This is a genomic window from Pseudomonas sp. 1L-B-1-E-C1 (assembly GCF_057291835.1).
On record NZ_JBXAWN010000010.1, the window covers coordinates 1 to 57154 of the forward strand.

The 57154-nt window shown below is 60.2% G+C and carries 51 protein-coding genes and 4 tRNA genes (1 of these 55 cut by a window edge); 29 read left to right on the forward strand and 26 right to left on the reverse strand.

Going from position 1 to position 57154, the window contains the following annotated elements:
- Positions 1-78 precede the first annotated feature (78 nt).
- The 6 genes from msrQ to AC0Z4S_RS17875 form a co-directional block, all read right to left on the reverse strand.
- Positions 79-702 (reverse strand): protein-methionine-sulfoxide reductase heme-binding subunit MsrQ, encoded by a 624-nt coding sequence (gene msrQ / locus AC0Z4S_RS17850; RefSeq protein WP_485623991.1) that lies wholly within the window; start codon positions 700-702, stop codon positions 79-81.
- On the reverse strand, positions 702-1715 hold the full coding sequence (msrP, locus tag AC0Z4S_RS17855) for a protein-methionine-sulfoxide reductase catalytic subunit MsrP (protein ID WP_485623992.1): 1014 nt from the start codon (positions 1713-1715) through the stop codon (positions 702-704). Before msrP ends, msrQ begins: the two co-directional genes overlap by 1 nt.
- A 63-nt stretch (positions 1716-1778) precedes the next feature.
- Positions 1779-2636: a CDP-diacylglycerol--serine O-phosphatidyltransferase gene (gene pssA / locus AC0Z4S_RS17860; RefSeq protein ID WP_016773182.1), complete on the reverse strand. Its 858-nt coding sequence runs from the start codon at positions 2634-2636 to the stop codon at positions 1779-1781.
- Positions 2637-2784: 148 nt separating this feature from the next.
- Positions 2785-3801, reverse strand: coding sequence for a ketol-acid reductoisomerase (gene ilvC / locus AC0Z4S_RS17865; RefSeq protein ID WP_003228216.1), 1017 nt, complete (start codon positions 3799-3801; stop codon positions 2785-2787).
- 46 nt (positions 3802-3847) lie between these two features.
- Complete coding sequence (gene ilvN, locus AC0Z4S_RS17870) at positions 3848-4339, reverse strand: acetolactate synthase small subunit (protein ID WP_003176102.1); 492 nt, start codon at positions 4337-4339, stop codon at positions 3848-3850.
- Between the two features lie 2 nt (positions 4340-4341).
- Positions 4342-6066, reverse strand: a complete 1725-nt coding sequence (locus AC0Z4S_RS17875) for an acetolactate synthase 3 large subunit (RefSeq protein WP_485623993.1) — start codon at positions 6064-6066, stop codon at positions 4342-4344.
- 398 nt (positions 6067-6464) lie between these two features.
- Between AC0Z4S_RS17875 and AC0Z4S_RS17880 the strand changes: the two genes are divergently transcribed.
- A complete protein-coding gene (locus AC0Z4S_RS17880; RefSeq protein ID WP_485623995.1) occupies positions 6465-6881 on the forward strand; it encodes a DUF4124 domain-containing protein in 417 nt (138 codons plus the stop codon).
- A 104-nt stretch (positions 6882-6985) separates the two neighbouring features.
- On the opposite strand, the gene AC0Z4S_RS17885 is transcribed toward AC0Z4S_RS17880, so the two are convergent.
- Genes AC0Z4S_RS17885 through mrcB form a run of 3 tightly spaced genes read right to left on the reverse strand, consistent with a single transcriptional unit; the run spans position 6986 to position 10411 of the window.
- Entirely contained in the window at positions 6986-7321 is a 336-nt protein-coding gene (locus AC0Z4S_RS17885) for a YqcC family protein (protein WP_064364144.1), read from the reverse strand.
- Positions 7321-8070 carry a tetratricopeptide repeat protein gene (locus AC0Z4S_RS17890; RefSeq protein ID WP_253495927.1) on the reverse strand — a complete coding sequence of 250 codons (750 nt, stop codon included), beginning with the start codon at positions 8068-8070 and terminating at the stop codon, positions 7321-7323. Before AC0Z4S_RS17890 ends, AC0Z4S_RS17885 begins: the two co-directional genes overlap by 1 nt.
- 16 nt (positions 8071-8086) lie before the next feature.
- The gene (gene mrcB / locus AC0Z4S_RS17895; protein WP_485623997.1) at positions 8087-10411 is read right to left on the reverse strand and encodes a penicillin-binding protein 1B; all 2325 of its coding nucleotides are present in this window, start codon (positions 10409-10411) and stop codon (positions 8087-8089) included.
- 116 nt (positions 10412-10527) lie between these two features.
- On the opposite strand from mrcB, the gene AC0Z4S_RS17900 reads away from it, so the two are divergent.
- The 3 genes from AC0Z4S_RS17900 to AC0Z4S_RS17910 all read left to right on the forward strand — a co-directional run bounded on the left by AC0Z4S_RS17900 (position 10528) and on the right by AC0Z4S_RS17910 (position 13081).
- Positions 10528-12084 carry a bifunctional aminoglycoside phosphotransferase/ATP-binding protein gene (locus AC0Z4S_RS17900; RefSeq protein WP_485623998.1) on the forward strand — a complete coding sequence of 519 codons (1557 nt, stop codon included), beginning with the start codon at positions 10528-10530 and terminating at the stop codon, positions 12082-12084.
- A 91-nt stretch (positions 12085-12175) separates the two neighbouring features.
- A complete protein-coding gene (locus AC0Z4S_RS17905; protein WP_471880026.1) occupies positions 12176-12520 on the forward strand; it encodes a pentapeptide repeat-containing protein in 345 nt (114 codons plus the stop codon).
- A 288-nt stretch (positions 12521-12808) separates the two neighbouring features.
- On the forward strand, positions 12809-13081 hold the full coding sequence (locus AC0Z4S_RS17910; RefSeq protein WP_016773175.1) for a TfoX/Sxy family protein: 273 nt from the start codon (positions 12809-12811) through the stop codon (positions 13079-13081).
- A 319-nt stretch (positions 13082-13400) separates the two neighbouring features.
- Here the strand turns inward: AC0Z4S_RS17910 and AC0Z4S_RS17915 are convergent, their stop codons facing one another.
- From AC0Z4S_RS17915 to AC0Z4S_RS17930, 4 genes are read right to left on the reverse strand one after another with little or no spacing between them, the layout of a single operon-like run.
- Entirely contained in the window at positions 13401-14249 is an 849-nt protein-coding gene (locus AC0Z4S_RS17915; RefSeq protein WP_485623999.1) for a ChaN family lipoprotein, read from the reverse strand.
- 19 nt (positions 14250-14268) lie between these two features.
- Positions 14269-15036, reverse strand: a complete 768-nt coding sequence (locus AC0Z4S_RS17920) for a heme ABC transporter ATP-binding protein (RefSeq protein WP_485624000.1) — start codon at positions 15034-15036, stop codon at positions 14269-14271.
- Entirely contained in the window at positions 15036-16019 is a 984-nt protein-coding gene (locus AC0Z4S_RS17925) for a FecCD family ABC transporter permease (protein WP_485624206.1), read from the reverse strand. The genes AC0Z4S_RS17920 and AC0Z4S_RS17925 overlap by 1 nt, the downstream gene beginning before the upstream one ends.
- Positions 16020-16069: 50 nt before the next feature.
- The gene (locus AC0Z4S_RS17930; protein WP_485624001.1) at positions 16070-16942 is read right to left on the reverse strand and encodes a heme/hemin ABC transporter substrate-binding protein; all 873 of its coding nucleotides are present in this window, start codon (positions 16940-16942) and stop codon (positions 16070-16072) included.
- A gap of 164 nt (positions 16943-17106) precedes the next feature.
- Here AC0Z4S_RS17930 and AC0Z4S_RS17935 point away from each other — a divergent pair, with 164 nt between their 5' ends.
- Positions 17107-17424 (forward strand): Rieske (2Fe-2S) protein, encoded by a 318-nt coding sequence (locus AC0Z4S_RS17935; RefSeq protein WP_485624002.1) that lies wholly within the window; start codon positions 17107-17109, stop codon positions 17422-17424.
- Here the strand turns inward: AC0Z4S_RS17935 and sfsA are convergent.
- Positions 17421-18134: a DNA/RNA nuclease SfsA gene (sfsA, locus tag AC0Z4S_RS17940; RefSeq protein ID WP_253495942.1), complete on the reverse strand. Its 714-nt coding sequence runs from the start codon at positions 18132-18134 to the stop codon at positions 17421-17423. The two genes, AC0Z4S_RS17935 and sfsA, sit on opposite strands and share 4 nt — an antisense overlap.
- The gene (locus AC0Z4S_RS17945; protein ID WP_471880032.1) at positions 18134-19303 is read right to left on the reverse strand and encodes a pyridoxal phosphate-dependent aminotransferase; all 1170 of its coding nucleotides are present in this window, start codon (positions 19301-19303) and stop codon (positions 18134-18136) included. Before AC0Z4S_RS17945 ends, sfsA begins: the two co-directional genes overlap by 1 nt.
- Before the next feature lie 333 nt (positions 19304-19636).
- Between AC0Z4S_RS17945 and dksA the strand changes: the two genes are divergently transcribed.
- From dksA to AC0Z4S_RS18015, 14 genes are all read left to right on the forward strand, one after another.
- Entirely contained in the window at positions 19637-20080 is a 444-nt protein-coding gene (gene dksA, locus AC0Z4S_RS17950; RefSeq protein ID WP_042610464.1) for an RNA polymerase-binding protein DksA, read from the forward strand.
- A gap of 205 nt (positions 20081-20285) precedes the next feature.
- Positions 20286-21179, forward strand: a complete 894-nt coding sequence (gluQRS, locus tag AC0Z4S_RS17955; protein WP_485624003.1) for a tRNA glutamyl-Q(34) synthetase GluQRS — start codon at positions 20286-20288, stop codon at positions 21177-21179.
- A 77-nt stretch (positions 21180-21256) separates the two neighbouring features.
- On the forward strand, positions 21257-21433 hold the full coding sequence (locus tag AC0Z4S_RS17960) for a hypothetical protein (RefSeq protein ID WP_003176118.1): 177 nt from the start codon (positions 21257-21259) through the stop codon (positions 21431-21433).
- Complete coding sequence (locus tag AC0Z4S_RS17965; protein WP_161806084.1) at positions 21417-24371, forward strand: sensor histidine kinase; 2955 nt, start codon at positions 21417-21419, stop codon at positions 24369-24371. The genes AC0Z4S_RS17960 and AC0Z4S_RS17965 overlap by 17 nt, the downstream gene beginning before the upstream one ends.
- A 22-nt stretch (positions 24372-24393) precedes the next feature.
- Positions 24394-25830 (forward strand): sigma-54-dependent transcriptional regulator, encoded by a 1437-nt coding sequence (locus AC0Z4S_RS17970; RefSeq protein ID WP_039761623.1) that lies wholly within the window; start codon positions 24394-24396, stop codon positions 25828-25830.
- Between the two features lie 734 nt (positions 25831-26564).
- Positions 26565-27965 carry a polynucleotide adenylyltransferase PcnB gene (locus AC0Z4S_RS17975; protein ID WP_485624005.1) on the forward strand — a complete coding sequence of 467 codons (1401 nt, stop codon included), beginning with the start codon at positions 26565-26567 and terminating at the stop codon, positions 27963-27965.
- 3 nt (positions 27966-27968) lie between these two features.
- On the forward strand, positions 27969-28454 hold the full coding sequence (gene folK / locus AC0Z4S_RS17980) for a 2-amino-4-hydroxy-6-hydroxymethyldihydropteridine diphosphokinase (RefSeq protein ID WP_485624006.1): 486 nt from the start codon (positions 27969-27971) through the stop codon (positions 28452-28454).
- Between the two features lie 401 nt (positions 28455-28855).
- Complete coding sequence (gene panB / locus AC0Z4S_RS17985) at positions 28856-29656, forward strand: 3-methyl-2-oxobutanoate hydroxymethyltransferase (RefSeq protein WP_485624007.1); 801 nt, start codon at positions 28856-28858, stop codon at positions 29654-29656.
- Positions 29653-30513, forward strand: a complete 861-nt coding sequence (gene panC / locus AC0Z4S_RS17990) for a pantoate--beta-alanine ligase (protein WP_253495957.1) — start codon at positions 29653-29655, stop codon at positions 30511-30513. The genes panB and panC overlap by 4 nt, the downstream gene beginning before the upstream one ends.
- 381 nt (positions 30514-30894) lie before the next feature.
- Positions 30895-32559: a glucose-6-phosphate isomerase gene (gene pgi / locus AC0Z4S_RS17995; RefSeq protein ID WP_485624008.1), complete on the forward strand. Its 1665-nt coding sequence runs from the start codon at positions 30895-30897 to the stop codon at positions 32557-32559.
- 200 nt (positions 32560-32759) lie between these two features.
- Positions 32760-34697, forward strand: a complete 1938-nt coding sequence (gene acs, locus AC0Z4S_RS18000; protein WP_485624010.1) for an acetate--CoA ligase — start codon at positions 32760-32762, stop codon at positions 34695-34697.
- 135 nt (positions 34698-34832) lie between these two features.
- Positions 34833-35849: a class I SAM-dependent rRNA methyltransferase gene (locus AC0Z4S_RS18005; RefSeq protein WP_485624012.1), complete on the forward strand. Its 1017-nt coding sequence runs from the start codon at positions 34833-34835 to the stop codon at positions 35847-35849.
- Between the two features lie 221 nt (positions 35850-36070).
- Positions 36071-39022: a DUF748 domain-containing protein gene (locus AC0Z4S_RS18010; RefSeq protein ID WP_485624013.1), complete on the forward strand. Its 2952-nt coding sequence runs from the start codon at positions 36071-36073 to the stop codon at positions 39020-39022.
- Entirely contained in the window at positions 39019-39318 is a 300-nt protein-coding gene (locus tag AC0Z4S_RS18015; protein ID WP_485624015.1) for a DUF2845 domain-containing protein, read from the forward strand. The genes AC0Z4S_RS18010 and AC0Z4S_RS18015 overlap by 4 nt, the downstream gene beginning before the upstream one ends.
- A 382-nt stretch (positions 39319-39700) precedes the next feature.
- Here the strand turns inward: AC0Z4S_RS18015 and AC0Z4S_RS18020 are convergent, their stop codons facing one another.
- On the reverse strand, positions 39701-40054 hold the full coding sequence (locus tag AC0Z4S_RS18020; RefSeq protein ID WP_485624016.1) for a BON domain-containing protein: 354 nt from the start codon (positions 40052-40054) through the stop codon (positions 39701-39703).
- 298 nt (positions 40055-40352) lie between these two features.
- Positions 40353-40790 (reverse strand): pilin, encoded by a 438-nt coding sequence (locus AC0Z4S_RS18025; protein ID WP_253495971.1) that lies wholly within the window; start codon positions 40788-40790, stop codon positions 40353-40355.
- 226 nt (positions 40791-41016) lie between these two features.
- On the opposite strand from AC0Z4S_RS18025, the gene pilB reads away from it, so the two are divergent.
- From pilB to yacG, 5 genes are read left to right on the forward strand one after another with little or no spacing between them, the layout of a single operon-like run.
- The gene (gene pilB, locus AC0Z4S_RS18030; protein WP_485624018.1) at positions 41017-42717 is read left to right on the forward strand and encodes a type IV-A pilus assembly ATPase PilB; all 1701 of its coding nucleotides are present in this window, start codon (positions 41017-41019) and stop codon (positions 42715-42717) included.
- A 2-nt stretch (positions 42718-42719) separates the two neighbouring features.
- The gene (locus tag AC0Z4S_RS18035; protein WP_485624019.1) at positions 42720-43937 is read left to right on the forward strand and encodes a type II secretion system F family protein; all 1218 of its coding nucleotides are present in this window, start codon (positions 42720-42722) and stop codon (positions 43935-43937) included.
- A gap of 1 nt (position 43938) precedes the next feature.
- Positions 43939-44811 (forward strand): prepilin peptidase, encoded by an 873-nt coding sequence (locus AC0Z4S_RS18040; RefSeq protein WP_485624020.1) that lies wholly within the window; start codon positions 43939-43941, stop codon positions 44809-44811.
- Entirely contained in the window at positions 44808-45431 is a 624-nt protein-coding gene (coaE, locus tag AC0Z4S_RS18045; RefSeq protein WP_485624022.1) for a dephospho-CoA kinase, read from the forward strand. The genes AC0Z4S_RS18040 and coaE overlap by 4 nt, the downstream gene beginning before the upstream one ends.
- Positions 45428-45628, forward strand: coding sequence for a DNA gyrase inhibitor YacG (gene yacG / locus AC0Z4S_RS18050; RefSeq protein WP_253495980.1), 201 nt, complete (start codon positions 45428-45430; stop codon positions 45626-45628). The genes coaE and yacG overlap by 4 nt, the downstream gene beginning before the upstream one ends.
- Positions 45629-45670: 42 nt before the next feature.
- Here the strand turns inward: yacG and AC0Z4S_RS18055 are convergent, their stop codons facing one another.
- The gene (locus AC0Z4S_RS18055; protein ID WP_485624023.1) at positions 45671-46360 is read right to left on the reverse strand and encodes an energy-coupling factor ABC transporter permease; all 690 of its coding nucleotides are present in this window, start codon (positions 46358-46360) and stop codon (positions 45671-45673) included.
- 190 nt (positions 46361-46550) lie between these two features.
- Between AC0Z4S_RS18055 and AC0Z4S_RS18060 the strand changes: the two genes are divergently transcribed.
- From AC0Z4S_RS18060 to AC0Z4S_RS18075, 4 genes are all read left to right on the forward strand, one after another.
- Entirely contained in the window at positions 46551-47177 is a 627-nt protein-coding gene (locus tag AC0Z4S_RS18060) for a DUF1780 domain-containing protein (protein ID WP_485624024.1), read from the forward strand.
- Complete coding sequence (locus AC0Z4S_RS18065; protein WP_485624025.1) at positions 47174-47701, forward strand: MOSC domain-containing protein; 528 nt, start codon at positions 47174-47176, stop codon at positions 47699-47701. The genes AC0Z4S_RS18060 and AC0Z4S_RS18065 overlap by 4 nt, the downstream gene beginning before the upstream one ends.
- 51 nt (positions 47702-47752) lie before the next feature.
- The gene (locus tag AC0Z4S_RS18070) at positions 47753-47926 is read left to right on the forward strand and encodes a DUF3094 domain-containing protein (protein ID WP_007909875.1); all 174 of its coding nucleotides are present in this window, start codon (positions 47753-47755) and stop codon (positions 47924-47926) included.
- Positions 47927-47989: 63 nt separating this feature from the next.
- Positions 47990-49288, forward strand: a complete 1299-nt coding sequence (locus tag AC0Z4S_RS18075) for an NAD(P)/FAD-dependent oxidoreductase (protein WP_016773144.1) — start codon at positions 47990-47992, stop codon at positions 49286-49288.
- 156 nt (positions 49289-49444) lie between these two features.
- Here the strand turns inward: AC0Z4S_RS18075 and AC0Z4S_RS18080 are convergent, their stop codons facing one another.
- The 8 genes from AC0Z4S_RS18080 to rluD form a co-directional block, all read right to left on the reverse strand.
- Complete coding sequence (locus AC0Z4S_RS18080) at positions 49445-51070, reverse strand: methyl-accepting chemotaxis protein (protein ID WP_485624026.1); 1626 nt, start codon at positions 51068-51070, stop codon at positions 49445-49447.
- A 162-nt stretch (positions 51071-51232) separates the two neighbouring features.
- Positions 51233-51309, reverse strand: a tRNA-Pro gene (locus AC0Z4S_RS18085).
- A gap of 97 nt (positions 51310-51406) precedes the next feature.
- Positions 51407-51482: transfer RNA gene (locus AC0Z4S_RS18090), tRNA-Lys, on the reverse strand.
- 5 nt (positions 51483-51487) lie between these two features.
- Positions 51488-51564: transfer RNA gene (locus tag AC0Z4S_RS18095), tRNA-Pro, on the reverse strand.
- A gap of 9 nt (positions 51565-51573) precedes the next feature.
- A tRNA-Asn gene (locus AC0Z4S_RS18100) sits at positions 51574-51649 on the reverse strand.
- A gap of 296 nt (positions 51650-51945) precedes the next feature.
- Entirely contained in the window at positions 51946-54510 is a 2565-nt protein-coding gene (clpB, locus tag AC0Z4S_RS18105; protein WP_016773142.1) for an ATP-dependent chaperone ClpB, read from the reverse strand.
- Positions 54511-54641: 131 nt separating this feature from the next.
- Positions 54642-55364, reverse strand: coding sequence for a peptidoglycan editing factor PgeF (gene pgeF, locus AC0Z4S_RS18110; RefSeq protein ID WP_485624027.1), 723 nt, complete (start codon positions 55362-55364; stop codon positions 54642-54644).
- Positions 55361-56323, reverse strand: coding sequence for a 23S rRNA pseudouridine(1911/1915/1917) synthase RluD (gene rluD, locus AC0Z4S_RS18115; protein ID WP_016773140.1), 963 nt, complete (start codon positions 56321-56323; stop codon positions 55361-55363). Before rluD ends, pgeF begins: the two co-directional genes overlap by 4 nt.
- A 151-nt stretch (positions 56324-56474) precedes the next feature.
- Here rluD and AC0Z4S_RS18120 point away from each other — a divergent pair, with 151 nt between their 5' ends.
- A protein-coding gene (locus AC0Z4S_RS18120) for an outer membrane protein assembly factor BamD (protein WP_016773139.1) crosses the window boundary here: on the forward strand, positions 56475-57154 show its 5' portion. Its footprint extends 337 nt past the window's final position; 680 of the gene's 1017 nt are visible here — the first part of the coding sequence; its start codon is at positions 56475-56477; its stop codon lies off the right edge, out of view.

Genomic DNA, 57154 nt, shown 5'->3' on the forward strand with positions numbered 1-57154 from the left:
TGAACCTCAAGGAGTTTTCCGTTTCGACTGCGCCGGAAGTGGGGCGAATTATAGACCTCTGGAATCTGCCGTCAACCGTTAATTTCGCTTTTCTTGCAGATTCTGCTTTTTGCCCAATAAACGCGGGATTCGCCTCATCACCGGCGGCAGACGAAGCAGCAAAAGCACTGCGCCTATAAAGGCATAAATAGTCCACTCCTCCAGATCAGCCCGCACGATCCACAGCATGTGCAGCAAACCCAGCCCCAGGATCACGTAAACCAGACGATGCAGCTTCTTCCAGCGAGCACCCAAACGACGCTGACTGTAACGGTTAGACGTCACCGCCAATATGAGCAATCCGAGAAAACCCAGCGCACCGACAATAATGTACGGCCGCTTGCGTAGCTCAACACCCAACTGGGACCAGTCGAACCCGAGGATAAATGCCATATAGCTGAATAGATGCAGCGTCACATAAGCAAAACACCAAAGCCCCAACTGCCGGCGCACCGCAATCCAGCCCGCCCAGCCGCTCAGCTTCTGCAGCGGCGTCATGCTCAGAGTAATCAACAGCAATACCAGCGTGCCGAGTCCGAGACGATCAACCAGCACCTTACCCGGATCAGGCCCGAGCAGATCGGCGAACGCCTGATAGAACCACAGCAATGGCCAGATCGCTGCAGCAATGAAAACGCCCACTCGCCAGAACGGATAGCGCATCAGTAGTTCTTCCGCAGATCGAGCCCTGTATATAAAGAAGCGACTTCATCCGAGTATCCATTGAACATCTGCGTATCGCGCACATTCGGTTTGAACAGGCTGTTCGGCAAGCGCCGCTCGCGGGCCTGGGTCCATCGCGGATGGTCGACCGTAGGGTTCACATTCGCGTAGAAGCCATACTCGTCAGCAGCAATGCTCTGCCAGGTGGTCTTCGGTTGTTCGCTGACCAGACTGATGCGCACAATGGATTTCACACTCTTGAAGCCATACTTCCATGGCACCACCAACCGCAACGGCGCACCATTCTGATTCGGCAGTTCGCGGCCGTACATGCCCACTGCCAGGATCGCCAAAGGATTCATCGCCTCGTCCAGACGCAAGCCTTCGACATACGGCCAGTCGATCAAGGCAAAACCGGAGCGCTGGCCGGGCATGCTCTTCGGATCCTGCAGGGTTTCGAAGCGGATGTACTTGGCTTTGGAGGTCGGCTCGACCTGTTTGAGCAACGCCGAGATCGGAAAGCCGATCCAGGGAATGACCATCGACCACGCCTCGACGCAGCGCAGACGGTAGATACGCTCCTCCAGTTGATACGGTTTCATGAAGTCTTCCAGCGCATAGCGCCCTGGCTTGCCCACCTCCCCGTCTATCACCACGCTCCAGGGTTCGGTTTTGAGGTCGCCAGCATTCGAGGCCGGATCGCCCTTGCCAGTACCGAACTCATAAAAGTTGTTGTAGTGCGTGGCGTCTTTATAAGGCGTGATTGCCTCGTCCTTGACGCTGACCGCCCCCCATTGAGTAGAAGGAAGCTTTTCGGCAAACCAGGCCGGCGCCTTGCCGGCTTCGACATCAGAGTAGCGAGGGGCATCAGCGGCACTGGCCCAGCGCGGCAAGGTGCTCACGGCAATACCGGCAGCTGTGGCGCCGAGCAATTGGCGACGGGAAAGATAAATGGCTTCAGGCGTGACATCCGACTCATGGCAGTCGGATGCTTTGGGGATCTTGATCAACATGACAACTCCGCAGCTTTGGAGGACAGGTGCACCCATAGACTGCGGAGTATGCGGGAAATTACATCACTCGGCGTTTTTGTGGCGACGAAGACGCAACAGATATTGCACCGGGCCGGACGCCGCATAGGCGAGGAACACCAACAGCAGAATGCGTGGCGGATCACTGAACACAACGGCGAATACCAACACCACCGCCAGGATTGCCACGAACGGCACGCGACCTTTCAGATCCAGTTCCTTGAAGCTGTTGTACTTGATGTTGCTGACCATCAGCATGCCGGCGGCCGCAACCATCAGCGCGACCAGGAACGACATCTTCGAACCCTGGATGCCGTAATCGCTGAACGCCCAGACAATGCCGGCCACTACACCTGCCGCCGCCGGGCTGGCCAGGCCGATGAAGTAGCGTTTGTCGGCCGTACCGACCTGAGTGTTGAAACGCGCCAGACGCAACGCTGCGCCCGCTACATAGATGAAGGCGACCATCCAGCCAACCTTGCCCATGTCGCCCAATGCCCAACCGAAGGCCAGCAATGCCGGCGCGACACCGAATGCGACCATGTCCGACAGCGAGTCGTACTCGGCGCCGAAGGCACTTTGCGTATTGGTCATGCGCGCCACGCGGCCATCGAGGCCGTCCAGCACCATCGCGACGAAAATCGCGATCGCAGCGAAAGCGAAGTACTTGCTCGCATTCACCGAGTCGCCGGCACTCAGGGCGGCCTGGGCGCTCATCGAGTTGATGATGGAGTAGAAGCCTGCGAACAGGTTGGCAGTGGTGAACAGGTTCGGCAGCAGATAGATACCACGATGCCGGACTTTGCGACCTTCAGCGTCGTGCCCTTCTTCGATGTGTTCATCGATGGGCAGCAGGCTTTCGGCGTCGGAAGCCTTGTTCGGCTCTTCGGGACGTTCGCTCATGGACATTACCTTGCAACGGTTTGGAGAAAATTCGACAGAAGCTTGAGGACGACAGTTCGGCCACAAACGATGCAGCTTTATACCAGAAGCACCGGCCCAAACGAAAAAACGCGGCCTAGGCCGCGTTTTTCGTACAAGGGACGACGACTCAGTTCTTGGCTTTGTCGACGATCTTGTTGGCACCGATCCACGGCATCATGGAGCGCAGTTGCTCGCCGATGATTTCGATGCCGTGAGCGGCGTTGTTACGACGCTTGGCGGTCATCGAAGGGTAGCCGGTTGCGCCTTCGCTGATGAACATTTTGGCGTATTCGCCGTCCTGAATACGTTTCAGGGCGTTGCGCATGGCCTGACGGGATTCGGCGTTGATCACTTCCGGACCGGTCACGTACTCGCCGTACTCGGCGTTGTTGGAGATCGAGTAGTTCATGTTGGCGATGCCGCCTTCGTACATGAGGTCAACGATCAGTTTCAGTTCGTGCAGGCATTCGAAGTAGGCCATTTCCGGCGCGTAGCCAGCTTCAACCAGGGTTTCGAAACCGGCTTTGACCAGTTCAACGGTACCGCCGCACAGAACGGCTTGTTCGCCGAACAGGTCGGTTTCGGTCTCGTCCTTAAAGGTGGTTTCGATGATGCCGGTACGACCACCACCAACGCCAGCGGCGTAGGACAGTGCAACGTTCTTGGCGTTGCCCGAGGCGTCCTGGTAGATCGCGATCAGGTCAGGGATACCGCCGCCCTTGACGAATTCGGAACGCACGGTGTGGCCCGGAGCTTTCGGCGCGATCATGATCACGTCGAGGTCGGCACGCGGAACAACCTGGTTGTAGTGAATCGCGAAGCCGTGGGAGAAGGCCAAGGTGGCGCCTTTCTTGATGTTCGGCTCGATTTCGTTCTTGTACAGCGAGGACTGGAACTCGTCCGGGGTCAGGATCATGACCAGGTCGGCAGCGGCAACAGCGGAAGCCACGTCGGTCACTTTCAGGCCGTGAGCTTCGGCTTTGGCAACGGTGGCCGAACCTTTACGCAGACCGACGGTAACGTCGACACCGGAGTCTTTCAGGTTGCACGCTTGAGCGTGACCCTGGGAGCCGTAACCGATGATGGCAACTTTCTTGCCCTGGATGATCGACAGGTCGCAGTCTTTATCGTAGAAAACTTTCATGAATTTCCCCTTATATCCGGCCGTTCAGGCCATGCGCTAATTTGGTTTAGATGCTGAGTACTTTGTCGCCGCGAGCAATGCCGGTCACGCCGCTGCGGACGGTTTCCAGAATCGATGCGGTGCCGATGGACTGAATGAAGCTGTCGAGCTTGTCGCTGGTACCGGTCAACTGAACGGTATAGACGCTGGCGCTGACATCGACGATCTGCCCACGGTAGATATCGGTGGTGCGTTTGATCTCGGCGCGCTGGGCGCCAGTGGCCTTGACCTTGACCAACATCAGTTCGCGCTCGATGTGAGCGCTTTCCGACAGGTCCACCAGCTTGACCACTTCGATCAGCTTGTTCAGGTTTTTGGTGATCTGCTCGATCACTTCATCGTGGCCCACGGTGGTCAGCGTCAGACGCGACAGGGTCGGGTCTTCGGTCGGGGCCACGGTCAGGCTTTCGATGTTGTAGTTGCGCTGCGAGAACAGGCCGACTACGCGAGACAGAGCGCCGGGTTCGTTTTCCAGAAGCAGGGAAATAATGTGCCGCATGATTAAGTACGCTCCGTCTTGCTCAGCCACATATCGCGCATGGAGCCGTCTTTGATCTGCATCGGGTAGACGTGCTCGCTGGTATCCACCGCAACATCGATGATCACCAGGCGATCCTTCATGGCGAACGCTTCGGCCATCTTCGACTTCAAATCTTTCGGTTCGGTGATGCGTACGCCAACGTGACCATAGGCTTCAGCCAGCTTGATGAAGTCGGGCAGCGATTCCATGTAGGAGTGCGAGTGACGGCTGCCGTAGCTCATGTCCTGCCACTGGCGAACCATGCCCAGCACACCGTTGTTGAGGATGACGATCTTCACCGGCAAGCCGTACTGCAGGCAGGTCGACAGCTCCTGGATGTTCATCTGGATACTGCCTTCGCCGGTGACGCAGGCAACGTCGTCGTCCGGAAAGCTCAGTTTGATGCCCATCGCTGCCGGCAGACCGAAGCCCATCGTGCCCAGACCACCGGAGTTGATCCAGCGGTTAGGCTTGTTGAAGGTGTAGTACTGCGCAGCGAACATCTGGTGCTGACCCACGTCGGAGGTCACAAAGGCGTCGCCCTTGGTCACTTCGCAGAGGGTTTCGATCACGGTCTGCGGCTTGATCTGGCTGCCGTCGCCCTTTTCATAAGGGAACAGACCGCGATCGCCGCGCCATTCATCAACCTGCTTCCACCAGCTAGCCACGGACTCCTTGTTCGGGGTCTCGCCGATTTCCTTGAGGATCGCGACCATTTCGGTCAGGACGCTCTCGACCGGGCCAACGATCGGCACATCGGCCTTGATGGTCTTGGAGATCGACGCCGGGTCAATGTCGATGTGGATGATCTTGGCGTTCGGGCAGAATTTCGCCGGGCCATTGATCACCCGATCGTCGAAGCGTGCGCCGACCGCGAGGATCACGTCGGCATGGTGCATCGCCAGGTTCGCGGTGTAGCTGCCGTGCATGCCGAGCATGCCGATGAACTGACGGTCAGTGCCAGGGAATGCACCCAGGCCCATCAAGGTGTTGGTCACCGGCAGGTTGAGCATCTTCGCCAGTTCGGTCAGTTGCGCGGAGCCGTTGCCGAGGATGACGCCGCCGCCGGAGTACAGCACTGGGCGCTTGGCTGCCAACAACATTTCCGCTGCTTTGCGGATCTGCCCGGAGTGACCGCGAACGGCCGGGCTGTAGGAACGCAGCTTGGCTTTTTTCGGGAAAACGTATTCGAACTTCTCGGCCGGGTTGGTCATGTCTTTCGGGATGTCGACCACGACCGGACCCGGACGACCGGATTGCGCCAGGTAGAAGGCCTTCTTCATGACTTCCGGGATTTCCGAAGCGTGCTTGATCATGAAGCTGTGCTTCACGATCGGCCGGGAGATACCGATCATGTCGGTTTCCTGGAACGCGTCGGTGCCGACCATGGTGCTTGGCACCTGACCGGAAATGATCACCATCGGAATCGAGTCCATATAGGCGGTGGCGATACCGGTGATGGCGTTTGTGGCGCCTGGACCGGAAGTCACCAGTACCACGCCGGCTTTACCGGTGGCACGGGCGTAGCCGTCAGCCATATGGGTCGCCGCTTGTTCGTGACGAACCAGGATGTGGGTCACTTCCGGTTCTTTGAACAGGGCATCGTAAACATGCAGGAGAGCACCACCCGGGTACCCGTAGATATATTTGACGCCTTCGTCACGCAAAAAGCGGACGAGCATCTCACCGCCAGATAAAAGCTCCACGTTGTTCACCTCTAAAACGCCAGAATACCGTCCACAAAAAGGGGCGGGTCTTAATAGGTTTACTTCTCGGCAGAGCATGAGCGACGGTGGTCGCCGACTACGTCAGCACTGACTGAGCAAGTATTGGGATCGTCCCAAGTGTTGCGGGCCTTTCCCACCCAGCGCGAGGTAACGCGTTGCGGGTGTAACAGGTCGGCGCGGATGTGCGCCTCATGATCTACCGAGTGGGTCTGCTTCTGGCAGTCCCTCTACAGCGGACTTTGGATTCTTCTGTTTCGCCCTCTGCAAGTCAAGTCGTCTGTGCGGTTAATTGTGGGTAAGCACATGAGAACGCAAGAAAAAACCTGAAAAGCGCTACTCTGTTAGCGTCAATTGCGCATTTTTACCAAGGAATCAGCATGCGAACGCTCCTCCTCACTCTGCTGATCGGCCTCAGCCCATGGTGCTCGGCCGCTCAAATCTACAAATGGGTCGATGCTCAGGGCGTCACGCATTTCGATGCACAGCCGCCGCAGGGCCAACCGTCGACGACCGTACAGACGCCCTCCCCGCCTGCGCCGAAAGCCGCGCCGATGCCCGGTGGCGGCGCACTCGGCGATCAGAAGGCCATTGATACCAAGGTGAAGAAACAGGTCGCCGAGCAGCAGGCGCAACTCAAGGCGTTCTGCGAGCAGGCGCGCACGAATCTCGCGCAACTGCAGAACAATCCGCGTTTGCGTGAGGAGGTCGAGGGGGATTTGCGCAGGCTGGATGATGCGCAGCGTCAGGAGCGCATCGTTGAAGCGCAGAAGCAGATTGCCGAGAATTGCTCATAGAGCTGTGTAGGAGCTGCCGAAGGCTGCGATCTTTTGACTTGTTTGAAGAGCAAGATCAAAAGATCGCAGCCTCGTTGCACTCGTCAGCTCCTACACAACCGGGTTCAGCGGGATGCAGTAATCAGCAGGTCAAACTCTTTGAGCAGTACCTGCAACTGCCGATCCTTGCCGCCAAGATTGCGCTGGGCGAAAACCATTTCCGCCATTTCCTGAATGCCGGAAGCATTCGGCAAAGGCAGATCCTGCTCGAGGATCATCTTCATGCGTGGCAGGAAGATCCATTGCAGCCACTGCTCGAAGTCCAGCGTGTCGACCGAAAACGGCTCGACACTGCTCAGGGCCTCGGCCGACGGCTCGACCTCATCCCACCAGCCCAAAGCGCGCAGTTCTCGCTCGATCAGCAACAGATGATCGGCGATTTTCGGGAAGCGCGCGTCCATCACAGGGAAACCTTGGCCTTCTGACGGGCCTGAGCAGCGCCGGCGGCATCGCCTTGTTTCTCACGTGCCTGGGCGATGATATCCCACAGGCTGGCTTGCAGATCCGGACGCCCGTTGGCCATGGTCAGCGCGCGACGGGCGAACTGCTCGGCCTGCGGCGCATCGCCTTGGGCCATGCGCACCTGCGCCAAACGGTAAAGCACTTGTGGCTCACGCGGAGCAACACGTTGCGCCCGCTCCAGACTCGAAGAGGCACCGTTCAAGTCACCACCGGCCTGCTGCTGTTGCGCTGTGGTCAGCAAGGCGAGTACCGGGCCGTCCAGTTGCTCATCCGCCGACAGGCCACCGCCACTGCTGGCCGAAGGAATGCCACTGGGCGTCGACGGCATGCTGTAGCTGCCGGAGTTGACCGGCGCCGATTCAACCGCCGAAGGGTTGTACGGCCCCGCCGTGATGCCGCCGGATGCCGGACCCGGGACGATCGGCGAAGAGCTGATCGGTGTCGACACCGCAGCACCGCCGCCCGGCACCATCACCACCACGCCGGTATCGCCTTGCGGAATCGCCTGAGTCTGGCCCTGCGCCGGGCGCTTGACCGTGGTCTGGCGGAAACCGCCATTGGCGCCGATGCGCTCACTGTTGGACACGGCTGTGCCCGAATCCACCACGGGAATCGAACCACGCTGTACGGTGGAGCAGCCGCTGAGCAAAGCCACGGCGGTCACCGCTGGAATCAACCACTTGTTCACTTGAAACCCTCTTTGCTTAATTCATCCAGCCCTTGACCCAGTCCATCACCGATTCCGGCGAGGCAGGTGTTTCGCTTGCGCACGCGGCGCCGGGTGGCGGCTCGCTGCCGCGAATATACGGCATCTGTACCGCGCCGGGGCAGTTGGCATCGGAACCCTGGCCGGTGCGTGAATCGACCCAGGCCTGCACGACGTTGTCCGGCTGCGGCATGTCCAGAGGCAGCGGATCGGCCTTGCGCATGAAACTGGTCCAGACCTGCAACGCACCGGTCGCCCCGGTGAACGGCGTCTTGCCGTTGTCATCGCGACCGAGCCAGACCACCGCCAGCAGATCCTGACTGAAACCGGCAAACCAGCTGTCGCGCGAGTCGTTACTGGTACCGGTCTTGCCCGCCAGTGTCAGGGTCTTGGGCAGCACGTTATAAACCGAACTGCCGGTACCTTCACGCATCACCCGCTGCATGGCGTTCTGGATCAGGTAAATCGAGGCCGGATCGAAACGCTGCTCGATCTGGAACGGATAACGCTTGAGCGGCTCGCCCTCGGCGGTCAACACGCTGCGAATCCCGCGCATCGGCGTATTGAAGCCACCGTTGGCCAGCGTCTGATACATGGTTGCCACTTCGATCGGCGTCATGCCGCCGGCACCCAGCAGCATCGATGGGAACGCCGGAAATTCACGGGTAACGCCCAGGCGACCGAGGGTCTTGAGCACGTTCGGCACGCCGACTTCCAGGCCCAGACGCGAGGTCGACAGGTTGTAGGAATGCGCCAGACCCTGATAGAGGAACACGGTGCCGTGGGAGCGGCGATCGTAGTTCTGCGGCTTCCACACCTGACCGTTGGCGCCTTTGACCGACAGCGGATCGTCCGACAGCCAGCTGGTCAGCGTGTACTGACTCGGTTTCTCCAGCGCGGTGAGGTACACCGCCGGTTTGATCAGCGAGCCAATCGGACGCACTGCATCGAGTGCACGGTTGAAACCGGCGTAACTGGCCTGACGGCTGCCGATCATTGCCTGAACTTCGCCGGTTTCCGGGTTGGTCACGACCATCGCCGCCTCAACATCATCGGAGCCCTTGCGCCCGGCCAGGCGTTTGAACGTGTCGTTGACCGAAGCTTCGGCTTTCATCTGCAGGATCGGATCGAAACTGGTGAAGATGCGCAGGCCTTCTTCGGTCAAGTCTTCGTCGCGATAGTCTTCGCGCAACTGACGTTTGACCAAGTCGATAAAACCCGGGAACGAGCTGTCGGCGAGCTTGCCGCGTGTGGTTACACCCAGTGGCATTTTCTTCGCTGCTTCGACCTGTTCGGCAGTTGCCACGCCTTGCTGCGCCAACACGTCGAGCACCAGATTACGCCGCTCCAGCGCGCGCTCCGGATTGCGGCGCGGGTTGTAGTAGGACGGCCCTTTGACCATGCCGACCAGCAACGCCACCTGATGCAGTTTCAGCTCGGACAATGGCTGGCCGAAGAAGAACTGGCTGGCCAGACCGAAACCGTGCACCGCACGCTGACCGTCCTGGCCGACAAAGACTTCGTTGAGGTAGGCCTCAAGAATTTCCTTTTTGTCGTAATGCAGTTCGAGAAGCAACGCCATCATCGCTTCGGTGAGCTTGCGGGTCAGGCTGCGTTCGCTGGTCAGGTAGAAGTTCTTCACCAACTGCTGCGTCAGCGTACTGCCGCCCTGGGTCATCTTGCCGCCGGAGGTGTTGATCCACACCGCGCGCGCGATCGATTTCGGCGACACGCCCCAATGGCTATAGAAATCGCGGTCTTCGACGGCGATCAGGGTTTCGAGCAGGTACGGCGGCACCTGATCGAGTTTGATCAGGATGCGGTCTTCAAGATTTTTCGGGTAAATGCCGCCGATCATCAGCGGTTCGAGGCGCACCACCGACAGCTTCGAACCGTTGGTCGCGGACAGCTCGGCGACGTAATCGCCGGAGAAACGCACGCGCACCGGCTGCGGTTTCTCCAGACCTTCATAGAACTGGAAGCCACGGGTGTTCAAGTCGACCGTATTGCCGCTGACGGCGGCGGCACCGGGGCCATTGCTCACGGCTTCGCGGCGATAGCCGAGGGCATCGAGTTCGGTGAGGAAATCGTCCTTGCTCAGCTTCTGTCCGACGAACAGCTCGAGCGGGCGCGCGTATACCTTGGCCGGGATGGTCCAGCGCTTGCCGGAGAACTTCTCCTGCACCACGGCATCGAGGTAAACGGCGAAGCCGGCCAGCACTACCAGGCCGACCAGGCTGAGTTTAATGGCCCAGCTCAACCATGGACCAAGGCCCTTGGCTGGTGGTTTTTTCTTGGTACGGGGGGATCGGGATCGAGTCATGGCGGCGGATTATACGCACTTTATCGATCCTCAACAGGCACGCGCGGAGGTTTGCGTCAGGCGGGCAAGCAGCCATAATGGCCGCCTCGAATTCCCCCGCCTCTGAAGGATCGCCCGTGAGCCAGTCCCTGATCGCTGCCCTGCAAAACCCGGCCCTCTACCCGCATCCCGTCGAAGGGTTTCAGGTCATCGAAACCCATATCTCTTGGGTGATTCTCACCGGGCCCTTTGCCTATAAAGTGAAGAAGCCAGTAAATTTCGGCTTCCTCGACTTCACCAGCCTCGACGCACGCGCACATTTCTGCGCGGAAGAGCTGCGCCTGAATCAGCGTCTGACCGCTGATTTGTATCTGGACGTGTTGCCAGTCACCGGCAGCGTCGAAGCACCGCAACTGGGCGGCGATGGGCCGGCTATCGAATATGTGCTGAAAATGCGCCAGTTCCCGCAGAGCGGCTTGCTCAGCACCCTGCAAGCCAACGGCGAGTTGACCACTCAGCACATCGATGCCTTGGCCGAGCAGATCGCCCATTTCCATCTCAATGCGCCGAAAGTCCCGGCCGAGCACGACGCCGGCACACCGGATAGCGTGATGGCGCCAGTCTCGCAGAACTTCGAGCAGATCCTGCCGTTCCTCAGCGACAAGAACGACCTGCTGCAACTCGAGGCACTGAAAGCCTGGGCCGAAAGCAGCTTCGAACGCCTCAAGCCGCTGTTCGCCCAGCGCAAGGCCCAAGGTTTCACCCGCGAATGCCACGGCGACATCCACTTGGGCAACGCCACCGTCATCGACGGCAACGTGGTGATCTTCGACTGCATCGAGTTCAACGAGCCATTCCGTTTCACCGACGTCTGGGCTGATACCGGCTTCCTCGCGATGGACCTGGAAGACCGCGGTTTGAAATCGCTGGCCCGTCGCCTGATCAGCCAATACCTGGAACTGACCGGCGACTATCAGGGCCTGGAAGTGCTGAACTTCTATAAAGCCTACCGCGCTCTGGTGCGGGCCAAGGTGGCACTGTTCAGCATGCCGGCGGAGGCGACTGCGGTGCAGCGCGCCACCACCCTGCGCCAGTACCGCAACTACGCCAACCTGGCGGAAAGCTACAGCACCATTCCTTCGCGCTTCATGGCCATCACCCACGGCGTCTCCGCGGTTGGCAAAAGCCACGTGGCCATGCGTCTGGTCGAAGCGCTGGGCGCGATTCGCCTGCGTTCGGATGTCGAGCGCAAGCGCCTGTTCGGTGAGCAGAGCGTTGCCAACGATGTGCAGGCCGGCATTTACAGCGCCGACGCCAGCGCCGCGACTTACGCGCGCCTGCATGAGATCGCCGAGGTCATCTTGCACGCCGGCTTCCCGGTGGTGATCGACGCGACCTATCTCAAGCGTGAGCAGCGCGATAACGCGGCGAAGATTGCCGAAGCCACCGGCACGCCATTCCTGATCCTCGACTGCAATGCCCCGCAAGCGGTGATCGAGAGCTGGCTGGCGATGCGTCAGGCCGATCAAAAGGATCCGTCCGACGCCACCCTCGCCGTCATCGAAGCGCAGCAGGCCAACCGCGAAGCGCTGACGCCGGAAGAAATCCTGCGCAGCAAACGCGTGCAGACCAATGAATCCGGGACGCTGGACACCGTGGTCGCGCAAATCCGTCAGCGCCTGCCAGGTCTGTAAAAAACTATTTCGGCCGTGAAGCCCTTGCTCGCTTCACGGCCGTCAAATAGTGGCACTATACTGGCGTCATAAAACCAACAGGTGATTTGACATGAGCCAGCCGAAACTGCTCGACACTCCGCTTTACGCCCTGCTGCACAAAGATGATGTCACAGGCTTCAACAACGAACGTCCACAGGATGGCCTGATCGACATGGTCGGCGGCGATTTCCGTGGTCTGGACCTGCGGGAACTGAACGCCGATGGCGTGGATTTTCGCGATGCATACTTCCGCTCCGCCGATCTGCGCGGCATCGACTTTCGCAAGGCCTCGCTCGAAGGCGCCAGCCTGGCCCATGCGCAGATTTCCGGGGCGTACTTTCCGCCGGAGCTCAGTGCTGACGAGATCCTGATGTCGATGAATTTCGGCACGCGGTTGCGGTATCGCACCCGCTGAAGTCTGGAGATCTTCCTGACACCACGCCTTTCCCCTGTGGGAGCGAGCCTGCTCGCGAAGGCGTAGTGTCAGTCGACATCGTTATTGCCTGACACACCGTCTTCGCGAGCAGGCTCGCTCCCACATTGGTAACCTTCTACCCCCTTCCCTCTGCGTTCGCAGGTCTTTCACACCCCTTTCTTAGAAGCTTTTGCGTCGAATCCGACCAAACAACCACGCTTTTCCTACTGATGACTACACTCCTGAGAAGCTCGCCCACGCACCATTCGGCCGTCGCAAGGAGGCTTGATGAATGATGAACTGCAACACCTGAAAAATCTTGGCAAGACGTCGGCGCAATGGCTGCATGCCGTGGGCATCCACAGCGCCTCGGACTTGCGTCGCCTCGGTGCGGTGGATGCCTACCGGGCCGTGCGTACCCGCGGGTTTCGCGCATCGAAGGTGTTGTTGTATGCGATCGAGGGCGCGTTGATGGACGTGCACTGGAACGACATCCCCGCCGAGCGCAAGGACGCCCTGAACAAACAGCTCGAAGCGATCTCCGCGCGCCATAAGAATTGAACAGGCGCTGACGCCATGCATTTACTGGGGGAACAATCGACCAACGCCGTGGGTTTTTGAGCATGACCCACAGCAATCCGAAGACCGCCGACATCCTGTGTTTGCGGGGGCCTTGCCGCCGCTCGCAAAACTAAATTACAGATTTGCAAAAACAGCGATTGACTCGGTAATGAGAATCGCTATGATTATCACAACTGGTCGCGAGATCAGTCGATATTCTGAAAAGCCCTTGGTTCGGACTCTCAGATTATCTCCTCATCAGGCTAATCACGGTTATTTGACCCGGTTTTTACCGGGTCTTTTTTTGCCCGCAGAAAAGTCATTTGCCGAACTGCTGGCGCATCTGCTCGCAGTAATCCGGCTTTGGCGTGGCAGGCGTGTACCAGACGTAATCGGCCATCGCCGCCGTTACCGCATCGCCCTGCTCGGCCAGCATCAACACGGTCGGCGCCTTACCAGCGCCTAGATCCAGCAGATGCAGCGGCACGCCAACATCCTTGCGCGCATGCCAGGCGCCGGCCAACAGAATCGCAGGTGTCGGCGCCGCCAGCATGCGTTCGGCCATACGTCGATCGCGTTGTTGCTGAATCGCCAACATCGCCGGCATCTGTGATTCGGGGAGCAAGCCGCAGTGAGATTCACTGACTTGTCCAAGCAACGTGTTTCTCACCGCCAGCGCGTTACTGCGCGGACCATTCAGGGCAGGTGGTTTACGGTAGAACGCACGGATTTCGCTGTCATCGAGATTGGCCGCCAGCAGCGGATACGGCTGCGTCAGGGCGAAGCGCACGATCGGCCCGTAAAGATTCCAGTCCCAGCCCTCCTGCCAGGCCAATGCAGCAGGCAGATCAGTCGGAACGGATTTCGCCTGGCGCTGCGCGTCGACTTTCGCCTGCTGGTCCGGCACGAGCATTTCAAGCAGCAGACTGCCTTGCGCTCGTTGCTCGCCAAGCGTCTGCAACAGCCACAATTGCGCGGCATGATGATCGGCATTGTCATGCTGCTCGCCAATGATCAAGCGCTCAGGTTCAGCGAGACGCGTCAGCAGTTGCTCAGCGGTGAGCATCTCGCCGCTGCGCAGATCGCGAATTTCACCGCTCACCGGCGGAACCGCGACGTGCTGGCACCCTGCAAGCAACACCAGCGCCAACACCCACAATCCACGCATGCGACACCTCGATGATTGATCAGCGGGCGATGATCAGCGGATGCCCACGCTCCGGGTGCGGTTGCACCAAAACCTCCAGGCCGAACACAGCTTTCAGCGTATCCGGGCGCAGCACCTGCTGCGGAGTATCCAGCGCGACCGGACGCCCCTCTTCCAGCAACAACACCCGGTCACAATAGCGCGCGGCCAGATTCAGATCATGCAGGATCACCAGCACCGCTGCGCCACGATTGGCAAACTCGCGTACCGCTTGCAGGGTGGTGTGCTGATGCAGCGGATCGAGCATCGAGGTCGGTTCGTCGAGCAACAAGCTTTGCCCGGCCTGCCCCGGCCAGAGTTGTGCCAGCACCCGCGCCAGGTGTACCCGCTGACGCTCGCCACCGGACAACGCCAGATAACTGCGCCCGCTCAAGTGCCCGGCATCGGCGGCAGCCAGCGCTGCCGCGACAATTTCGTCATCGCGCACGCGCCCGGTCTGGTACGGCAAACGGCCCATGCCCACGACCTCCTCAACGGCGAAGGCAAAATCCAGTGTCGAAACCTGCGGCAACACCGCCAGCCTTTGCGCCCGCTGCGTGCCGCTCCAGTGACTCAACGCCTGCTCGTCGAGCGAAACATTGCCGTCACTGGCGAGCAATTCTCCGCACAAGGCGCCGAGTAATGTGCTTTTGCCGGCGCCGTTCGGCCCCAGCACGCCGAGCACTTCACCGGGTTCGAGTTGCAGCGTAACTCCGCTGAGCACAGCCTTGCGGCCACGGCGAACATGCAGATTGTGCGCAGACAACATCAGGCACGCCCTCGCAGCAGCAGGTAAAGGAAGAACGGCGCGCCGATAAACGCGGTGACAATGCCAATCGGCAACTCCGCCGGCGCCAGCGCCAGCCGCGCCACCAGATCGGCGAGCAATAACAGGCTCGCACCCGCCAACACCGAGGCTGGCAACAGCACTTTATGATCGGGGCCGGCCAGCAGACGCACCAGATGTGGCACGACCAGTCCGACAAAACCGATCATGCCCGCCGCCGCCACCGCCGCGCCAACGCCGAGCGCGGTGCAGAACACCAGTTCGCGCTTGAGCCGTTCGACATCGATGCCAAGATGACCGGCTTCGGATTCACCCAGCAACAACGCATTCAATGCCTTGGCCCGACGCGGCAGCCACAGCGCCACGCCGACGGTGATGATCAGCAGTGGCCATAGTCGTGTGTAACTGGCGCCGTTGAGGCTGCCCAGGTTCCAGAATGTCAGGGTGCGCAGCGTTGCGTCATCGGCCAGATAAGTGAACAGACCGACCGCCGAACTGGCCAGCGCCGTCAGCGCGATACCCGCGAGCAACATCGTCGCGACGTGAGTCTGACCATTGCGCCGGCCCAGGCGATAGACCAGCGCCGTGACCCCGAGCCCGCCGAGAAATGCACACACCGATAACAGATAAGGGCCGAACCACTCCGGCAGGCCGCCGAAGAACGAGCCGCCGACAATCGCAATCGCCGCGCCGAGTGCCGCGCCACTGGACACCCCGACCAACCCCGGATCCGCGAGCGGATTACGAAACAGACCCTGCATCGCCACCCCGGACAGCGCCAGCACCCCGCCGACCGCCAAGCCGAGCAAGGTTCGCGGCAGGCGGATCTGGCCGAGAATCAGCTCGGCCTGCTCCAGCCCTTCCGGCGCCAACGGCACGCCGATCAGACGCAGCGCCGCACGCAAGGTATCGAACAGCGGCAGGCTCACTGGCCCCAATGCCAACGACAGCCAGATCGCCAGCAGACACAGGAGGGTCAGGCCGATGAACAGGCCACGGGGTTTGACCAGTGTGGTCATTGGCCGCCCTTGGCCGGGTAGAAACCGTCAGTCAGGGTTTGCAAAGCTGCCGGCAGACGCGGTCCCAGTCCGCCTACCAGCAGCGTCGGATCCAGCTCCATCACCCGCCCACTCTTGGCCGCACGGCTGGAACTGAGAATCGGGTTTTCCTTGAACAACGCGGCTTTTGCCGCCTCCCCCGTAAACGCTCGGTCGGCGAACACCAGCACTTCGGGATCGAGGCTGGCGAGGGATTCGACAGAAAACGGTTTGTAGCCGGTATGAGTAGCCAGGTTGTGCCCGCCGGCCTGTTGCAGCAGCCAATCGGCGGCCGTGTCTTTTCCGGCAATCAACGGCTTGCCACCGGCGTGCCCGAGCAGCAGCAACACGCCCGGGGCTTTCTGCTTGGTCTGCACTTGGGCAACGCGCGCTTTCTGCGCCTGGAGTTGCTGTTGATAAGTCTGCAGCAGTTGCGCCGCCTGGCTTTGTGCACCGAGCAACCGGCCGAGATGAGTGAGATTGTTTTCCAGCGTTGGCAGATCCGCCTGCGCCGAGAACAACTCGACTTTCACCTTGGCGGCTTTGACTTGCGCCAGAACCGGCGGTGGGCCCATTTCTTCAGTGCCGATGAGAATGTCCGGGCGCAGGCTCAAGATGCCTTCCGCCGACAGGCTGCGCTGATAGCCAATGCTCGGCAGCGCCTGCAACGATTGCGGATGCTGGCTGGTGGTGTCGACCCCGACCAGCTTCGACTCCCCGCCCAACGCGCTGACCCATTCCGACAGTGCGCCGCCGGCGCTGACCCAGCGTTGCGGGAGATCCGCCGCGGTCGTCTGATGGCTGAGAAAAAGGCCGACGCACAGCATGGCAACGCGGTTTTTCAGGCGCATATACAGCTTCCTTGAACAAGGTTTCCCGGGCATCGGCGCAGCGAGCCAAGTATCCTCGACAACAGCCAGACTCCCTTTGGGAGAAGGCCGCCATTTGATAATTGTTTGCATTTGAACGTCAAGCTCGGACATATCCAGACACGAGCGAACACCAGAGGATAGCCATGAAGTTTCTCTGCGCCGGCAGCGATCTGGCCGAAGCCGGCAGTCGCGGTTTCGAAATCGACGACAAAAAGCTGTTCGCCGTGCGTCGCGGTGGGCAGGCCTATGTTTACCTCAACCGCTGCCCGCACCGTGGCGTCGGCCTGGAATGGCAGCCCGACCGGTTTCTCGACCCCAGCAACAGCCTGATCCAGTGCGCCACCCACGGCGCACTGTTTCTGATCGAGGACGGCGAATGCGTTGCCGGCCCGTGCGCCGGGCAATCACTGACGGCGATTGAATGCCGGGAAGATACACAAGGCGTGTGGGTCGATGTTTAACCGTTGAGCAAGACGTCGAGTCGACGGTCGATGACCATCTCTTCATGGTCGAGGCGCACGCCGTAGGCCAGCACCTCGACACCGCAGGCGACCGCCTCACGCAGCGCCTCGGCATAGGCCCAATCGATCTCCTCGGCCGGGCGCACGGCATCGATACCGGTGAGGTTTACACAGTACAACTGCACCGCCCGAATGCCGTCGCGCGCCAGATGCGCCAGCTCACGCAGATGCTTGGCGCCGCGCTGGGTCACCGCATCGGGAAATGCCGCTACCGGCGTGCCGTCGAAGCCGAGGGTGACGCTCTTCACTTCGACATAAGCAGGCCCGCTGGGGTATTCGAGGCGGAAGTCGATGCGGCTTTTTTCCTGCCCGTACGCAACTTCCCGCTTCAACGCGGTAAAGCCGTTCAACTCGGAGATCACCCCGGCCTGCAAGGCTTCTTCGACCAAACCGTTGGCGCGCCCGGTGTTGACGCAGAACAGCCGGCCTTGCGGGGTTTCGCCGATTTCCCAAGTGCCGGGCAATTTGCGTTTAGGGTCGTTGGAGCGACTGAACCAGACCTGCCCGCCCTCGACCTGGCAATTGAGCATCGAACCGGTGTTCGGACAGTGAATGGTCAGCAACTCGCCACTAACGGTTTCGATATCGGCGAGAAAACGCTTGTAGCGGCGAATCAGCCGCGCCTCTTCCAGAGCAGGATAAAAGCGCATCAGCCTTGCCAGCTCTTCAAGCCACGGGCAATGCGCTCCACGGCTTCCTGCAAGCGTGCGAGGTTTTGTGTGTAAGCGAAGCGCACGTGATGGCCGGCCTGATAACGACCGAAATCCAGCCCGGGCGTGAAGGCCACATGCTCGGTTTCGAGGAAATGCCGGCAGAACGCGAAGGCATCGCCGCCGAAACGGCTGATATCGGCGTACAGGTAAAAGGCGCCTTCCGGCTCAACGGCAATGTTGAATCCAAGTTCGCGCAGCGCTGGCAGGAGGAAGTCGCGACGGCGCGCGAATTCGGCGCGACGCTCTTCGAGAATCGCGATCGTCGCCGGTTCGAAACAGGCCAGCGCCGCGTACTGGGCCATGCTCGGTGCACTGATGTAGAGGTTCTGCGCGAGTTTTTCCAGTTCACCGACCGCCGCCTCGGGCGCCACCAGCCAGCCCAGGCGCCAACCGGTCATGCCGAAATACTTGGAGAAACTGTTGAGGACAAAGGCGCTGTCATCGACCTCCAGCACGCTGGCGGCATCGGTGCCGTAGGTCAGACCGTGGTAGATCTCGTCCACCACCAGATGCCCGTTTCTGGCCTTGATCGCTGTGGATAACCCGGCCAGCTCATCGCGCGTCAGCAAAGTGCCCGTCGGGTTGGCCGGCGAAGCGACAAGGGCGCCGACACTGTCGTGGTCCCAATGCCGCTCGACCAGATCCGGGGTCAGTTGATAGCGCACCTCCGGCCCGACCGGCACCAGTTGCGCCGCGCCTTCGACCAGCCGCAGAAAATGCCGGTTGCACGGGTAGCCCGGGTCTGCCAGCAACCAGTGTTTACCCGGATCGACCAGCAAGGCGCTGGCCAGCAACAGCGCGCCAGAACCGCCCGGCGTGATCAGAATCCGACGTGGGTCGATGTTCAGGCCGTATCGCGACTGGTAAAAACCGGCGATCGCCTCGCGCAATTCGGGAATGCCACGGGCGGCGGTGTAACGGGTCTTGCCCGCGGTCAACGCGGCTTGGCCCGCGCGAATGATTGGCTCGGCAGTAGTGAAGTCCGGCTCGCCGATTTCCAGATGGATCACGTCGTGACCTTCGGCCTGCAATTCATTGGCCCGCGCCAGCAGCGCCATCACATGGAACGGTTCGATCGCACGACTGCGCGCACTGTAGGGGGCCATTGGATTGCCTTCGACAGGAAAAAAGAGACGATTCTACCTGTCTGCCGGAACGAGCGAGAACCCGTGAAGGTCACAGCCTCAAGAACGCTGGACTGTAACGATCTGAACGTACGCTCCAGGATTGACTAAAATCAGTGATTGAACAGGTCTCCTTTTCCACAGACACGGCTTGCCAAACATCTGCAAGCGCCACCCGCCGGGGGCTCGACATCCGGGAGTAGCGCAGGCTGATTTGATCTGGTAAGTTCGCCCGCTTGCAGCCGCAGGGCCGGCAGGTGTCGGTGATGGAGCAATCCTGCGCAATGGATTACAAGAGTAGAGGCGGTCTATTTCATGTCCACCCAAGCAAAGCAACAGCAGCAAGCGACGATCAGCGGCTTCGAACCTTACGTTTCGAAGGCGGGTGAAGAGTACATGGGCGCTCCGATGCGCGCGCACTTCACCAAGATCCTGAACAAGTGGAAACTGGACTTGATGCAGGAAGTCGACCGTACGGTTGATCACATGAAAGACGAAGCGGCCAACTTCCCTGACCCGGCCGACCGTGCCAGCCAGGAAGAAGAGTTCGCCCTCGAACTGCGCGCCCGCGATCGCGAGCGCAAGCTGATCAAGAAAATCGACAAGACGCTGCAACTGATCGAAGACGAAGAGTACGGCTGGTGCGAGTCCTGCGGCATCGAGATCGGCGTCAAGCGCCTCGAAGCCCGTCCGACCGCGGATCTTTGCATCGATTGCAAGACCCTGGCGGAAATCAAGGAAAAGCAGGTCGGCAAGTAATCTCGACCTGAACGAAAAACGGAGCGTGCGAACGCTCCGTTTTTGTTTCTGCCCTTTGGCTTTTTGGGCTTTTGCTTTTGTGAGAGCGAGCTTGCTCGCGAAGGCGCCAGTTCAGACACTTCTATGTTGAATGACACATCGTCTTCGCGAGCAAGCTCGCTCCCACAGGTATTGTGTTCTTGCTTGGAAACGTAACATTACACCCATGACTGCCAAATCCCCCGCCTACATCGGCCGCTTCGCCCCCACCCCCAGTGGCCACCTGCACTTCGGTTCACTGGTCGCTGCGTTGGCGTCCTACCTCGACGCTCGCTCGGTCGGTGGGCGCTGGCTGGTGCGCATGGAAGATCTCGATCCGCCGCGCGAAGAGCCCGGTGCGCAAGCGGCGATTCTCAAGGCGCTGGAAAGTTACGGTTTCGAATGGGACGGCGAAATGGTTCGCCAGAGCGATCGGCACGCGGCCTACGCCGAGGTGCTCGACAGTCTGCTCAACCATGGCCTGGCCTACGCCTGCACCTGCTCGCGGAAACAGCTGGAGCCCTACCACGGCATTTATCCTGGGTTCTGTCGCAACGCCGGGCATGATCAGCACGACGCCGCAATCCGCCTGCGCGTGCCGGAGCTGGAATACCACTTCATCGACCGCGTGCAGGGCGAATACCGTCAGCACCTGGGCCGCGACGTCGGCGACTTCGTCATCCGTCGTCGAGACGGTCTCTATGCGTATCAACTCGCGGTGGTGCTCGATGACGCCTGGCAGGGCAGCACCGATATCGTGCGCGGCGCCGATCTGCTCGATTCGACGCCGCGTCAGTTGTACCTGCAAGAACTGCTCGGCCTGAAACAGCCGCGCTATCTGCACCTGCCATTGATCACACAGCCGGACGGCAACAAACTCGGCAAGTCCTACCGTTCGCCGCCGCTTGAAGCCGATCAGGCCACGCCGTTGCTGCTGCGAGCCTTGCGTGCATTGGGGCAGAACCCCGGCACCGAGCTCGCTCACGCGTCCCCGCGCGAACTGCTCGCCTGGGGCCGCGCGCACTGGGATGCCGAGAAGATCCCGCGCACACTGACCCTGCCCGAAGCGCAACTGCTATGACGACACTTGCAGTCGCGCGCCCATCCGTTACCATCGCCGCACGTTTTCGGGCACGCGCATAAAAAAGAGAGGCCGGGATGTACATCTATCGCTTGGTCCTGCTTCTGGTCGTCGGGATCTACCTGTTCTCCCCCGCCATCATGGATTGGTGGATCGACGCGACGGGCGCCTGGTATCGCCCTTATCTGCTCTGGCTGATCCTGATTGTCGTGACCTTCATCCTGCAGAGCCAAAAAGATGCCGATGAGCTTTAGCCTGACCCAGATGATCCTGATCAGCGCCGCGTACCTGGCGGCGCTGTTCGGCGTTGCCTGGGTCAGCGAACGAGGCATGATCCCGCGCGCGATCATTCGCCACCCGCTGACCTACACCCTGTCGCTGGGGGTTTACGCCAGTGCGTGGGCGTTCTACGGCACGGTGGGCCTGGCCTATCAGTACGGTTACGGCTTTCTGTCCAGCTATCTCGGCGTGTCCGGTGCGTTTCTGCTGGCGCCGGTGCTGCTCTATCCGATCCTGAAGATCACCCGCACCTATCAACTGTCGTCGCTGGCCGATCTGTTTGCCTTCCGCTTTCGCAGCACCTGGGCCGGCGCGCTGACCACTATATTCATGCTCATCGGCGTGCTGCCGTTGCTGGCCCTGCAGATTCAGGCAGTGGCCGACTCCATCGGCATTCTCACCGGCGAACGCGTGCAGAGCCGCGTGGCGCTGGCGTTCTGTGCGCTGATTATTCTGTTCACGATCTTCTTCGGTTCCCGGCATATCGCCACCCGCGAGAAACATGAAGGGCTGGTGTTCGCGATTGCCTTCGAATCGATCATCAAACTGATCGCCCTCGGCGGCGTGGGCCTGTACGCGCTGTATGGGGTATTCGACGGCCCGCAACAGCTCGAACTGTGGCTGCTGCAGAACCAGACCGCCCTCGCCGCCCTGCACACGCCGTTACAGGAAGGTCCGTGGCGCACGCTGCTGCTGGTGTTCTTCGCCTCGGCGATCGTGATGCCGCACATGTATCACATGACATTTACCGAGAACCTCAATCCGCGCTCACTGGTCAGTGCCAGTTGGGGCCTGCCGCTGTTTCTGCTGTTGATGAGCCTCGCCGTGCCGCTGATTCTCTGGGCCGGTCTGAAACTCGGCGCCACCACCGACCCGGAATATTTCACTCTCGGCATCGGCATTGCCGCCAACAGCAAACCCTTGGCCTTGCTTGCTTATGTCGGTGGTCTGTCCGCCGCCAGTGGCCTGATCATCGTTACCACCCTGGCCTTGTCGGGCATGGCGCTGAACCATCTGGTGCTGCCCCTCTATCAACCGCCGGCCGAGGGCAATATCTACCGCTGGCTGAAATGGACCCGCCGGGCGTTGATCGTGGCGATCATCATGGCCGGGTTCGGCTTCTATCTGATGCTTGGCGTCGAACAGGATCTGGCCAACCTGGGCATCGTCGCGTTCGTGGCGACCCTGCAATTTTTGCCCGGGGTGTTGTCGGTGCTGTACTGGCCCACCGCCAACCGTCGTGGCTTCATTGCCGGTCTGCTGGCGGGGATCACGGTCTGGGTGGTGACCATGTTGCTGCCGCTGGTTGGCAATCTGCAGGGTTTCTACATTCCGCTGTTGAACATGATCTACGTCCTCGACGACACCAGTTGGCACATGGCGGCCATCGCCTCGCTCGCCGCCAACGTCCTGATGTTCACTTTGATTTCGCTGTTCACCAACGCCAGCCCGGAAGAAGCCAGCGCCGCCGAAGCCTGTGCGGTGGACAACGTGCGCCGGCCGCAACGCCGCGAATTGCACGCCGCTTCGCCGCAGGAGTTCGCCACGCAACTGGCCAAACCGCTGGGCGCCAAGGCGGCGCAGAAAGAAGTCGAGCAAGCGCTGCGCGATCTGTATCTGCCCTTCGACGAACGCCGCCCTTACGCTTTGCGCCGTTTGCGCGACCGCATCGAGGCCAACCTGTCCGGCCTGATGGGCCCGAGCGTCGCGCAGGATATGGTGGAAACCTTTCTGCCCTATAAGGCCGGCGGCGAAAACTACGTCACCGAAGACATTCACTTCATCGAAAGCCGACTCGAGGATTACCACTCGCGCCTCACAGGCCTGGCCGCCGAACTCGACGCCCTGCGCCGCTATCACCGGCAGACCCTGCAGGAGCTGCCGATGGGCGTCTGCTCGCTGGCCAAGGATCAGGAGATCCTGATGTGGAACAAAGCCATGGAAGAGCTGACCGGCATCGCCGCGCAGCGAGTGGTCGGTTCGCGCCTGAGCACCATCGCCAACCCGTGGAAAGAGTTGCTGCAAGGTTTCATCAACCTGCCCGACGAGCATTTGCATAAACAGCATCTGGCGCTTGATGGCCAGACCCGTTGGCTGAACCTGCACAAAGCGGCGATCGACGAGCCGTTGGCACCGGGTAACAGCGGCCTGGTGTTACTCGTCGAGGATTTGACCGAAACGCAGATGCTCGAAGATAAACTGGTGCACTCAGAGCGTCTGGCCAGTATCGGTCGACTCGCAGCGGGTGTGGCTCACGAAATCGGCAACCCGATCACCGGCATTGCCTGTCTGGCGCAAAACCTGCGCGAAGAGCGTGAAGACGATGGCGAGCTGACGGAAATCAGCGGGCAGATTCTCGAGCAGACCAAACGCGTCTCGCGCATCGTCCAGTCGCTGATGAGTTTCGCCCATGCCGGCAGCCATCAGCACAGCGACGAACCGGTGTGTCTGGCGGAAGTCGCGCAGGATGCCATCGGCCTGCTGGCGCTGAACCGGCGCAATTTCGAAGTGCAGTTCTACAACCTGTGCGATCCCGACCACTGGGTCGAAGGCGACCCGCAACGGCTTGCCCAGGTGCTGATCAATCTGCTCTCCAACGCCCGTGACGCCTCGCCGCCGCACAGTGCGGTACGGGTCAAGAGCGAAGCCGGCGAACACACGGTCGATCTGATCGTCGAAGACGAAGGCAGCGGGATTCCGTCGAGCATCATGGACCGATTGTTCGAACCTTTCTTCACCACCAAGGATCCGGGTGAAGGCACCGGTCTGGGCCTTGCACTGGTCTATTCCATCGTTGAAGAGCATTATGGACAAATCACCATCGACAGCCCGGCTGATGTACAAAGCCAGCGCGGCACCCGTATCCGGGTGACCTTACCGCGTCATGTCGAAGCGACGTCCGCTGTGAACTGAGACCGTCGAGAGTATCGAATCAATGCCGCACATTTTGATCGTCGAAGACGAAACCATTATCCGCTCCGCCTTGCGCCGCCTGCTGGAACGCAACCAGTACCAGGTCAGCGAAGCCGGATCAGTGCAGGAAGCACAAGAACGCTTCACCATTCCTACGTTCGATCTGATCGTCAGCGACCTGCGCCTGCCGGGCGCTCCGGGCACCGAGCTGATCAAGCTCGGCCAGGGCACGCCGGTGCTGATCATGACCAGCTACGCCAGCCTGCGCTCGGCGGTCGACTCGATGAAAATGGGTGCAGTCGATTACATCGCCAAACCGTTCGACCACGATGAAATGCTCCAGGCGGTTGCGCGGATCCTGCGTGATCGCCAATCAGCGCCCGCTGCCGGCGAAGCCACGGCGAGCAAGCCTGCCGCTGGCAATGGCAAAGCCGCTGTGGATAACAGCAATGGTGAAATTGGCATCATCGGCTCCTGCCCACCGATGCAGGACCTGTACAGCAAGATCCGCAAGGTCGCACCAACCGATTCCAACGTGTTGATTCAGGGTGAGTCCGGCACCGGTAAAGAACTGGTGGCCCGCGCCCTGCACAATCTGTCGAAACGCGCCAAGGCGCCGATGATCTCGGTGAACTGCGCGGCGATTCCGGAAAGCCTGATCGAATCCGAACTGTTCGGCCACGAGAAAGGCGCGTTCACCGGGGCCAGCGCCGGGCGCGCCGGGCTGGTCGAAGCGGCGGACGGCGGCACCTTGTTCCTCGATGAGATCGGCGAACTGCCACTGGAAGCCCAGGCTCGCCTGCTGCGGGTCTTGCAGGAAGGCGAAATTCGCCGGGTCGGTTCGGTGCAGTCGCAGAAAGTCGATGTGCGCCTGATCGCTGCAACTCACCGCGATCTGAAGAGCCTGGCGAAAATCGGCCAGTTCCGTGAAGACCTTTATTACCGTCTGCACGTGATTGCCCTGAAGCTGCCGCCGCTGCGCGAGCGTGGCGCCGACGTCAACGAAATCGCCAATGCCTTCCTCGCTCGCCAGAGCGCGCGGATCAACCGCACCGACCTGAAATTCGCTGCCGATGCCGAACAGGCGATCCGGCACTATTCCTGGCCGGGTAACGTGCGCGAGCTGGAGAACGCTGTCGAGCGCGCGGTGATTCTCAGCGAAAGCCCCGAGATCTCGGCCGACCTGCTGGGCATCGACATCGAGCTGAGCGATCTGGAAGACGACGAGTTCATCGGTCTGCCGCCGCAAACCGGTGGTAACGCCAGCAACAGCAGCCATGAGCCGACCGAGGATCTGTCGCTGGAAGACTATTTCCAGCACTTCGTCCTCGAGCATCAGGACCACATGACCGAGACCGAACTGGCGCGCAAACTGGGCGTGAGCCGCAAATGCCTGTGGGAACGCCGCCAGCGTCTGGGCATTCCACGGCGCAAGACCGGGGTCGCCAGCGAAAGCTGAGCGTTACCCACCGCGTGCGCGGGTAACGCATGACAATGTGAAAAAACTGTTACCGCAGTCGATTCACGTAACAGAAGCCGGGGTTATCGGTAACGAAACCCCGGCTTTTTTTCGCCCCTGCAAAACGGTTATATCGACCTGCCCCCTTGTTTTACTGGTCGCGGCAAAAGTTGGCACGCACCCTGCTATATGTTTGGTACAAGAACAATAACAAGCAATGCACAAGACAATAAAAATAAGACGAATCGACTCACGCACAATAAAAACAAGACGGCGAGAGGCGCAGCTAACTGATTCTTTTGGAGAGGCGTTGTATTTGGGGCTTGCCCCACGACCAGGCCGAGAACAACAAAAACTGTCCTAAGACAGAGCCTGTACTGGTTGGATCGAGAGATCACTGCAATTCAGCGACCAAAGCAATCCGTTTGCTCTTGGCTCCCGATTGGGAGGGTCACGAAGGAACACTTCGTGGCGAGGGCACTCAACAAAAACAAGAAGCCCGAATCAATAATAAAAAGAGCACGCAACTACTTCTTGGGGAGCTTCGGCTCCCCTTGTAGTTTCTCCCTTCCGTAAAATCCCCCTTCGTTTTGCTCGCTCGACCCTTGTAGCTCGCGGCTTACAGCCCGAATCTGCTGTCTCCTACACCATCCCCCGACTAAATGCTAGAATCTGCGCCCATCATGCGGTCATTCTTTTGGTATGGCCGAACATTCCTTCAAACAGTGCATCCCATGCTGAAGAAGCTGTTCCAGTCATTCCGAACCCCCGTGCGTCGTACGCAACACATCCGCAGCACCCCTGAAGTGCTCAACAGCGGCCAACATTCGCTGCAGAAAACGCAGTTCAGCCGCTATGCGGTGAACATCGTCGAACGCCTGCAAGGTGCCGGTTACCAGGCTTATCTGGTCGGTGGTTGCGTGCGTGACATGCTGCTGGGCATCACGCCCAAGGATTTCGACGTCGCCACCAGCGCCACCCCCGAGCAGGTCCGCGCCGAATTCCGCAATGCGCGGATCATCGGCCGCCGGTTCAAACTGGTGCACATCCATTTCGGTCGCGAAATCATCGAAGTCGCGACCTTCCGCGCCAATCACCCGGTCAACGAAGACGACGAAGACAGCAATCAGTCTTCGCGCAACGAGAGCGGGCGGATTCTGCGCGACAACGTCTACGGCACCCTGGAAGAAGACGCGCAACGCCGCGACTTCACCATCAACGCCCTGTATTACGATCCGGTCAGCGAGCGCATCCTCGATTACGCCAATGGCGTACACGACATCCGCAATCACCTGATCCGTCTGATCGGCGACCCGAAGCAGCGTTACCAGGAAGACCCGGTGCGCACGCTGCGGGCCGTGCGTTTCGCCGCCAAGCTCAATTTCGGTATCGAAAAACACACCGTGCAGCCGATCCGCGAACTGGCACCGATGCTGCGCGAGATTCCATCGGCGCGGCTGTTCGAAGAAGTGCTCAAGCTGTTCCTCTCCGGCCACGGCGCGATCACGTTTGAAATGCTGGTCGATCTGCAACTGTTCGCCCCGCTGTTCCCGGCCAGTGCCGAGGCGCTGGAATACAGCCCGGAATACACCCACACGCTGATCAGCGAAGCGTTGAGCAACACCGACCTGCGCATCAAGCAGAACAAACCGGTGACCCCGGCGTTCCTGTTTGCCGCCCTGCTCTGGCCGGCACTGCCGGCCCGCGTGTTGCGCCTGCAGGAACGTGGCATGCCGCCGATTCCGGCGATGCAGGAAGCCGCTCACGAGCTGATCGCCGAACAGTGCCAGCGCATCGCCATTCCGAAACGCTTCACCATGCCGATCCGCGAAATCTGGGACATGCAGGAACGCCTGCCACGGCGCAGCGGCAAACGTGCCGATCTGTTGCTGGAAAATCCGCGGTTCCGTGCCGGTTACGATTTCCTGCTGCTGCGTGAAAGCGCCGGCGAGGAGACCGACGGTCTTGGCGAATGGTGGACCGATTATCAGGACGCCAACGACAGCGAGCGCCGCGACATGATCCGCGACCTCAGCGGCAAGGGCGACGATGCCAGTGGCGCACCGCGCAAGCGTCGCCGCAGCGGCGGTTCCAAGCGCAAGCGCGCCGGGGCTTCGAGCGCGACGGGCGAGTAAGCCATGGAGCGCATCTATATCGGTCTGGGCAGCAACCTCGCTGACCCGGTCGAACAATTGCGCAGCGCCGTCGAGGCGCTGGGGCAATTACCGCAGACCAGCCTTGCTGGCGTTTCAGCCTTTTATCAAAGCGATTCGCTGTTGCCGGGCCAGCCGCGTTACACCAACGCGGTAGCCGCCCTGGACAGTTCGCTCGCGCCGATAGAGCTGCTCGACGCCTTGCAAGCCATCGAAAACGCTCAGGGCCGCGAACGTCTGGAGCGCTGGGGGCCGCGCACGCTGGATCTGGATATTCTGCTGTTCGGCGATCAGCTGATCGATGAGCCACGGCTGAAAGTCCCGCATTACCAGATTCAGGAGCGGGCGTTCGTTCTCTACCCCCTCGCTGAACTGGCGCCGCAGGATCTGCGCCTTGCCGATGGCCGCACTCTCACAGACCTGCTGACCGCCTGCCCGTTTGTCGGCCTTGAACGCATTCCCCACGCCTGACACACATTCCTTGTGTAGGAGCTGCGGAACGCTGCGATCTTTTGATCTCTTGATGTTAAAAATCAAAAGATCGCAGCCTCGTTTCACTCGACAGCTCCTACAGTTGATCGGGTGAGATTCGCTATTATTGTCAGACAAAAATCTCCCGAATCAGGCCCGCCGCGCCGCTGAATCGCATCAGTAACGCCGGTAACACCGCCCGCGTAACAATGCGGTAACACACGCAATTGACTTCCGCTTGGCTCATCACGACTATAGGCGTCCCGCTGCCGCCAACCCGGCATGAACGGGCGCAATCCAGGCCTTTCAAAGCACGACACAAGACCGTGCGCCTGAGTAGATGAAGAATCACGCGCGTGACTCGCAGCAGTTTCCAGAGCGCCTGAACGAGGATTTTTTACATGCCAGCCATCACCCTGACCACGCTCCAGAGCCTCAAGCAGAAAGGTGAAAAAATCACCATGCTGACCTGCTATGACGCGACCTTCGCCCATGCCTGCAACGAGGCCGGTGTCGAAGTGCTGCTGGTCGGCGACTCCCTCGGCATGGTCCTGCAGGGGCACGACAGCACCCTGCCAGTGACTACGGGGGAAATGGCCTACCACGTCGCCAGCGTCAAGCGTGGCAATGGCGATGCCTTGATCCTCGCCGACCTGCCGTTCATGGCCAACGCCACTCTCGAACAGACCATGACCAACAGCGCCATGCTGATGCAGGCCGGTGCGCACATGATCAAGGTCGAAGGTCAGCTGTGGCTGGCGGAGTCGATCCGCCTGCTCGCCGAACGCGGTGTGCCGGTGTGTGCGCATATGGGCCTGACCCCGCAAGCGGTGAACATCCTCGGCGGCTATAAAGTGCAGGGCCGCAACGAAAACCAGGCGCGGCAGATGCGGGCCGATGCGATCTCGCTGGAGCAGGCCGGTGCGGCGATGTTGTTGCTCGAGTGCGTGCCGAGCGAACTGGCGGCGGAAATCAGCCAGGCCGTGAGCATTCCGGTGATCGGCATCGGCGCCGGTAACGCCACTGACGGTCAGGTCCTGGTATTGCACGACATGCTCGGCCTGTCGATCACCGGGCGCGTGCCCAAATTCGTCAAGAACTTCATGCTCGGTCAGGACAGTATCCAGTCCGCGCTGAAGGCTTACGTCAGCGAAGTCAAAGCCAACACCTTCCCCGGCATCGAACACGGATTCTCTGCATGAACACCGTCAAAACCGTACGCGAACTGCGCGCCGCCGTCGCCCGCGCGCGCAGTGAAGGCAAGCGCATCGGCTTCGTGCCGACCATGGGCAACCTGCACAGCGGCCACGTCGCACTCGTCACCAAAGCCACTCAGCGAGTGGATTTCGTCGTCGCCAGTATTTTCGTCAACCCGCTGCAATTCGGCGCCGGCGAAGACCTCGACAAATACCCGCGCACCCTGGCGGCGGATCAGGAAAAGCTCCTCGAAGCCGGTTGCGACCTGCTGTTTGCGCCGACGGTTGAAGAGATGTACCCGGACGGCATGGCCGGACAAACCCGGGTCAGCGTGCCGCAATTGTCTGAAGGCCTGTGTGGCGCCAGCCGTCCGGGGCATTTCGAAGGTGTGGCGACGGTGGTCAGCAAGCTGTTCAACATGGTCCAGCCGGACCTCGCGATCTTCGGCCAGAAGGATTACCAGCAACTGGCGGTGATCCGCGCGCTGGTGCATGACCTGAACATGCCGATCCAGATCATCGGCGAGCCGACCGTGCGTGCGGCGGACGGTCTGGCGTTGTCGTCGCGTAATGGCTTTCTCAGTGAAGACCAGCGTGCCGTGGCGCCGGTGGTCTACCGCGTGCTGAGCAACATTGCCGAAGCGATCAAGCAAGGTCAGCGCGATTATCCCGCGCTGATCAGTGCACAGTTGCAGGTGCTGGAAGCGGCCGGTCTGCGCACGGATTACCTGGAAATCCGCCATGGCCTGACGTTGCGTCCGGCGACGGCGCAGGATCGCGATCTGGTGATTCTGGCGGCGGCATTCCTCGGTACGACACGGTTGATCGACAACCTGCATCTGAATCTCGACAGCCCGATTTAAGCAGCAACAAAACTTCCTGTGGGAGCGAGCTTGCTCGCGAAGGCGGTGTATCAGCGACATATGAGTCGACTGACACGACGCCTTCGCGAGCAAGCTCGCTCCCACAGGTGTTTTCAGTGCTGCAGAAATTATCTATCGGGCATGCCAAGTGGATGAAAGTCTTTCGAGCACCTCCGTTTGTCGGCCAGATTCCCGTTCGGATGTTAAAAAAGTACAGGGATCTGGTCAGACAAAGTCAAGACAGAACGCGGCGCGAGGTTTACTGTATTCGCCCTGTGTCCGGATATCGTGTCGACGCAGTTGATCCCATGCGCTAAAAGGGGCATGGCTGATCCGTACCGTGTTCAAAAGGCCGTTCAAGTAAAAAGGAAAACCGCAGCGATGGCGTACTACCGCACTCCTCACGACGTTACCGCTCTGCCCGCCTGGCAAGCGTTGAAAGATCACCGCCAAGCCATGCAGGATTTCAGCATGCGCGAAGCCTTCAACGCCGATCCGCAGCGTTTCAATCAGTTCACCCTCAGCAGCTGCGGTCTGTTTCTCGATTATTCGAAGAATTTGATCAACGCCGAGACCCGCAACCTGCTGGTGGGTCTGGCCAATCAAGTCGATCTGAAGGGCGCGATCAAAGCGCTGTTCGACGGCGAAATCGTCAACGCTTCCGAAGCTAGGCCGGCACTGCACACTGCCCTGCGTCGTCCGGTGGGCGACAAGTTGTCGGTCAACGGCGTCAATGTGATGCCGGAAGTGCACAAAGTGCTGAACCAGATCACCGATCTGGTCGGCCGCATTCACGATGGCTTGTGGCGCGGTTACACCGAGAAGCCGATCACCGACGTGGTCAACATTGGCATCGGCGGCTCTTTCCTCGGCCCTGAACTGGTGTCCGAAGCGCTGCTGTCCTACGCGCAGAAAGGCGTGCGCTGCCACTATCTGGCGAACATCGACGGCAGTGAATTCCACGAGCTGACGCAAAAACTGCGCGCTGAGACCACTCTGTTCATCGTTTCGTCGAAGTCGTTCAACACCCTCGAAACCCTGAAGAATGCCCAGGCTGCACGCGCCTGGTACCTGGCGCAGGGCGGTTCCGAAGCCGAGCTGTATCGTCACTTCATCGCCGTATCGAGCAACAACGCCGCGGCTGTGGCATTCGGTATCCGCGAAGAAAACATCTTCCCGATGTGGGACTGGGTCGGCGGTCGTTACTCGCTGTGGTCGGCCATCGGTTTGCCGATCGCACTGGCCATCGGCATGTCCAACTTCAAGGAGCTGCTGTCCGGTGCCTACACCATGGACCAGCATTTCCAGACCGCGCCGTTCGAACAGAACATGCCGGTCCTGCTGGCCCTGCTCGGTGTGTGGTACGGCAATTTCTGGGGCGCGCAAAGCCACGCGATCCTGCCGTACGACCACTATCTGCGCAATATCACCAAGCACTTGCAACAGCTGGACATGGAGTCCAACGGCAAGAGCGTGCGTCAGGACGGCACCTCGGTGTCGACCGATACCGGCCCGGTGATCTGGGGCGGCGTCGGCTGCAACGGTCAACACGCTTACCACCAGCTGCTGCATCAGGGCACCCAACTGATCCCGGCCGACTTCATCGTGCCGATCGTCAGCTTCAACCCGGTCTCCGATCATCACCAGTGGCTATACGCCAACTGCCTGTCGCAGAGCCAGGCGCTGATGCTCGGCAAGACCCTGCCGGAAGCCGAAGCCGAGCTGCGCGACAAAGGCATGGGCGAAGACGACGTGCGCAAACTTGCGCCGCACAAGGTGATCCCGGGCAATCGTCCGAGCAACACCCTGGTGGTCGAACGCATCAGCCCGCGTCGCCTCGGCGCACTGGTTGCGATGTATGAGCACAAAGTGTTCGTGCAAAGCGTGGTCTGGGGCATCAACGCCTTCGACCAGTGGGGCGTAGAACTGGGCAAGGAGCTGGGCAAGGGCGTTTACAACCGTCTGGTCGGCAGCGACGAGACCGTTGCTGACGACGCCTCGACCCAAGGCCTGATCAACTACTTCCGCGGGCGTCATCGCGGCTAAAAACGGCCTTCGGTCTAACGCTGTTCCCCTGTGGGAGCGAGCCTGCTCGCGAAAGCGGTTTTTCATTCAACACCCTTGTTGACTGATACTCCGCCATCGCGAGCAGGCTCACTCCTACAGTTGTTTTGGCGCATGACTTGAACCTGCGCAGCGCTCGGCGCATCTTTATTCCTGTCGCACCACAAGAATAAGGAACCGTCATGTTCGATATCAGCACGTTCCCCAAAGCCGATGCCGTGCGCCAGGCCGCTCAGTTGAGCCAGGACGAGTATCGGCGCCTGTACCGCGAATCGATTGAACACCCCAGTGCCTTCTGGGCCGAGCAGGCCACGCGTTTTCTCGACTGGAGCACGCCGTGGCAGACCGTTCAGCGCTATGACCTGAAAACCGGTGAAGCGGCCTGGTTTGCCGGCGGCAAGCTCAACGTCAGCTACAACTGCATCGACCGCCACCTCGAACAACGCGGCGAACAGACTGCCCTGCTCTGGGAAGGCGACGACCCTGCCGAATCGGCGCAGATCACCTACCAAAAACTCCATCACCACGTCTGCCGCCTCGCCAACGTGTTGAAAAGCCGTGGCGTGAAGAAAGGCGATCGGGTGTGCATCTACATGCCGATGATCCCCGAAGCCGCCTACGCCATGCTCGCCTGCGCGCGAATCGGTGCGATTCACTCGGTGGTGTTCGGCGGATTCTCCCCGGATTCCCTGCGCGACCGCATCCTCGACGCCGACTGCCGCACCGTCATCACTGCCGATGAAGGCGTGCGCGGCGGCCGCTTCGTGCCGCTGAAAAACAACGTCGACAAAGCCCTGCAAAGTTGCCCGAACGTCAGCACCGTGGTGGTGGTCGAGCGCACTCAGGGCCAAGTCGACTGGGTCGAAGGCCGTGACCTCTGGTATCACCAGGCTGTGCGCGAAGTCGACGACGATTGCCCGCCGGAACCGATGGACACCGAAGATCCGCTGTTCATCCTCTACACCTCCGGCAGCACGGGAAAACCCAAAGGCGTGCTGCACACCACCGGCGGCTACCTGCTGCAAGCAGCGATGACCTTCAAATACGTGCTGGATTACCGCGACGGCGAAGTGTTCTGGTGCACCGCCGACGTCGGCTGGGTCACCGGCCACAGTTACATCGTCTACGGCCCGCTGGCCAACGGTGCGACCACACTGATGTTCGAAGGCGTACCGAGCTATCCGAGCAGTTCGCGTTTCTGGCAGGTTATCGACAAACACAAGGTCAACATTTTCTACACCGCACCGACCGCGCTGCGCGCGTTGATGCGCGAAGGTGCCGGACCGTTGAAGGAAACTTCGCGCGCAAGCCTCAGATTGCTCGGCAGCGTCGGTGAGCCGATCAACCCGGAAGCGTGGGAATGGTATTTCAATGCCGTCGGTGAACAGCGCTGCCCGATCGTCGACACCTGGTGGCAGACCGAAACCGGCGGCATCATGCTCAGCCCGCTGGTCAGCGCACAACGGATCAAACCCGGCTGCGCGACGCAACCGATGTTCGGCGTGCAGCCGGTATTGCTTGATGAACACGGCAAGGAAATCCACGGCGCCGGCAGCGGTGTACTCGCGATCAAATCGAGCTGGCCGGCGCAGATTCGCAGCGTCTACGGCGATCCGCAGCGGATGATCGACACCTACTTCAAGCCCTACCCCGGCTATTACTTCACCGGCGACGGCGCCCGCCGCGACGACGATGGCGATTACTGGATCACCGGGCGCATCGACGACGTGATCAACGTTTCCGGCCACCGCATCGGTACCGCCGAGGTGGAAAGCGCGCTGGTACTGCACGACAGCATCGCCGAGGCCGCCGTGGTCGGTTATCCACACGACGTCAAAGGCCAGGGCATCTATGCCTTTGTCACACCAATGAACGGTACCGAGGCCAACGAAGAGCTGAAGAAAGACCTGCTGGCGCATGTCAGCAAGGAGATCGGCAGCTTCGCCAAACCGGACCTGATCCAATGGGCACCGGCACTGCCGAAGACCCGCTCGGGCAAGATCATGCGGCGGATCCTGCGCAAGATTGCCTGCAACGAGCTCGACAGTCTGGGCGACACCTCGACCCTGGCGGATCCGAGTGTGGTGCAGGACCTCGTTGATAAACGTTTGAATCAATAGCTTCGCGAGCAGGCTCGCTCCCACAGGTGAACGTATTGCACTTGTGGGAGCAAGCCTGCACGCGAAGGCCATCACGCGATCCTCCGGCAAACTGTTAAACTCCCGCGCCCCCATTCCCCTCAGCAAGGCGCCCGCATGTCTTCCTTGAATCAGGCGCTGCGCGCCGCCCTCGATCAACGCCAGGACCTGCTCGCTGTGCTGCACAGCCAGGGCACCGATTGCTATCGGCTGTTCCATGGCAGCCAGGAAGGCGCCGGCGGCCTGACCATCGACCGCTACGGCCCGCAACTGCTGGTGCAGAGCTTTCACCAGACGCTGGAGCGTGACGACCTGCTGCAACTGCACGCCATGATCAACCAGGCGCTGGGCTTCGACACCCTGCTGGTCTACAACGACCGCTCCCGTGGCAACTCGCGTATTGATCGCGAGGACAGTGTCTACAAAGCCGACGACGCCGCACTGGCGGATCTGGTCGGGCATGAATGGGGCCTGAACTATCGCGTGCGCGGGCGTCATGCCGGGCAGGATCCGCTGCTGTTCCTCGACCTGCGCAACACGCGCGGCTGGGTCAAGGATCACGCGCAAGGCAAAAGCGTGCTCAACCTGTTCGCCTATACCTGTGGCGTTGGCCTCAGTGCTGCGGCCGGCGGTGCGCGCGAGGTGTGCAACCTGGATTTTGCCGAGGGTAATCTGGCAGTCGGGCGGGAGAATGGTTTGCTCAACCCGCAACTGCCGGAGATGCAATTCATCCAGTCCGATTACTTCCCGGCGATCCGCCAGCTTGCCGGCCTGCCGATCAGCCAGCGGCGCGGGCAGAAGTTGCCGAGCTATCAGCGCCTCGAACAGCGCCAATACGATCTGGTCCTGCTCGACCCGCCGGCGTGGGCGAAAAGCGCGTTCGGCACCGTAGACCTGCTGCGCGATTATCAAAGCCTGCTCAAACCCGCGCTGCTGACCACCGCTGATAACGGCGTGCTGATCTGCTGCAACAACCTGGCGAGAGTCAGCATGGACGACTGGCGCGAGCAAGTGCTGCGCTGCGCCGAAAAGGCCGGCCGCCCAGTGCGTGAATGGAGCGTGATGACCCCGGGCGCCGACTTCCCTTCGCAGGACCAGCAGCCACCGCTGAAGACGCTCATTCTGCAGCTGTAATTCCCAATTCTCGGATAGCCACACTCCACTGTGGGAGCGAGCTTGCTCGCGAAAGCGGTGCATCAGTCACCAAAAAGGCTGCCTGATACGACGCCTTCGCGAGCAAGCTCGCTCCCACATGGGATTTGTTCTTACGGATAAAACTGAACAATCCTGTCCCACATCAAGCACTTCGGAACCAGAATCGCGTGCCATACTCCAAGGCACTCCGATTCAGACAGATGAAGCCGCACATGCCCAAAGGATTGATTCGCGCGATTGGCGCACTGCTGACAGCCCTGGCCCTCTACAGCCTGCTGGGGTTTCTGATCCTGCCGGGCATTGCCTTGCGCGTGGCCAACCAGCAACTGGCGAACTACGCGACGCTGCCAGCGCATTTGCAGCGTATCGAACTCAACCCCTTCAGCCTGGAGGTCACCCTGTGGGGCTTGGTCATTGGCGAGCCTGGCAAGGAGCAAGTCGGCTTCGATCGCCTCTATGCCAACCTGCAAATCGACAGCCTGTGGACCAAAGCGCTGCACCTCTCCGACATCGAACTGGACAAACCCAAAAGCGAAATCCTCTTCGCCAAGGACGGCAAGCTCAACCTGCTCGGGCTGTTCAACGTGCCGCCGAGTGAACCGACACCCGCCGATCCCGACGCCAAGCCATTTCCGCTGCGCATCGACAACATCAAACTGGCGGGCGGCGTCGTGCATTTCGAGGACGCACGCCCAAGCGAGCCGATCGAATTTCTTTACGACGACCTCAGTTTCGAGCTGAAAAACCTCAGCACCCTGCCCGAAGACAGCGCCGACATGACCCTTATCGCGATCGGCCCCGCTGGCGGCCGGATCGACTGGACCGGCAACTTCAGCCTGATCCCCTTCACTTCCGAAGGCACCCTGAAAGTCACCGATGGCCAGATGAAATCCTTCTGGCCCTACGTGCGTGACGCCGTGCCGCTGGTACTGGAAAACGGCGTGGTCAGCCTCAGTACCGAGTACAAACTCAACCTGTCGAAACAAACCGAACTGCTGTTGAACAATGTCGCAGTGAGCATTGCTCCGTTCGCCATCAAGGCCCCGGACGGCCGTCCGCTGGCCAGGCTCGAACGTCTCGACGTCAGCGAAACCTCGCTGGACCTGGCCAAGCAGCAAGTGGTCGTCGGCAAGATCCGCAGCAACAAACTGGAAACCTGGGCCGCGCTGGAAGCCGACGGCCAACTGGACTGGCAGAAGCTGTTCGCCAGCCAGCCGTCGAAACCGGCCGCCAAAGCCGCCGCCGAACCGGCCGATGCACCTGCTGCCGCCGACTCGCCGAAGCCTGAATCGACCGCGCCGAGCAAGCCATGGCAGGTGCTCGTCAAAGATGTGCAACTGCGCAACTACACGGTTCATCTCGCCGACCGTTCAGCACAGCCGGCGGTGGCGCTGGACATCACCCCGCTGAACGTCGACCTGCAGGATTTCGACAGCCTCAACGGCTCGCCTTTCAAGCTCAAGCTCGACAGCGGCCTGGGCAAGCAAGGCAGGATCAGCGCCGACGGCACGGTCAATCTGGCCCCGGTGAATGCGCAGCTCAACGTGAAAACCCAGGATGTCGACCTGCGTGTCGCGCAATCCTACATCAACCCGTTCATTCGTCTGGAACTACGCAGCGGCATGCTTGGCAGTGACCTCAAGGTCGACCTGAAGAGCACCGAACCGCTGGCCCTCAGCGTCACCGGCCGCGCGCAGATCGATCAGTTGCACACTCTCGACACGCTCAAGACCCGCGACTTCCTGAAATGGCAGCAAGTGGTGGTCGACGGCATCAACTATCAGCACGGCGACAGCCTGTCGATCGACAAGGTCAACCTGTTGCAGCCGTACGTGCGTTTCATGATCAACGACGACCGCACCACCAACGTCGACGATTTGCTAATTCCGCAACCGGCGGACAGCGGTGTCAAACCGGCCGGAAGCAAACCGGCCGGCAAGGACAAACCTTTGGGCATTCACATTGGCGCGATAGCGATCAATGACGGCTCGGCCAACTTCGCCGATTTCAGTCTGACGCCGAATTTCGCCACCGCCGTGCAGCAGCTCAATGGCCAGATCGGCACCATCGACAGTCGTCAGGCGAAACCGGCCAGCGTCGACATCAAAGGCAAGGTCGACCGTTATGCGCCGGTGACGATCAAGGGTGCGGTCAATCCGTTCGACCCGATGGCCAGCCTCGACATCGCCACCAGTTTCAAGCGCGTCGAACTGACGACACTGACGCCCTACTCCGGCAAATTCGCCGGCTACCGTATCCGCAAGGGCCGGCTGAATCTTGACCTGCATTACTTGATCACCAAGGGTCAGTTGAAGGCCGAGAACAAGGTCGTGGTCGAGCAACTGCAACTGGGCGAGAAAGTCGACAGCCCCGATGCGGTGAGTCTGCCGCTGAAACTGGCGATCGCCCTGCTCAAGGACGTCGACGGCAAGATCTCCATCGAATTGCCGGTGACCGGCGACCTGAACAATCCGCAGTTCAGCGTGATGCCGATCGTCTGGCAGACCCTGCGCAACCTCATCGTCAAAGCCGCCGCCGCACCGTTCAAGATGATCGGCGGGCTGGTCAGTGGCGGCAGCTCCGAAGACCTCGGCACGGTGTCCTTCCCGCCGGGCTCCAGCGACTTGAGCAAAGACGCCGAAGCGGCGCTGGTGAAACTGTCGCAAGCGCTCAAGGAGCGTCCGGCGCTGCGCCTGGAAATCGAAGGCACTGCGGCGAAGAGCAGCGACGGGCCGTTGCTCGCCGAGCAGCGTCTGGAACGCGAATACCAGTACAACTACTACAAGATGCTCCAGCGCCGTGGCGATAAAGTCCCGGCCCAGGCCTCGCTGCTGCAAGTACCCGAAAGCGAGAAAGGCGCGCTGCTCGAAGGCATCTACCGCACCCGCCTGAAAACCCAGCCACCGGCAGAATGGAAAGATCTGGGCAAGGAAGAACGCACGGCAAAAATGCGCCAGGGCGTGATTGCGTTCTGGAGTGGCAGCGACGTGCTGTTGCGGCAGTTGGGCCAGGATCGCGCCAGCACCATCAAGGATTACCTGGTCGACAAGGGCAAGCTCGAGGATGACCGGGTGTACTTCATCGACGCCAACCTCGGCGAGGCCGAAAGCGATGGCCGCGTGGTGACGCAAATGCATTTGGACGCGGAATGAACATGCGTAACTGGCTGGCCGTGCTCGCACTGATGTGTGTTGCTGGCCACGCATCGGCTTCGGACACTTTGCGCTGCGGCAGCCAATTGATCAGCCTGGGCGACCGCGCCAGCGAAGTGCTGCAAAAATGTGGTGACCCGGTCAGTCGCGATGTGCTCGGCTACAAGCGCAGCGCCAACCGCCGCGAAGAGTTTCAGGTCGAGGAATGGACCTACGGGCCAAACAACGGCATGTACCAGTACCTGCGCTTCGAAGGCAATCGCCTGCGGCAGATCACCAGCAAACGCGGTAACTGAACCGAACGAAATCCGCCCTGTGGGAGCGAGCCTGCTCGCGAATACGGTTTGTCTGCGACGAATCTGTCGGCTGACACTACGCATTCGCGAGCAGGCTCGCTCCCACATTGATCTTCGGTCGATGCCACTGGCAGCGCGGTAACTGAGAAGAGCAAAAGATCGCGGCCTTCGGCAGCTCCTACATTTGGAATGCATTTCCCTGTAGGAGCTGCCGAAGGCTGCGATCTTTTGCTTCTTCAAAATAGAACAGGCCCCGACACAAGTGCCGGGGCCTGTAATGGTCACATCCGTGTGACCGTTCGCATGAACTCTAAAGTTGCGGCAGACGTATTGCTCGGCCCGTCTGTCGCGTCTTCTCCCGGTTCAGGCGAGAAGTCTTGCCTTACTCGGCTTTCAGGCCAGCAGCAGATACGTCTTTAACGCCTTTGATTTTCTTGGCAATGTTCACTGCGGTGGTTTTTTGAGCCGCAGTCACAGGCTGGGTCGACGACAGCGATACAACACCTTGGTTGGTTTCAACTTTGATGTCGGTGCCTGGAATGCCCTTTTCGGTAACCAGGTCAGCTTTGACCTTGGTGGTGATCCAGGTGTCGCTGGTATCTTGTTTCATTTCGGTAACTTCACCGGCAGCCAGAACCATTGGCGCTTGGGTAGCCTGAGCGGTCTGGGCGAAAGCGCCACCAGCCATGGTCAGGGTCAGAGCGGTAGCAGCGGCAGTGATAGCGAACTTCTTCATACGAGTAACTCCTGTTTTTACTGGAAGTCTGCTGTAACGCTTGTCAGCAGGGTTACCGGAGATAGTGCGAACGCTGTGCCAACTTTTTCGACCGTATAAAATCCTTTAAAAACAAACAGTTATGAAAAACGCTGATTTTCATTTTCATGCAAAATGCATGACTCACTTCAATTGCGCATGCAAGTTGCGGTTTTTCGGAAAGTTCATAAGCTGCTGAAATTATTGGAGCTTTTGTGAAGCGGTCGCGATACGAAAATGCCCCGCGGTGCGGGGCATTTCTCGTTTGCTCGACTCAGAATTACGTACCGCTTGCCGTGCAACCACGAGGCGAGTAATCGGCGTTGACGGTCGTAGCGCAAGTCCAGAGACCGGAAGTATTACCCGTAGAGGCGCCCGAGCGCGTGAGTGTAATTGTCTTGTTCAGCACCGGTCCCGGGGCGTTGAGCAAGGTGCAAGTGATTGTGCCTGCGCCTGTCGCCGCCGTGCCCGTAACTGCCAACGTGCAATTGGAAGTAGCCGTAGTACCGCCCGCCACGTTGGTGATATCCGGGGCGGTCCCCTGATTGATCGTGTCTTCAAACGGCACTTTCAATGCCGTGATCTCCGCCAGCCCCGCCGTCACCTTCGACCGCGCCTGATATTTCGAATACTGCGGCAGGGCAATCGTCGCCAGAATGCCGATGATCGCCACAACGATCAGCAGCTCGATCAATGTGAAACCTTGTTGTTTTTTCATAGACACGCTCCATGCATGAGTCGAAATCTCATGATCTGAACAAGACCCAGCACAGCCCATGCCAACGCCTTTGCGGCCCCGCCCGTTGGGACCGCGGGTTTCAGGACGCCGTTTCCTACAACCCGCAACCGCACTATCTGACACTTTTTGTCACCTGCACCGGCCGTGTTTGGCGCTGTCACTTGACTAGGCTATAAGTCATGAACGGCAAGCGTGCGGAATCCCCATGAATGACATCGCTCTGAGCGGCCTGGCCAAGCAATTGGTGCAGGCCGAACTGCTCACGGAAACAAGCGCCCGGCAATCCTGGGCGCAGGCCCAGCGCAATCGCGTGTCGCTGGTCAACTACCTGGTGCACAACAAACTGGTCAACAGCCGGCAGATCGCCGAGATCGCTTCGGAACATTTCGGCATGGCCCTGCTCGACCTCAATTGCCTCGACAAAGAGGTCCAGCCCAAAGGCTTGGTCAGTGAAAAACTGATTCGTCAGCATTGCGCCCTGCCCTTGTGGCGGCGCGGCAACAAACTGTTCGTGGGCCTTTCCGACCCGAGCAATCAGCAAGCAATCAGCGACATCCAGTTCAGCACCGGCCTGAGCACCGAAGCGATTCTGGTCGAGGACGACAAGCTCAGCGACGCCATCGACAAGTTCTTCGACAGCCACACCTCGGGCCTGGAAGAAATGGCCGACGTCGATCTCGACGGCCTCGACGTCGAGTCCATCGATGACAACAAGCAGGACGCGATCGGCGGCCTCGATGCCGACGACGCCCCGGTCGTGCGCTTTGTGCACAAGATGCTGCTGGATGCGATCAAGAGCGGCTCTTCCGACCTGCACTTCGAGCCCTACGAGAAAAACTACCGGGTACGCATGCGCACTGACGGCATGCTGCGCGAGGTGGCCAAGCCGCCGATCCAGTTGGCCGGGCGCATCGCCGCACGCTTGAAAGTGATGGCCAGTCTGGATATTTCCGAACGGCGTAAACCCCAGGACGGGCGGATCAAGATGCGCCTGTCGAAAAGCAAATCCATCGATTTCCGCGTCAACACCCTGCCGACCCTGTGGGGCGAAAAAGTGGTGATCCGGATTCTCGACCCCTCCAGTGCGCAAATGGGCATCGACGCGCTGGGTTACGAGCCCGAGCAAAAAGCTTTGTACCTCGCGGCGCTCAAACAGCCGCAAGGGATGATTCTGGTTACCGGCCCCACCGGCTCCGGTAAAACCGTGTCGCTGTACACCGGGCTGAACATCCTCAACACCGTTGATATCAATATTTCCACTGCCGAAGACCCGGTGGAAATCAACATGGAAGGCATCAACCAGGTCAACGTCAATCCCCGTCAAGGGCTGGACTTTGCCCAGGCGCTGCGCTCGTTTCTGCGCCAGGATCCGGACGTGATCATGGTAGGCGAGATCCGCGATCTGGAAACCGCCGAGATCGCGATCAAAGCCGCGCAGACCGGCCACCTGGTGCTGTCGACCCTGCACACCAACAGCGCCGCGGAAACCCTCACGCGCCTGCACAACATGGGCATTCCCGGTTTCAACATTGCTACCTCGGTCAGCCTGATCATCGCCCAGCGCCTGGCGCGCAAGTTGTGCGCGCACTGCAAGCGGCCGCTGGAGATTCCACATGAAACCTTGCTCAAGGAAGGCTTCCCCGAGGAACGCATCGGTCATTTCACGATCTACGAGCCGGTCGGTTGCGATCACTGCAACGGCGGTTACAAAGGACGCGTGGGAATTTATGAAGTGGTAAAAAACACACCGGACCTGCAACGGCTGATCATGGCCGAGGGCAATTCGCTGGAAATCGACATCCAGATGCGCCGCGACGGTTTCGCCGATCTGCGCACCTCCGGGCTGCACAAGGCCATGCAAGGCATCACCAGCCTTGAGGAAATCAACCGGGTCACCAAGGATTGAACATGGCGGTCAAGTCAGCAAAAGTCAGCGTTTACGCCTGGGAAGGCACGGACCGCAAAGGCAGCAAAGTCACTGGCGAACTGAGCGGGCAGAATCCCGCGCTGATCAAGGCGCAGCTGCGCAAACAGGGGATCAACCCCGGCAAAGTACGCAAGAAATCCGCATCTCTGCTCAGCTTCGGCAAACGCATCAAACCGCAGGACATCGCCCTGTTCACCCGGCAGATGGCGACCATGATGAAGGCCGGCGTGCCGCTGTTGCAGTCCTTCGACATCATCGGCGAGGGCTTTGAAAACCCGGCCATGCGCAAACTGGTCGAGGAGGTCAAACAGGAGGTCGCCGCCGGTAACAGCTTCGCCACGGCGCTACGCAAAAAACCGCAATACTTCGACGAGTTGTACTGCAATCTGGTCGACGCCGGCGAACAATCCGGCGCCCTCGACACCTTGCTCGAGCGGGTCGCGACCTATAAGGAAAAAAGCGAGGCGCTCAAGGCCAAGATCAAGAAAGCCATGACCTACCCCACCGCCGTGGTGCTGGTGGCGGCGGTGGTGACCGGCATTCTGCTGGTCAAAGTGGTGCCGCAGTTCCAGTCGGTATTTTCCGGGTTCGGCGCCGAACTGCCGGGCTTCACCCTGATGATCATCAGCCTGTCAGAGTTCATGCAACAGTGGTGGTGGGCGATTCTGTTTGCGCTGGTGGCGGCGTTTTTCGGCACTCGCCACGCGCTGAAGACTTCGCAGGCCCTACGCGACCGTCGCGATACCTGGCTGCTGAAACTGCCGCTGGTGGGCACCCTGATGTACAAGTCCGCCGTTGCACGTTTTGCCCGCACCCTCTCAACCACATTCGCCGCCGGTGTGCCATTGGTGGAAGCGCTCGATTCGGTCGCTGGCGCTACCGGCAACGTGGTGTTCAAGCGTGCGGTGCTGCGGGTTCGGCAGGACGTCTCGACCGGTATGCAGCTGAACTTTTCGATGCGCAGCACCGGTGTGTTTCCCAACATGGCGGTGCAGATGACCGCCATCGGCGAGGAGTCCGGGGCACTGGATGACATGCTCGACAAGGTCGCCGGTTTTTATGAAGCCGAAGTCGATAACATGGTCGACAACCTCACCAGCCTGATGGAGCCATTCATCATGGTAGTGCTGGGGGTCATCGTCGGCGGACTGGTGGTGGCCATGTACCTGCCGATCTTCCAACTCGGCTCAGCGATCTGACATGCCTATCGACGAACTGTTTGCCGTGTATCCGCTGGCCTTTGTGCTCACCGCGCTGCTGCTCGGACTGGTGGTGGGCAGCTTCCTCAATGTAGTGGTCTGGCGCCTGCCGAAGATGCTCGAGCGCGACTGGCGCCAGCAGGCCCATGATGTGCTCGGCCTGCCCATCGAAACGCCTGCGCCCACCTACAACCTGATGCTGCCGCATTCCGCGTGCCCCCATTGCGGACATCGAATTCGCCCGTGGGAAAACATTCCGCTGCTCAGTTATCTGTGGCTGCGTGGGCGCTGCTCGGCCTGCTCGACGCCGATCAGCAAACGTTACCCGCTGACCGAACTGGCCTGCGGCCTGCTCTCGGCTTTCATCGCCTGGCATCTGGGCTTCGGCTGGCCGGCGGGTCTGTTGATCTTGCTGACGTGGGGCTTGCTGGCGATGAGTCTGATCGACTGCGAGCATCAACTGCTGCCCGATGTGCTGGTGCTGCCGTTGCTGTGGCTGGGGCTGATCGTCAACAGTTTCGGCGTGTTCGTGGCGTTGCCCGATGCATTGTGGGGCGCGGTGGCGGGTTATCTGGCGCTGTGGTCGGTATTTTGGCTGTTCAAGCTGCTCACCGGCAAGGACGGCATTGGCCATGGCGATTTCAAGCTGCTGGCCTTGCTTGGCGCATGGGGTGGCTGGCAGATCCTGCCGCTGACGATTCTCCTGTCATCGTTGGTTGGGGCGATTTTGGGCATCGTCATGCTGCGTCTGCGCGCCCGGGAAACCTCGGCGCCAATCCCCTTCGGACCGTTTCTGGCAATTGCCGGCTGGATTGCCTTGCTCTGGGGTGGTCAAATAACCGACTTCTATTGGCAGTCTGTCGGTTTGAAATGAATACCCCTGTGGAAAAACCCTGGATTCTCGGCCTGACCGGCGGCATCGGCAGCGGCAAAAGTGCGGCGGCCCAGCACTTCATCAACCTCGGCGTGCATGTAGTGGATGCCGATCATGCGGCGCGCTGGGTGGTGGAGCCAGGACGTCCGGCGCTGGCGAAGATCGCTGAACATTTCGGTTCCGGGGTGGTGCAGGCCGATGGCACGCTGGACCGTGCCGCCCTGCGCAAACTGATTTTTGAAGACGCCGAACAACGGCGTTGGCTCGAAGCGCTGCTGCATCCGTTGATCGGCGAAGAAATCGCTCATCATCTGGCGCAGGCAAAATCGCCTTACGCGATTCTGGTTTCACCGTTGCTGATCGAGTCCGGGCAATACGCGATGACCCAGCGCATTCTGGTCATCGATGCGCCACAGCAACTGCAGATCGAACGCACCCTGCAGCGAGACCAGACCAGCGAACAACAAGTGCAAGCGATACTCAAGGCGCAATCTAGCCGTGAAGACCGCGTGAGCCGTGCCGACGACGTGATCGTCAACGACCGCGACCTCGCCTGGCTGCAAAGCGAGGTCGAGCGTCTGCATCACATTTACCTGACTTTATCCGGAGGCCAAGCATGAGCCAGATTCCAACCGTTGAATGCCCAACCTGCGGCGCACCCGTCGAATTCACCCCGGCGAACAAATTTCGTCCGTTCTGCTCCGATCGCTGCAAACTGATCGACCTCGGCAGTTGGGCTTCGGAAGAGCACAAGATTCCAGTCGCCCCGGACGCGGAAGACGAGTTGTTCTCCGGCGATTTCGATCCGCGTCACTGATAAGGGCTGCAAAAGCCCGCGAGCATGGCGGTTCGATGTGGATCAAGTCTTCGGATCGTCATCCTTCCACGGCGCGGACAGGTAACGGGTGCGATTGAAGGTCTCCAGCCATTCCGGGCAGAACACCACCAACGCACTGACGACCATGCCGTTGATGAACGCTTCGGGAAACAACAGCAGCCACAGATAACCGACGAAATCCTCCAGCCATTCCGGCATGGCGAAGAGGCCGTCGTACCAGAGCAGCGTCAGGCTGAGGATCAGGCACAGCAGGCCGGACAACGCAGCGGCGAAGAAGCCGGAACAGAAGATGTAAACGAACGGATTGCGTGGCTGCGCACGCTCCACGAGGATTGCCACGCATTCGGTGATCAGCACCGGCAGCAGAATCAGCAAAGCGCCATTGACCCCAACCGCAGCGAGATCCTGACGGCCCAACAGCACCAGCCCCATCTGCGCAACCAGCCCGCCAACAATCGCCAGCGGCCAATCGAGCAGCAGCGTCACCGCCGTCATGCCGATGAAGTGATAAGACACGCCGGTATCGAAATCCCTGCGCACCAGCCACAGCAGAAACAGCGCGAACACCGTACCGAACAGCAAGTGCTGACGACGACTGTCGCTGAACAGTTCGACCCATGGCGCACGCACGATCGCCCAGAGCAGCACCGGCAGATAAATCAGCCAGCCGAGCGTCAGGCTTGCCGAGGACAGCAGTTCGGCACCGATCATGATTCCCTCACCTTCTACTCGACACGCTTTTTTGTAGGAGCTGCCGAAGGCTGCGATCTTTTGCTTTTATAAACAAGATCAAAAGATCGCAGCCTTCGGCAGCTCCTACAAGGGCGAAATCGCACGACGTTTATATCCGGGCCGATGCAAAGCTATCTGCCTGTCGCATTTGGACGCTAAGCTTGGGCTTATGGATGATTCAGATTATTTACGCCTGCTGACCATCGCGGCCGAGCAAGCCAACGCGTTCCTGTCCAATGCCCGCAAATGGGAGCGTGAGCGTTGGGTCTGCCAGCGCCTGCTGCAAGGCTTGAACATTCCCTACCGTGCCGACGAGTTCACCCCGGCCGGTGAGCCGCCGGACGTGCTGTTCCGCGACGCCAACTTCGAAGTTTTTTTCGTCCTCGACGAAGGCCGTCGCCTCAACGATGAATGGCGCGATGAATTGCAGCGCCGCCGCAGCGCGTTTTCCCTGAGCCAACTGGTGCGCCGCGAAGCCAAACCGAAACGCATCCCGGCCAATGAATTTCTCCTGCGCCTGGCGCCGACCTTGCGCAAGAAGGCGCACAACTACAAGGAGCGCGGCATGGATCTGGGAGAACTGGACATCATCGCCTTCGCCAGCCTCAAGCGCGAAGTGCTCGATCTCAACAGTCATTTTCCACCACCGACCGAATACCTGCGTCAGGGCTGGCGCTCGCTGTCGCTGGTCGGCCCGACGTTCGCCCGCGTGCTGTTCGCTCACCCCGATGCACCGGACTTTCTGCGCAGCAACCTCGGCCGCAGCATCGTCTTCGACGTGGGTATCAGCCTGTGACGCCGCTGCAGCAGCTAATCGCCGATGTTCCGCAAACGGGCCGGGTGCGCTGGATCGGCGTGCGTCCCGAATCCCGTGGGCCGATGCTTGAACTCGATGCGGTCGAGGCGCGGCTGGAGGCCGGGCTCACTGGCGACCACGCCCGCCCAGGCGTCCGCAATGCGCGACAGGTGACGCTGATTCAGTGGGAACACCTGGCGGTGATCAACGCCTTGATGGGCCGCCCCGGCGATCAACCGGTCAGGCCTGAAGATCTGCGGCGCAATCTCGTTATAAGCGGAATCAATTTGTTTAGCCTGAAGGGGCGGCGCTTTCGCATCGGGCAGGCGATACTCGAAACCACTGGCTGGTGTCAGCCCTGCGCACGTTTGCAGAACAACCTTGGCCCGGGCACTTTTCAAGCCGTGCGCGGGCATGGCGGAATCACCGCCCGGGTGTTACAAAGCGGCATCATTCGCCTCGACGATGAAGTACGCGTCGAACCGGTCCCGGACAGCGGCTATGCGCCGTTCCACCCCGGCTGAACACCGCTGTAGCTTGTGCTCTTTCAGTAACGTCTACCTGACGAGGCAAATATGACCAGCCGCCTGAACCCCGAAGACCAAAAGCATGTCGAAGAGTACCTGCAACTGTCCCAACACCGTGTCGAGCGCCGGCCTTTCCGGCCGTGGATGCTCCTGGTGCTGGTGCTGGCAGTGACCATTGGTCTGGGCCTGTTGAGCCGATTTATCAGTTACCTGACGCTATGAGCTGCATCGCGCTCGCTCGGGTGACCACAAAGATTTCCTTTAAAAACCTTGCGAGTTATCCCTATGTCCCATCGTATTGTCATTGTCGGCGGCGGCGCCGGCGGTCTGGAGTTGGCTACCCGTCTGGGTAAGACTCTGGGCAAACGCGGCACGGCCAGCGTCATGCTGGTCGACGCGAACCTGACCCACATCTGGAAACCGCTGCTGCACGAAGTCGCTGCCGGTTCTCTGAACTCTTCCGAAGACGAACTCAATTATGTCGCCCAGGCGAAATGGAACCACTTCGAGTTCCAGCTCGGGCGCATGAGCGGACTCGATCGAGCGCAGAAGAAGATCCAGCTGGCGGCAACCTACGACGAAAACGGCGTCGAGCTGGTACCGGCGCGTGAAGTGGCCTATGACTCGCTGGTGATCAGCGTCGGCAGCACCACCAACGATTTCGGCACTCAGGGCGCGGCGCAGCACTGCCTGTTCCTCGATACGCGCAAACAGGCCGAGCGCTTCCATCAGCAATTGCTCAACCACTATCTGCGCGCCCATGCCGGGCAGACCGATGTGGTCGAGCAGATCAGCGTGGCCATCGTCGGCGCCGGCGCCACAGGTGTCGAACTGGCGGCAGAGCTACACAACGCGGCGCATGAACTGGCGGCGTATGGTCTGGACCGGATCAAACCGGAAAACATGCACATCACCCTGATCGAAGCCGGCCCGCGAGTGCTGCCTGCCCTGCCGGAGCGGATCAGCGGGCCGGTACACAAGACCCTGGAGAAGCTCGGGGTCAATGTGATGACCAACGCTGCGGTCAGTGAAGTCACCGCCGACAGCCTGATCACCGCCGATGGCAACGAGATCAAGGCTAGCCTGAAAGTCTGGGCCGCCGGTATTCGCGCACCGGGTTTCCTCAAGGACATCGACGGGCTGGAAACCAACCGCATCAATCAGCTGCAAGTGCTGCCAACCCTGCAAACTACCCGCGACGAAAACATCTTCGCCTTCGGTGACTGCGCGGCGTGCCCGCAACCGGGCACCGATCGCAACGTCCCCCCGCGTGCACAAGCTGCGCACCAGCAGGCATCGTTGCTGGCCAAGTCGCTGAAACTGCGTATCGAAGGCAAGACCCTTCCGGAGTACAAGTACACCGACTACGGCTCGCTGATTTCGCTGTCGCGTTTTTCTGCTGTGGGTAACTTGATGGGCAACCTGACCGGCAGCGTGATGCTTGAAGGCTGGCTGGCGCGGATGTTCTACGTGTCGCTGTACCGCATGCACCAGATGGCGCTGTATGGGCCGTTCCGCACGGCGATGCTGATGCTGGGGAGCAAGATTGGCCGTGGTACCGAGCCGCGCCTGAAATTGCACTAAAGCGCCAACCTGTGGGAGCGAGCTTGCTCGCGAAAGCGGTGGGTCAGTCAACACTGTCGTTGAATGATTCGGCCCCTTCGCGAGCAAGCTCGCTCCCAAATTGTTTCGTGTTGTGCGCAAATCAGCAGGCGAAGGCCTGCAATTGATCTCTGTCCATCAGAGCTGAAAGCGTCGCACCATGCCCTGTAGCGCGTTGGCCAGTTGCGACAGCTCATGGCTCGACGCACTGGTCTGATCGGCCCCCGCAGCCGAACGCACCGACAGGTCACGGATATTCACCAGATTGCGATCCACTTCCCGCGCCACTTGCGCCTGCTCCTCAGCGGCGCTGGCGATGACCAGGTTGCGCTCGTGAATCTCGTGCACCGAAGCCGTGATCGTCACCAGCGCCTCGCCCGCCCGCTCAGCGAGGACCAGCGTGCTCGCCGCACGGGAAGCGCTGGCCTGCATTGAATCCAGCGCCAGGCTCGAACCGCTGCGCATGCCTTGCACCATCTGCTCGATTTCCTGAGTCGATTGCTGGGTCCGATATGCCAGCGCACGCACCTCATCGGCCACTACCGCAAAACCTCGACCGCTTTCACCCGCGCGTGCCGCTTCGATGGCGGCGTTGAGCGCCAGCAGGTTGGTCTGCTCGGCGATAGCCCGAATCACGTCCAGAACCTTACCGATGTCTTGCGACTGATTGGCCAGCGACTGTACCAGTTCGCCGGTGTGCTGCACGTCGCTGGCCAGTGCATTGATCGCGCTGGCGGTTTCGCTGACGCGCTCCTGCCCCAATTGCGCCGACTGACTGGACTGGCGCGTGGCATCGGACGTCGACACGGCGTTGCGCGCAACCTCCTCCACCGCAGCGGTCATCTGGTTGACGGCGGTCGCGGCTTGTTCGATTTCGTTGTTCTGCTGCTGCAGGCCTCGGGTGCTGTCGACGGTGACGGCGCTGAGTTCGTCTGCGGCGGTGGCCAGTTGCGTTGCCGAGCCGCTGATGCCTTGCAGGGTTTCGCGCAGGTTCTGCTGCATCGTCGCCAGGGCTTTGAGCAAGCGGCTGACTTCGTCGTTGCCATGGGTTTCGATCGGTCGGGTCAGATCGCCCTTGGCCACACTTTCAGCGGCATCCACGGCGCTGCTCAAGGGACGCACGATACTGCGTGTGAGCAACATCGCCAGCGCCACCGTGGCCAGCGCCGCCAAGGCAATGAACAGAGTGACGATGGTCCGCGAGGTTTCATAATGCGCAGCGGACTTTTCGCTTTCGGCGGCAACCTGGCGGGCAAACAGATCGGCGAGATCGTTGAGTTGCTTGCCGGAACCGTCGACCACCGTCTTCATGTCAACCAGCAGCAATTTGGTCAACTCGTCACGCTTGCCTTGCTCGGCGAGAGTGAATGACTGCGCGATGCCGGTGCGATAAGCAGCGAAGGTCTTCTTGAACTGGTCATACAGCTGCTGACCCTCGGCCGTGTCGACCAGTTTGTCGTAGGCGGCGATCTTCTCGCTCAGCTCCTTGTCGCGGGTGTCCATCTGGCCGCGATAGGTGGCGATGTTGGCCGGATCCTGATCGAGCGCCATGCGCAGGGAGATGGTGCGGATGCGCAGCATCAGTTCGCGGATCTCGTCGCCGCCACGAATACTTGGCAACCAGCGGTTCTCCACCGCTACCTCACTGTCGCGAATGCTCGACATCTGTCCCAGTGCAAATACCCCAAGCATGGCCACCAACACCGCGATCAGGGCAAATCCCAGGGCAGCCCGGGGAGCAATATTCAACTGACGAAGCAACATGACGAACGCCCTTATTCTTGTAATGGCCAGATTCAAGGGGCGAAGCATTGGCAGTCCCCTCGTGTTAGCGGGCTATCGGCAGGTTGTATGACGACTTGAAGGGATTCGCCTTTCGGCAGGCAAAAAAAATCCCCGCATCTTTCGATACGAGGATTTTCAATATGGTCGGGGTAAGGGGATTCGAACTCCTGACATCCTGCTCCCAAAGCAGGCGCGCTACCGGACTGCGCTATACCCCGGTAAAAAAAAGGCGACCTTTCAAAGATCGCCTTCTTCGATCAGCGCTTTTGGCCTCTGATCTTAAGATTCGATCCCAGCGCGAACTGGTTTCAAAAATGGTGGGTCGTGTGGGATTCGAACCTACGACCAATTGGTTAAAAGCCAACTGCTCTACCAACTGAGCTAACGACCCAAATATGGTCGGGGTAAGGGGATTCGAACTCCTGACATCCTGCTCCCAAAGCAGGCGCGCTACCGGACTGCGCTATACCCCGATTTGAAATTGGCTCCGTGACCAGGACTCGAACCTGGGACCCAATGATTAACAGTCATTTGCTCTACCGACTGAGCTATCACGGAACTACATATTTCAAGTTACAACGGTGAAGCTTGTTGCTTCTCGACACCCTTTCGCATCGCTGCGTTCGTGTGTCTGAGGCGCGCTATTCTACAACCTAGAACACCTCTGTCAACCCCCTAAATTGCTTTCAAGTTAATGATTTGCAACTTATTTCAGATTCCAACCCGGTGGGTTGAAACGCTGCCGGTGACTGACTGCGGGGCGCACTTTACAAGCCTTTTCCTTTGAGTTCAACAGCCTGGCGAAAAAAAGGCCTCGCAATGCGAGGCCTTCCCGGTTTCATTGCCGCTGAGGCTTAGCCGAAAACGATTTCGTCGTTCTCGACCTTGCCGGTGGCGGTGTCGCCAGGCATGAAATGCCCCGACAGGATCAACTGCGCCAGCGGATTTTCGATCCAGCGCTGAATTGCCCGTTTCAAAGGACGCGCGCCATACACCGGGTCGTAACCGACGGCGATCAGCTTGTCCATCGCTTCCGGGCTCAACTCCAGCTTCAACTCGCGCTCGGCCAGACGACTGCGCAGACGACCCAACTGGATTTCGGTAATCCCGGCGATCTGATCGCGCGCCAGCGGCTCGAAGATCACCACTTCGTCGACGCGGTTGATGAACTCAGGACGGAAGTGCGAGGTCAGCGCGTCCATCACAGCAGCGCGCTGCGCCTCGCGATCACCGACCAGCTCCTGGATCTGCATCGACCCGAGGTTGGAGGTCATCACGATCACCGTGTTGCGGAAGTCCACCGTACGCCCGTGGCTGTCGGTCAGACGGCCATCCTCGAGCACTTGCAGGAGGATGTTGAACACATCCGGGTGCGCCTTTTCGACTTCGTCCATGAGGATCACCGAGTACGGCTTGCGACGCACCGCTTCGGTCAGATAACCGCCCTCTTCATAGCCGACGTAGCCCGGTGGCGCACCGATCAGACGAGCCACGGAATGTTTCTCCATGAACTCGGACATGTCGATCCGCACCATCGCCTCTTCCGTGTCGAAGAGGAATTCGGCCAGCGCCTTGCACAGCTCGGTTTTACCGACACCGGTCGGGCCGAGGAACATGAACGAGCCGCTCGGACGATTCGGGTCGGACAACCCGGCGCGGGAACGCCGCACGGCGTTGGCCACGGCCACGACTGCCTCTTCCTGACCGATCACCCGTTTGTGCAACAGGCTTTCCATCTTCATCAGCTTGTCACGCTCGCCTTCGAGCATTTTCGACACCGGAATGCCGGTCCACTTCGACACGACTTCGGCAATTTCTTCTTCAGTTACCTTGCTGCGCAGCAATTGGTTCTCGCTCTTGCCGTGCTGGTCGACCATTTGCAGGCTGCGTTCCAGATCCGGGATCACCCCGTACTGCAACTCGGCCATGCGGTTCAGGTCGCCTTTGCGCCGTGCGGCTTCCAGTTCCTGTCGCGACTGTTCGATCTTCTGCTGAATCTGCGCAGAACCCTGCACTTCGGCTTTTTCCGAGTTCCAGATTTCTTCCAGATCGGAGTACTCACGCTCGTGACGCTCGATTTCTTCCTGGAGTTTTTCCAGGCGCTTCTTCGCCGCGTCGTCGCTCTCTTTCTTCAGCGCCTGGGATTCCACCTTCAGTTGAATCAGGCGCCGCTCGAGACGATCGAGCACTTCCGGCTTGGAGTCGATCTCCATGCGGATACGGCTGGCGGCCTCGTCGATGAGGTCGATGGCCTTGTCCGGCAGCTGCCGGTCAGTGATGTAGCGATGGCTGAGCTTGGCCGCGGCGATGATCGCGCCGTCGGTGATCGCCACTTTGTGGTGGACCTCATAACGTTCCTTGAGGCCACGCAGGATGGCGATGGTGTCTTCTTCACTCGGCTCGTCCACCAGGACTTTCTGGAAACGCCGCTCGAGCGCCGCGTCCTTCTCTATATATTGGCGGTACTCGTTGAGCGTGGTCGCGCCGACGCAGTGCAACTCGCCGCGGGCGAGCGCAGGCTTGAGCATGTTACCCGCGTCCATCGAGCCTTCGCCTTTACCGGCGCCGACCATGGTGTGCAGTTCGTCGATGAACAGAATGATCTGCCCTTCCTGCTTGGACAGCTCGTTGAGCAAGCCTTTGAGGCGCTCTTCGAATTCACCGCGATACTTGGCGCCAGCAATCAGCGCGCCCATGTCCAGCGATAGCAGGCGCTTGCCCTTCAGGCCATCCGGCACTTCGCCGTTGATGATGCGCTGAGCCAGGCCTTCGGCGATGGCGGTTTTACCCACGCCAGGTTCACCGATGAGGACCGGGTTGTTCTTGGTACGCCGTTGCAGAACCTGAATGGTGCGACGGATTTCGTCGTCACGGCCGATCACCGGATCGAGCTTGCCGTCTTCGGCACGCTTGGTCAGGTCGACGGTGTACTTGTCCAATGCCTGCCGCGACTCTTCGTGGTTGGCGTCATTCACCGCTTCGCCGCCGCGCAGGTTGTTGATCGCGTTTTCCAGGGCTTTCTTGCTCACGCCTTGGCCGAGCAGCAACTTGCCGAGCTTGCTGTTCTCGTCCATCGCGGCGAGCAGCACCAGTTCGCTGGAGATGAACTGGTCCCCTTTCTGCTGGGCCAGACGGTCAGCCTGATTGAGCAGGCGCGCCAGATCCTGCGACATGTTCACGTCGCCGGTCGGGTTCTGGATTTTCGGTAATTGGTCGAGCTCTTTGGTCAGCTCTTTACGTAAGCTGTTGACGTCGAAGCCTACTTGCATCAGCAGCGGCTTGATCGAACCGCCCTGCTGTTCAAGCATGGCCTGCATCAAGTGCGCCGGCTCGATGGCCGGATGATCGTGGCCAACCGCCAACGACTGGGCGTCGGACAGGGCCAACTGCAATTTGCTGGTTAAACGGTCTATACGCATGGGTCACCTTCCTTTTGAGCAGGCCGGACCTAAGAAACCATCCTGAATAAAGAAACCTGCCAGATACCGCTATAGATGCGGTCGATTCTGCAAGATTCAAGCGTCGCAGGGTTGATACAGGTCAGGCAAGTCTAGCGGGTGAGCCAAACGAGGGAGGCGAAGCGACCGGTGCGCGACGCACGGCGATAGGAAAAGAAGCGCGGATCGCTCACGGTGCAGAAACCGCCCCCATAAACAGCGGTAACACCACGCTTAGCCAGACGCAGGCGCGCCAGTTGATAGATGTCAGCCATGAACTTGCCGGCATTGCTGCTCGGCGCGAAGGCTGTCGCCGCTTCCGGCAACTGATTGACGAAGACTTCGCGTACTTCCGCGCCGACTTCAAAGGCTTGCGGGCCGATGGCCGGGCCGAGCCAGACCAGAACGTCTTCCGGCGCAACATCGAGGCTGTCGAGGGTGGCTTCAAGTACGCCCGCCGCCAAGCCACGCCAACCGGCATGGGCTGCTGCAACCCGGGTGCCGGCACGATTGCAGAACAAGGCCGGCAAGCAGTCCGCTGTCATCGCCGCACAGGCGATTCCCGGTGTTGCCGTCCAACTGGCGTCTGCAGTCGCAACGATGCCCGGATCAGCATGGGCAACGGTAATGCCGTGCACTTGCTGCAACCAGGCAGGCTGTATGGCGAAGTGATCGGTCAAACGGCGGCGATTTTCGGCCACCGCCTCTGGACGATCATCGACGTGATCACCCAGATTGAGGCTATCGAACGGCGCCTCACTGACACCGCCCTCGCGGGTGGTGACACAGGCCCTGACGCTGGCCGGCGCGGGCCAGTCCGGCGTCAGCCAGTTCATCCGACGAAGGCCTCGCGATCCTGCTTGAGCAAGGTCAGCAGCCAGACGAAATCTTCCGGCAGCGGCGATTCCCAGCTCATCCGCTCACCGCTCGTCGGGTGATCGAGTTCAAGGAAGCGCGCATGCAGGGCCTGACGCGGGAAGTGCTTGAGGGATTCAACCATGGTCGGGTTGGCCGCTGGCGGAATGCGGAAACGCCCGCCGTAGGCCGGGTCGCCGACCAACGGGAAGTTGATGTGCGCCATGTGCACCCGGATCTGGTGGGTCCGACCGGTTTCCAGCTTCACCCGCACGTGGGTGTGCGAACGGAAACGCTCGAGCACGCGGTAGTGGCTGACGGCAGGCTTGCCGCCCTCCATCACTGCCATGCGCTGGCGTTGCTGGCCGTGACGACCGATCGGTGCGTTGATCTTGCCACCGGCGGTGACCACACCAATGACGATGCACTCGTAGATGCGGCTGACGCTGCGGCTCTGCAATTGCGCGACCAGCTTGGTCTGCGCCTGAATGGTCTTGGCGACCACCATCAGACCGGTGGTGTCCTTGTCCAGACGATGCACGATACCGGCACGCGGGACATTGATGATGTCCGGCACATGGTGCAACAAAGCGTTGAGCAGGGTGCCATCGGCGTGACCGGCAGCCGGGTGCACCACCAGGCCTGCAGGCTTGTTGATCACCAGGATGTCGTCGTCTTCATAGACGATATCGAGCTCGATATCCTGGGCGATCCACTCGCCCTGGGCTTCCTGCTCGGCAGTCAGCTCAAGGACGGCACCGCCATGCACAATGTCGCGCGGACGGATCACCGCCCCGTCCACAGTCAGGCGGCCTTCTTTGATCCAGGCGGAAAGGCGCGAGCGTGAGTGCTCAGCGAAGAGTTGGGCGGCGACTTGATCGAGGCGTTGGCCGCCCAATTCGGACGGCACCTCTGCGCGAAGTTCTATTTTATCGGACATGCTCGGACTGGGCGTCGGCACAGCCTTTGGTTTCGGCTGCGCGCTTGTGGTTAAATACGGCGTCTTTTGCCCCGAGGCTTTTCAACGGGGCGCTCATCATAACAGGACGGCCCCGCCCAAGACAGCGGCCGTCATAGGGACGCAAGCCGCCATGCAAGTGAAACACCTGCTGCTGATCGCCATCCTCGCATTGACCGCTGCTTGCTCATCGAAGGAAGTCGTAGACGAAAACCTCAGCGAAGCCGAGCTGTATCAGCAGGCTCAGACTGATCTGGACAACAACAGCTACACCAGCGCTACAGCCAAGCTGAAGGCTCTGGAGTCGCGTTATCCGTTCGGTCGCTACGCCGATCAGGCTCAGCTGGAGTTGATCTACGCCAACTACAAGAACGCCGAGCCGGAAGCCGCAAAGTCCGCCGCCGAGCGTTTCATTCGTTTGCATCCGCAGCATCCGAACGTGGATTACGCGTATTACCTCAAGGGTCTGACCTCGTTCGATCAGGACGTCGGCCTGCTGGCGCGCTTCCTGCCGCTGGACATGACCAAGCGTGACCCGGGCGCCGCCCGTGACTCGTACAACGAGTTCGCGCAGCTGACCAGCCGCTACCCGAACAGCCGCTACGCGCCGGACGCCAAGCAGCGCATGATCTACCTGCGCAATCTGCTGGCCGCCTACGAAATCCACGTCGCTGACTACTACCTGACCCGTCAGGCTTATGTAGCCGCTGCCAACCGTGGCAAGTACGTGGTCGAGAACTTCCAGGAAACCCCATCGGTCGGTGACGGCCTGGCGGTGATGACCGAAGCCTACCAGCGTCTGCACCTCGACGA

Excerpts from the sequence above, each read along its gene's own strand:
- AC0Z4S_RS17880 (WP_485623995.1), top strand. The coding sequence starts at position 6,465 with ATGCGAACGCTCCTCCTCACTCTGCTGATCGGCCTCAGCCCATGGTGC.
- AC0Z4S_RS18055 (WP_485624023.1), bottom strand. The coding sequence starts at position 46,360 with ATGATCGGTGCCGAACTGCTGTCCTCGGCAAGCCTGACGCTCGGCTGG.
- AC0Z4S_RS18060 (WP_485624024.1), top strand. The coding sequence starts at position 46,551 with ATGGATGATTCAGATTATTTACGCCTGCTGACCATCGCGGCCGAGCAA.
- AC0Z4S_RS17930 (WP_485624001.1), bottom strand. The coding sequence starts at position 16,942 with ATGCGCCTGAAAAACCGCGTTGCCATGCTGTGCGTCGGCCTTTTTCTC.
- AC0Z4S_RS18035 (WP_485624019.1), top strand. The coding sequence starts at position 42,720 with ATGGCGGTCAAGTCAGCAAAAGTCAGCGTTTACGCCTGGGAAGGCACG.
- pssA (WP_016773182.1), bottom strand. The coding sequence starts at position 2,636 with ATGAGCGAACGTCCCGAAGAGCCGAACAAGGCTTCCGACGCCGAAAGC.
- AC0Z4S_RS17970 (WP_039761623.1), top strand. The coding sequence starts at position 24,394 with ATGCCGCACATTTTGATCGTCGAAGACGAAACCATTATCCGCTCCGCC.
- AC0Z4S_RS17960 (WP_003176118.1), top strand. The coding sequence starts at position 21,257 with ATGTACATCTATCGCTTGGTCCTGCTTCTGGTCGTCGGGATCTACCTG.
- AC0Z4S_RS18070 (WP_007909875.1), top strand. The coding sequence starts at position 47,753 with ATGACCAGCCGCCTGAACCCCGAAGACCAAAAGCATGTCGAAGAGTAC.
- msrQ (WP_485623991.1), bottom strand. The coding sequence starts at position 702 with ATGCGCTATCCGTTCTGGCGAGTGGGCGTTTTCATTGCTGCAGCGATC.
- AC0Z4S_RS18075 (WP_016773144.1), top strand. The coding sequence starts at position 47,990 with ATGTCCCATCGTATTGTCATTGTCGGCGGCGGCGCCGGCGGTCTGGAG.
- AC0Z4S_RS17885 (WP_064364144.1), bottom strand. The coding sequence starts at position 7,321 with ATGGACGCGCGCTTCCCGAAAATCGCCGATCATCTGTTGCTGATCGAG.
- AC0Z4S_RS17945 (WP_471880032.1), bottom strand. The coding sequence starts at position 19,303 with ATGGCCCCCTACAGTGCGCGCAGTCGTGCGATCGAACCGTTCCATGTG.
- folK (WP_485624006.1), top strand. The coding sequence starts at position 27,969 with ATGGAGCGCATCTATATCGGTCTGGGCAGCAACCTCGCTGACCCGGTC.
- AC0Z4S_RS17935 (WP_485624002.1), top strand. The coding sequence starts at position 17,107 with ATGAAGTTTCTCTGCGCCGGCAGCGATCTGGCCGAAGCCGGCAGTCGC.
- AC0Z4S_RS18020 (WP_485624016.1), bottom strand. The coding sequence starts at position 40,054 with ATGAAGAAGTTCGCTATCACTGCCGCTGCTACCGCTCTGACCCTGACC.
- AC0Z4S_RS17920 (WP_485624000.1), bottom strand. The coding sequence starts at position 15,036 with ATGTTGTCTGCGCACAATCTGCATGTTCGCCGTGGCCGCAAGGCTGTG.
- sfsA (WP_253495942.1), bottom strand. The coding sequence starts at position 18,134 with ATGCGCTTTTATCCTGCTCTGGAAGAGGCGCGGCTGATTCGCCGCTAC.
- msrP (WP_485623992.1), bottom strand. The coding sequence starts at position 1,715 with ATGTTGATCAAGATCCCCAAAGCATCCGACTGCCATGAGTCGGATGTC.
- AC0Z4S_RS18080 (WP_485624026.1), bottom strand. The coding sequence starts at position 51,070 with ATGTTGCTTCGTCAGTTGAATATTGCTCCCCGGGCTGCCCTGGGATTT.
- AC0Z4S_RS18025 (WP_253495971.1), bottom strand. The coding sequence starts at position 40,790 with ATGAAAAAACAACAAGGTTTCACATTGATCGAGCTGCTGATCGTTGTG.
- AC0Z4S_RS18005 (WP_485624012.1), top strand. The coding sequence starts at position 34,833 with ATGTCTTCCTTGAATCAGGCGCTGCGCGCCGCCCTCGATCAACGCCAG.
- AC0Z4S_RS17975 (WP_485624005.1), top strand. The coding sequence starts at position 26,565 with ATGCTGAAGAAGCTGTTCCAGTCATTCCGAACCCCCGTGCGTCGTACG.
- AC0Z4S_RS17915 (WP_485623999.1), bottom strand. The coding sequence starts at position 14,249 with ATGCGTGGATTGTGGGTGTTGGCGCTGGTGTTGCTTGCAGGGTGCCAG.
- AC0Z4S_RS17965 (WP_161806084.1), top strand. The coding sequence starts at position 21,417 with ATGCCGATGAGCTTTAGCCTGACCCAGATGATCCTGATCAGCGCCGCG.
- clpB (WP_016773142.1), bottom strand. The coding sequence starts at position 54,510 with ATGCGTATAGACCGTTTAACCAGCAAATTGCAGTTGGCCCTGTCCGAC.
- rluD (WP_016773140.1), bottom strand. The coding sequence starts at position 56,323 with ATGTCCGATAAAATAGAACTTCGCGCAGAGGTGCCGTCCGAATTGGGC.
- panC (WP_253495957.1), top strand. The coding sequence starts at position 29,653 with ATGAACACCGTCAAAACCGTACGCGAACTGCGCGCCGCCGTCGCCCGC.
- ilvN (WP_003176102.1), bottom strand. The coding sequence starts at position 4,339 with ATGCGGCACATTATTTCCCTGCTTCTGGAAAACGAACCCGGCGCTCTG.
- ilvC (WP_003228216.1), bottom strand. The coding sequence starts at position 3,801 with ATGAAAGTTTTCTACGATAAAGACTGCGACCTGTCGATCATCCAGGGC.
- mrcB (WP_485623997.1), bottom strand. The coding sequence starts at position 10,411 with ATGACTCGATCCCGATCCCCCCGTACCAAGAAAAAACCACCAGCCAAG.
- yacG (WP_253495980.1), top strand. The coding sequence starts at position 45,428 with ATGAGCCAGATTCCAACCGTTGAATGCCCAACCTGCGGCGCACCCGTC.
- AC0Z4S_RS17910 (WP_016773175.1), top strand. The coding sequence starts at position 12,809 with ATGAATGATGAACTGCAACACCTGAAAAATCTTGGCAAGACGTCGGCG.
- gluQRS (WP_485624003.1), top strand. The coding sequence starts at position 20,286 with ATGACTGCCAAATCCCCCGCCTACATCGGCCGCTTCGCCCCCACCCCC.
- pilB (WP_485624018.1), top strand. The coding sequence starts at position 41,017 with ATGAATGACATCGCTCTGAGCGGCCTGGCCAAGCAATTGGTGCAGGCC.
- pgeF (WP_485624027.1), bottom strand. The coding sequence starts at position 55,364 with ATGAACTGGCTGACGCCGGACTGGCCCGCGCCGGCCAGCGTCAGGGCC.
- AC0Z4S_RS17905 (WP_471880026.1), top strand. The coding sequence starts at position 12,176 with ATGAGCCAGCCGAAACTGCTCGACACTCCGCTTTACGCCCTGCTGCAC.
- AC0Z4S_RS18015 (WP_485624015.1), top strand. The coding sequence starts at position 39,019 with ATGAACATGCGTAACTGGCTGGCCGTGCTCGCACTGATGTGTGTTGCT.
- coaE (WP_485624022.1), top strand. The coding sequence starts at position 44,808 with ATGAATACCCCTGTGGAAAAACCCTGGATTCTCGGCCTGACCGGCGGC.
- panB (WP_485624007.1), top strand. The coding sequence starts at position 28,856 with ATGCCAGCCATCACCCTGACCACGCTCCAGAGCCTCAAGCAGAAAGGT.
- dksA (WP_042610464.1), top strand. The coding sequence starts at position 19,637 with ATGTCCACCCAAGCAAAGCAACAGCAGCAAGCGACGATCAGCGGCTTC.
- acs (WP_485624010.1), top strand. The coding sequence starts at position 32,760 with ATGTTCGATATCAGCACGTTCCCCAAAGCCGATGCCGTGCGCCAGGCC.
- AC0Z4S_RS18010 (WP_485624013.1), top strand. The coding sequence starts at position 36,071 with ATGAAGCCGCACATGCCCAAAGGATTGATTCGCGCGATTGGCGCACTG.
- AC0Z4S_RS18040 (WP_485624020.1), top strand. The coding sequence starts at position 43,939 with ATGCCTATCGACGAACTGTTTGCCGTGTATCCGCTGGCCTTTGTGCTC.
- pgi (WP_485624008.1), top strand. The coding sequence starts at position 30,895 with ATGGCGTACTACCGCACTCCTCACGACGTTACCGCTCTGCCCGCCTGG.